General features: G+C 65.3%; 46 protein-coding genes. 28 read left to right on the top strand and 18 right to left on the bottom strand.

Going from position 1 to position 57,390, the window contains the following annotated elements:
- Positions 1-48: 48 nt before the first annotated feature.
- Positions 49-1,287, bottom strand: a complete 1,239-nt coding sequence (locus HU735_RS24035; RefSeq protein WP_186715869.1) for a sodium:proton antiporter — start codon at positions 1,285-1,287, stop codon at positions 49-51.
- A gap of 211 nt (positions 1,288-1,498) precedes the next feature.
- On the opposite strand from HU735_RS24035, the gene HU735_RS24030 reads away from it, so the two are divergent.
- Together HU735_RS24030 and HU735_RS24025 are read left to right on the top strand one after the other, a co-directional pair.
- Positions 1,499-2,332, top strand: a complete 834-nt coding sequence (locus HU735_RS24030; RefSeq protein ID WP_186715867.1) for an EamA family transporter — start codon at positions 1,499-1,501, stop codon at positions 2,330-2,332.
- Between the two features lie 31 nt (positions 2,333-2,363).
- Entirely contained in the window at positions 2,364-2,750 is a 387-nt protein-coding gene (locus HU735_RS24025; RefSeq protein ID WP_050707225.1) for an MAPEG family protein, read from the top strand.
- 69 nt (positions 2,751-2,819) lie between these two features.
- On the opposite strand, the gene HU735_RS24020 is transcribed toward HU735_RS24025, so the two are convergent.
- The gene (locus HU735_RS24020; RefSeq protein ID WP_186715866.1) at positions 2,820-3,971 is read right to left on the bottom strand and encodes an MltA domain-containing protein; all 1,152 of its coding nucleotides are present in this window, start codon (positions 3,969-3,971) and stop codon (positions 2,820-2,822) included.
- 119 nt (positions 3,972-4,090) lie between these two features.
- Here HU735_RS24020 and HU735_RS24015 point away from each other — a divergent pair, with 119 nt between their 5' ends.
- Positions 4,091-4,537, top strand: coding sequence for a cytochrome c (locus HU735_RS24015; RefSeq protein ID WP_186715862.1), 447 nt, complete (start codon positions 4,091-4,093; stop codon positions 4,535-4,537).
- Between the two features lie 140 nt (positions 4,538-4,677).
- Here the strand turns inward: HU735_RS24015 and HU735_RS24010 are convergent, their stop codons facing one another.
- The 4 genes from HU735_RS24010 to HU735_RS23995 all read right to left on the bottom strand — a co-directional run bounded on the left by HU735_RS24010 (position 4,678) and on the right by HU735_RS23995 (position 9,151).
- Positions 4,678-5,073, bottom strand: a complete 396-nt coding sequence (locus tag HU735_RS24010) for a DUF1090 domain-containing protein (protein WP_186715860.1) — start codon at positions 5,071-5,073, stop codon at positions 4,678-4,680.
- A 59-nt stretch (positions 5,074-5,132) separates the two neighbouring features.
- Entirely contained in the window at positions 5,133-6,803 is a 1,671-nt protein-coding gene (ligB, locus tag HU735_RS24005) for an NAD-dependent DNA ligase LigB (RefSeq protein WP_186715859.1), read from the bottom strand.
- Between the two features lie 145 nt (positions 6,804-6,948).
- Positions 6,949-8,139, bottom strand: coding sequence for a methionine adenosyltransferase (metK, locus tag HU735_RS24000; protein WP_186715851.1), 1,191 nt, complete (start codon positions 8,137-8,139; stop codon positions 6,949-6,951).
- Positions 8,140-8,158: 19 nt separating this feature from the next.
- Entirely contained in the window at positions 8,159-9,151 is a 993-nt protein-coding gene (locus HU735_RS23995) for a metalloregulator ArsR/SmtB family transcription factor (protein WP_186715848.1), read from the bottom strand.
- A gap of 326 nt (positions 9,152-9,477) precedes the next feature.
- Between HU735_RS23995 and tkt the strand changes: the two genes are divergently transcribed.
- The 13 genes from tkt to HU735_RS23930 all read left to right on the top strand — a co-directional run bounded on the left by tkt (position 9,478) and on the right by HU735_RS23930 (position 22,651).
- On the top strand, positions 9,478-11,475 hold the full coding sequence (tkt, locus tag HU735_RS23990; protein ID WP_050707218.1) for a transketolase: 1,998 nt from the start codon (positions 9,478-9,480) through the stop codon (positions 11,473-11,475).
- Positions 11,476-11,606: 131 nt separating this feature from the next.
- A complete protein-coding gene (gene epd, locus HU735_RS23985; RefSeq protein ID WP_050707217.1) occupies positions 11,607-12,668 on the top strand; it encodes an erythrose-4-phosphate dehydrogenase in 1,062 nt (353 codons plus the stop codon).
- Positions 12,669-12,680: 12 nt separating this feature from the next.
- Positions 12,681-13,844 (top strand): phosphoglycerate kinase, encoded by a 1,164-nt coding sequence (locus HU735_RS23980; RefSeq protein ID WP_186715834.1) that lies wholly within the window; start codon positions 12,681-12,683, stop codon positions 13,842-13,844.
- A gap of 32 nt (positions 13,845-13,876) precedes the next feature.
- Positions 13,877-14,095, top strand: coding sequence for a hypothetical protein (locus tag HU735_RS23975; protein WP_050707230.1), 219 nt, complete (start codon positions 13,877-13,879; stop codon positions 14,093-14,095).
- Positions 14,096-14,253: 158 nt separating this feature from the next.
- Complete coding sequence (locus HU735_RS23970) at positions 14,254-14,583, top strand: MliC family protein (RefSeq protein ID WP_186715833.1); 330 nt, start codon at positions 14,254-14,256, stop codon at positions 14,581-14,583.
- A 100-nt stretch (positions 14,584-14,683) separates the two neighbouring features.
- On the top strand, positions 14,684-15,748 hold the full coding sequence (fba, locus tag HU735_RS23965; protein ID WP_050707214.1) for a class II fructose-bisphosphate aldolase: 1,065 nt from the start codon (positions 14,684-14,686) through the stop codon (positions 15,746-15,748).
- Between the two features lie 223 nt (positions 15,749-15,971).
- Positions 15,972-18,089 (top strand): EAL domain-containing protein, encoded by a 2,118-nt coding sequence (locus tag HU735_RS23960; RefSeq protein ID WP_186715832.1) that lies wholly within the window; start codon positions 15,972-15,974, stop codon positions 18,087-18,089.
- 38 nt (positions 18,090-18,127) lie between these two features.
- Positions 18,128-18,628 (top strand): M48 family metallopeptidase, encoded by a 501-nt coding sequence (locus HU735_RS23955; RefSeq protein WP_023631708.1) that lies wholly within the window; start codon positions 18,128-18,130, stop codon positions 18,626-18,628.
- Positions 18,629-18,642: 14 nt separating this feature from the next.
- Positions 18,643-18,945, top strand: a complete 303-nt coding sequence (locus HU735_RS23950) for a winged helix-turn-helix domain-containing protein (RefSeq protein ID WP_028688318.1) — start codon at positions 18,643-18,645, stop codon at positions 18,943-18,945.
- A 168-nt stretch (positions 18,946-19,113) separates the two neighbouring features.
- Positions 19,114-19,743: a PAS domain-containing protein gene (locus HU735_RS23945; protein ID WP_186715831.1), complete on the top strand. Its 630-nt coding sequence runs from the start codon at positions 19,114-19,116 to the stop codon at positions 19,741-19,743.
- Positions 19,744-19,841: 98 nt separating this feature from the next.
- Positions 19,842-20,819: a threonine/serine dehydratase gene (locus HU735_RS23940; protein WP_186715830.1), complete on the top strand. Its 978-nt coding sequence runs from the start codon at positions 19,842-19,844 to the stop codon at positions 20,817-20,819.
- Complete coding sequence (locus tag HU735_RS23935; protein WP_186715829.1) at positions 20,816-21,763, top strand: ornithine cyclodeaminase family protein; 948 nt, start codon at positions 20,816-20,818, stop codon at positions 21,761-21,763. The genes HU735_RS23940 and HU735_RS23935 overlap by 4 nt, the downstream gene beginning before the upstream one ends.
- A gap of 150 nt (positions 21,764-21,913) precedes the next feature.
- Positions 21,914-22,651 carry a transporter substrate-binding domain-containing protein gene (locus HU735_RS23930; protein ID WP_186715827.1) on the top strand — a complete coding sequence of 246 codons (738 nt, stop codon included), beginning with the start codon at positions 21,914-21,916 and terminating at the stop codon, positions 22,649-22,651.
- Between the two features lie 11 nt (positions 22,652-22,662).
- Here the strand turns inward: HU735_RS23930 and yccS are convergent, their stop codons facing one another.
- The 7 genes from yccS to HU735_RS23895 all read right to left on the bottom strand — a co-directional run bounded on the left by yccS (position 22,663) and on the right by HU735_RS23895 (position 33,949).
- Positions 22,663-24,846 carry a YccS family putative transporter gene (gene yccS, locus HU735_RS23925; protein WP_186715825.1) on the bottom strand — a complete coding sequence of 728 codons (2,184 nt, stop codon included), beginning with the start codon at positions 24,844-24,846 and terminating at the stop codon, positions 22,663-22,665.
- A 174-nt stretch (positions 24,847-25,020) separates the two neighbouring features.
- Positions 25,021-26,202 carry an aminoacetone oxidase family FAD-binding enzyme gene (locus tag HU735_RS23920; RefSeq protein ID WP_186715823.1) on the bottom strand — a complete coding sequence of 394 codons (1,182 nt, stop codon included), beginning with the start codon at positions 26,200-26,202 and terminating at the stop codon, positions 25,021-25,023.
- A 144-nt stretch (positions 26,203-26,346) separates the two neighbouring features.
- Complete coding sequence (gene dbpA, locus HU735_RS23915) at positions 26,347-27,684, bottom strand: ATP-dependent RNA helicase DbpA (protein ID WP_238349894.1); 1,338 nt, start codon at positions 27,682-27,684, stop codon at positions 26,347-26,349.
- A gap of 112 nt (positions 27,685-27,796) precedes the next feature.
- Positions 27,797-29,224: a multidrug transporter subunit MdtD gene (gene mdtD / locus HU735_RS23910; RefSeq protein ID WP_186715819.1), complete on the bottom strand. Its 1,428-nt coding sequence runs from the start codon at positions 29,222-29,224 to the stop codon at positions 27,797-27,799.
- 124 nt (positions 29,225-29,348) lie between these two features.
- Positions 29,349-30,680, bottom strand: coding sequence for a TldD/PmbA family protein (locus HU735_RS23905; RefSeq protein WP_186715817.1), 1,332 nt, complete (start codon positions 30,678-30,680; stop codon positions 29,349-29,351).
- Positions 30,680-32,122 (bottom strand): TldD/PmbA family protein, encoded by a 1,443-nt coding sequence (locus HU735_RS23900; protein ID WP_186715815.1) that lies wholly within the window; start codon positions 32,120-32,122, stop codon positions 30,680-30,682. The genes HU735_RS23905 and HU735_RS23900 overlap by 1 nt, the downstream gene beginning before the upstream one ends.
- Positions 32,123-32,152: 30 nt before the next feature.
- Entirely contained in the window at positions 32,153-33,949 is a 1,797-nt protein-coding gene (locus HU735_RS23895) for an acyl-CoA dehydrogenase (protein WP_186715813.1), read from the bottom strand.
- A 236-nt stretch (positions 33,950-34,185) separates the two neighbouring features.
- Between HU735_RS23895 and HU735_RS23890 the strand changes: the two genes are divergently transcribed.
- Positions 34,186-34,470, top strand: a complete 285-nt coding sequence (locus HU735_RS23890) for an XRE family transcriptional regulator (RefSeq protein WP_186715805.1) — start codon at positions 34,186-34,188, stop codon at positions 34,468-34,470.
- A 513-nt stretch (positions 34,471-34,983) separates the two neighbouring features.
- On the opposite strand, the gene putA is transcribed toward HU735_RS23890, so the two are convergent.
- Positions 34,984-38,934: a trifunctional transcriptional regulator/proline dehydrogenase/L-glutamate gamma-semialdehyde dehydrogenase gene (putA, locus tag HU735_RS23885; protein ID WP_186715803.1), complete on the bottom strand. Its 3,951-nt coding sequence runs from the start codon at positions 38,932-38,934 to the stop codon at positions 34,984-34,986.
- 358 nt (positions 38,935-39,292) lie between these two features.
- On the opposite strand from putA, the gene putP reads away from it, so the two are divergent.
- The 9 genes from putP to HU735_RS23840 all read left to right on the top strand — a co-directional run bounded on the left by putP (position 39,293) and on the right by HU735_RS23840 (position 50,068).
- Entirely contained in the window at positions 39,293-40,771 is a 1,479-nt protein-coding gene (gene putP, locus HU735_RS23880; RefSeq protein ID WP_186715801.1) for a sodium/proline symporter PutP, read from the top strand.
- 164 nt (positions 40,772-40,935) lie between these two features.
- Positions 40,936-41,772: a 23S rRNA (adenine(2030)-N(6))-methyltransferase RlmJ gene (gene rlmJ / locus HU735_RS23875; RefSeq protein WP_186715799.1), complete on the top strand. Its 837-nt coding sequence runs from the start codon at positions 40,936-40,938 to the stop codon at positions 41,770-41,772.
- Between the two features lie 196 nt (positions 41,773-41,968).
- The gene (locus tag HU735_RS23870; RefSeq protein WP_186715797.1) at positions 41,969-43,726 is read left to right on the top strand and encodes a carbamoyltransferase; all 1,758 of its coding nucleotides are present in this window, start codon (positions 41,969-41,971) and stop codon (positions 43,724-43,726) included.
- Positions 43,710-44,840: a glycosyltransferase gene (locus HU735_RS23865; RefSeq protein ID WP_186715795.1), complete on the top strand. Its 1,131-nt coding sequence runs from the start codon at positions 43,710-43,712 to the stop codon at positions 44,838-44,840. The genes HU735_RS23870 and HU735_RS23865 overlap by 17 nt, the downstream gene beginning before the upstream one ends.
- On the top strand, positions 44,840-45,736 hold the full coding sequence (locus tag HU735_RS23860; protein ID WP_186715793.1) for an antimicrobial resistance protein Mig-14: 897 nt from the start codon (positions 44,840-44,842) through the stop codon (positions 45,734-45,736). The genes HU735_RS23865 and HU735_RS23860 overlap by 1 nt, the downstream gene beginning before the upstream one ends.
- A gap of 2 nt (positions 45,737-45,738) precedes the next feature.
- Entirely contained in the window at positions 45,739-47,166 is a 1,428-nt protein-coding gene (locus HU735_RS23855; RefSeq protein WP_186715791.1) for a PIG-L family deacetylase, read from the top strand.
- A complete protein-coding gene (locus tag HU735_RS23850) occupies positions 47,163-48,125 on the top strand; it encodes a glycosyltransferase (protein WP_186715789.1) in 963 nt (320 codons plus the stop codon). Before HU735_RS23855 ends, HU735_RS23850 begins: the two co-directional genes overlap by 4 nt.
- Before the next feature lie 22 nt (positions 48,126-48,147).
- Entirely contained in the window at positions 48,148-48,915 is a 768-nt protein-coding gene (locus HU735_RS23845) for a glycosyltransferase family 2 protein (RefSeq protein ID WP_186715787.1), read from the top strand.
- The gene (locus HU735_RS23840) at positions 48,908-50,068 is read left to right on the top strand and encodes an O-antigen ligase domain-containing protein (protein WP_186715785.1); all 1,161 of its coding nucleotides are present in this window, start codon (positions 48,908-48,910) and stop codon (positions 50,066-50,068) included. The genes HU735_RS23845 and HU735_RS23840 overlap by 8 nt, the downstream gene beginning before the upstream one ends.
- Positions 50,069-50,115: 47 nt before the next feature.
- Here HU735_RS23840 and HU735_RS23835 read toward each other — a convergent pair whose 3' ends face one another.
- A complete protein-coding gene (locus HU735_RS23835) occupies positions 50,116-50,754 on the bottom strand; it encodes a phosphotransferase (protein ID WP_186715784.1) in 639 nt (212 codons plus the stop codon).
- A gap of 110 nt (positions 50,755-50,864) precedes the next feature.
- Here HU735_RS23835 and msbA point away from each other — a divergent pair, with 110 nt between their 5' ends.
- Complete coding sequence (msbA, locus tag HU735_RS23830) at positions 50,865-52,667, top strand: lipid A export permease/ATP-binding protein MsbA (protein ID WP_050707188.1); 1,803 nt, start codon at positions 50,865-50,867, stop codon at positions 52,665-52,667.
- A gap of 132 nt (positions 52,668-52,799) precedes the next feature.
- Entirely contained in the window at positions 52,800-54,221 is a 1,422-nt protein-coding gene (hldE, locus tag HU735_RS23825; protein WP_186715782.1) for a bifunctional D-glycero-beta-D-manno-heptose-7-phosphate kinase/D-glycero-beta-D-manno-heptose 1-phosphate adenylyltransferase HldE, read from the top strand.
- A 63-nt stretch (positions 54,222-54,284) separates the two neighbouring features.
- Here the strand turns inward: hldE and HU735_RS23820 are convergent, their stop codons facing one another.
- Genes HU735_RS23820 through HU735_RS23810 form a run of 3 tightly spaced genes read right to left on the bottom strand, consistent with a single transcriptional unit; the run spans position 54,285 to position 57,275 of the window.
- On the bottom strand, positions 54,285-55,253 hold the full coding sequence (locus HU735_RS23820) for a metal ABC transporter ATPase (protein WP_186715780.1): 969 nt from the start codon (positions 55,251-55,253) through the stop codon (positions 54,285-54,287).
- 37 nt (positions 55,254-55,290) lie between these two features.
- Positions 55,291-56,103, bottom strand: coding sequence for an aldo/keto reductase (locus tag HU735_RS23815; protein WP_186715778.1), 813 nt, complete (start codon positions 56,101-56,103; stop codon positions 55,291-55,293).
- Positions 56,100-57,275 (bottom strand): FAD-dependent oxidoreductase, encoded by a 1,176-nt coding sequence (locus HU735_RS23810; protein ID WP_186715777.1) that lies wholly within the window; start codon positions 57,273-57,275, stop codon positions 56,100-56,102. Before HU735_RS23810 ends, HU735_RS23815 begins: the two co-directional genes overlap by 4 nt.
- Positions 57,276-57,390 lie beyond the last annotated feature (115 nt).

Raw genomic sequence — 57,390 nt, 5'->3', positions numbered from 1 at the left:
TACGGGCTGGAGCGTTCGTGGGAGCGGCGCACCGCCGCTCCCACGCGATTACTCGGGCTGTGTGCTGACCTTGCGCACCACCTTGCCGACCGTCAGACCCTGCACCAGGATCGACGACAGCACCACGATGTAGGTGATCGACAGCAGCAGGTCACGCTCATCGCCCTGTGGCAGCGACAGCGCCAGTGCCACCGACACGCCACCACGCAGGCCTCCCCAGGTCAGCACGCGGATGGTGCCCTGGGGCACGGTCCGCCAGCGGCGCAGCAAGACGATGGCCGGCGCCACGGTCAGCAGGCGCGAGGCCAGCACCGCCACCGCCAGCACGCCACCGGCCGCCAGGTGCAGCCAGTTGAACGGCAGCAGCAACAGCTCCAGGCCGATCAGGGCGAACAGCAGGGCGTTGAGCATGTCGTCGATCAGTTCCCAGAAACCGTCCATGTAGCGGCGGGTCATGTCGTTCATCGCCAGGTTGCGCCCCAGGTTGCCGATGATCAGGCCGGCCACCACCATGGCGATCGGCGCCGACACATGCAACTCGTAGCACATGGCCGAGCCGCCGATCACCAGCGCCAGGGTCAGCATGACCTCGACCTGATACTGCTCGACGCTCTTGATCATGCGATAGGTGGCATAGCCGATCAGGCCACCGAAGGCGATCCCGCCGATGGCTTCGCGGGCGAAGAGGATGGCGGTGTCGGTGACGCTCGGCGTCTCGCCCAGCTGGATGATGCCCAGCAGCACGGTGAACACCACCACCGCGGTGCCGTCGTTGAACAGCGACTCGCCGACGATGGTGGTCTTCAGCGGCTTGGAGGCGTTGGCGGTACGCAACGCGCCGAGCACGGCGATCGGGTCGGTCGGCGAGATCAGCGCGCCGAACAGCAGGCAGTAGATCAGCGGCACGTTCCAGCCGAACAGGGCGAACACCCAGTGCGCCAGGTAGCCGATCACCACGGTGGCGATCAGCACCCCGATCGTGGCCAAGAGGCCGATCGGCCAGCGGTAGCTGCGCAGGTCGGCGAGGTTGACGTGCAGGGCGCCGGCGAACAGCAGGAACGACAGCATCCAGTGCATCAGCAGGTCGTTGAAGTCGATCTGGTTCATCAGGCCTTCGACGCGCTCTTCCAGGCCAGGGAAGCCGATCAGGCTCAGGCCCTGCAGCATCAGGGAGAACAGCAGTGCGGTGACCATCACGCCGATGGCCGGCGGCAGGCCGATAAAACGGTAGTTCACATAGGTGAGGAGGGTGGTGAGGCAGATAAACGCGGCAACTAATTCAAGCATCCCGAATCCTGTAACAGTGGCTTCCAAGTCGTTTCCCGAGTGACTCGGGCAGTTCTTTGATGACCTGGCGCGGGGTTCGGGACACACCTTATGACCGGTTTTGTCGGAATCGTTCCTCAAGTCGGACGGCAGGCGCTCCCACGATGCCTACAAGCAACAGCAAACCGTTATAGTGCGAGGTGTCGCCTGGTCTTTGCGCAAGGAATCCCGCGTGTTGGCAACCTCCCTGGTACTGGTCGCAGCCCTGCTCCACGCGACCTGGAACACCCTCATCAAGTTCAGCGGCGAACGCCTTCTGGTGATCGCCAGCATGGACCTGGTGGCACTGGTCTTCGCCGTTCTGGCGGTGGCGTTCGTCGAGTTTCCCCCGGCCGGCATCTGGCCCTGGCTGCTGGCATCGGCGCTGGCCGAGCAGCTCTACCGTTACCTGCTGATCAAAGCCTATCGTGTTGGCGATCTGGGGCTGGTCTATCCGTTGATGCGTGGTTTGTCGCCCTTGGTCGTGCTCGGACTGACCCTGGTTTTTGCCGGTGAGTCGCTCAGCCAGCAGCAGATCATCGGTATCCTGCTGATCCCCTGCGGCATGGCCTGCCTGTTGTGGCAGGGCGGTGGCGGTGATCGCCTGCCCTGGTCGATGCTGCCGGTGGTGGCGCTGATCGGCCTGTGCATCGGCTGCTACACCTGGTTCGACGGCCAGGCCGTGCGCCTTTGGGGCAAGCCCATGGACTACCTGGTATGGCTGACCCTGCTCAGTGCCTGGCCATTCCCGCTGCTGGCCGGCGTTGCCCGCAGCCCGCAGTTCGCGCTGTTCTGGCGCACCCAGTGGCGGCTGGGGCTGGCGGTGGGGGTGTGCGTGCTGCTGAGCTACGCTCTGGTGCTGTGGGCCATGCACCTGGGCTCGGTGGCGGAGGCCGCGGCGCTGCGCGAACTGAGCGTGATCCTGGTGGTGTTGCTGGGCATGCGCTACCTCAAAGAACCTTTTGGCGGACCGAGACTCCTAGCTTGCGGGCTGGTCCTGGCCGGCATGCTGGTGATGAAACTGTGAACCGATCCTCTGTGAACAAGGAGTCCTGTAGATGACCGTTGCCCTGTGGTGCATTCTCGTTGCGCTGGTCCTGCCGCCGTTGTGCGCATTGATCGCCAAGCTCAGCAGCGGGTATTTCGGCCTGCGCGCCAATCACGACCCGCGTGCGTTTCTGGACAAGCTCGAAGGGCTGCCACGGCGTGCCCATGCTGCCCAATTGAATGGCTACGAGGCGTTCCCTGCGTTTGCCGCGGCGGTTCTGGTGGCCGACATCGTCGGCAATGCCGAACAAGTGACCCAGGATGTGTTGGGGGTGGTGTACATCACCAGCCGGCTGCTCTACATCATCTGCTACCTGGCGGACTGGGCGGTGCTACGGTCGCTGGTGTGGTTCGTCGGGATGGCGCTGATCGTGTCGTTCTTCGTCGTATCGATTTGAATGCATCGCGGGGCAAGCCCGCTCCCACGCAATCATCGTGGGAGCGGGCTTGCCCCGCGATAGCGCCTGTCAGGGTACTTTCGGCACTTCGGGCAAAGGCTGCCCCTTGGGCCACAGCATCCAGATCTGCCCCTGCTGCTTCATGTTCCCCGCCAGCTCGCCGGCCTCGGGGCCGGTGCCCCAGAACAGGTCCGCGCGCACTTCGCCGGTGATGGCGCCACCGGTGTCCTGGGCGCCGACCGGGCGCACCACCGGGCTGCCGTCCGGGCGGGTGGTGGCCAGCCAGAGCAGGCTGCCCAGGGGGATCACCTTGCGGTCGATCGCCACGCTGTAGCCCGCGGTCAGCGGCACGTTGAGCGAGCCGCGCGGCCCCTCGTTGCTGTCCGGGCGGGTACTGAAGAACACGTAGCTCGGATTGCTCGCCAGCAGCTCGGGCACACGTTGCGGGTTGGCCTGAGCCCAGGCGTGGATGCTGCCCATGGTCACCTCTTCCTTCGGCAGCTGCCCCTGCTCCACCAGCCAGCGGCCGATCGGGCGGTACGGGTGGCCGTTCTGGTCGGCGTAGCCCAGGCGCAGCTGGCGGCCGTTCTCCAGCTGGATACGGCCCGAGCCCTGTATCTGCAGGAACTGCAGGTCCATCGGGTCGGTCAGCCAGGCCAGCACCGGCGCCTTGGCGCCGTCGCGGTTGATCACCTCGGCGGTGTCGTAGGGCTTGAGCACCCGCCCGTCGAGGCGCCCGCGCAGGCGCTTGCCCTTGAGCTCGGGGTACACGCTGGCCAGGTCGACCACGATCATGTCCTCGGGCACGCCATACACCGGGACGTGAGCGCTGTCGGTGCGAGCCAGGCTGCCGGGGTAGACCGGCTCGTAGTAGCCGGTGATCAGGCCGTTGGCGCTGTTCTGCGCCGAGCGCAGGCCATAGACCTGGAGGTTCTGTTCGAGGAAGGTGCGTACTTGTCCGGCGCTGGCCGTGGCCGAACCCGCCGCCTCGCAGGTGGCGGCCCACACCGGGTCGCGCTTGAGCTTCTCGCAACCGCTGCGCCAGGCGTAGAAGCCCGCCAGCAGGTCGTCGTCGCTGACCTGGGGCAGGTCCTTGAAGGTGGCTGGCACGTAGGTGGCAATGGCGTGGGGTTCGGGCTTGGCGCTATCGCCGCCGTTGCAGCCGGCCAGGAGCGCCAGGGCGGGCAGTGCCCAGGCGAGATGGCGCAATGCAGATTTCATGTCATCGATCCTGTAGGGGGCGAAGCATGAAGATTCACCCCTGTTTTCTGTGTGGCTATTGGTCTTTGCCCGCGAGGCGGCGATACTGGCCGCCCGTTTTCCTGGCCGAAGAGACCGTGATGTTCAAGCGATTGACCGTAGTACTGCTCGCCGCCCTTGCCCTGAGTGCCTGTGACGGCGTTGATCCCAACTCGCCGCTGGGCCAGCGCAAGGCGATCTTCAAGCAGATGCTCAAGACCAGCGAAGACATGGGCGGCATGCTGCGCGGGCGCTTGCCCTTCGACGGCGTGAAGTTCGCCGATGGCGCGGCGAAGCTGGACAGCCTGGCCCACGCACCGTGGCAGCACTTCCCGCAGGTGCGCGACGAGGGTGATAGCAGCGCGCGGGCCGAGGTCTGGGAGCGCCAGGCGCGGTTCCAGGACCTGGCCCGGCAACTGGAGGGCGTCACCGGCGAGTTGGTCGCGGTGACCCGTGCCCAGCCGCTGGATGCGGCGCAGGTGAAGGCGCCGATGGACAAGGTCGAGGCGGCGTGCAAGGCCTGTCATAGCGAGTTTCGCAATCACTGAGCGAGTGGGCCGTTGTGGGTGCGGGCGCGTGGGAGCGGGCTTGCCCCGCGATGGCGTCGGATCGGCCAGTGACGTTGCCTGGGCTGACGTCATCGCGGGGCAGGCCCGCTCCCACGGTTCGTACACATAAGACCGGTCGGCTAGCGTTCGAGCTCGTCCACGGCCTCCTGCAGCTCCTTCTTCGCCTCGGCCAGCTTGTCCTTGCGCTTGTTGATCTTTTCCGCGTCGCCCTTCTTCATGGCCTTGTCCAGATCCTTGGTGCGCTGGTTCACCTCATGGCGAGCGTCGAGCACCTTCTGCTCGCGCTCCTTGCGCAGGCCAGCATCGGTGCAGTGTTCGGTGACTTCGCTCAAGGCCTTTTCCAGCCCCGCCTGCTGGTCGCTGTTGCCATGGGCGCGGGCTTGTTCGATCTGTTCGCTGATGGCCTGACGCTTGGCCGCGCAACCGGTCAGGCCCGGCTGCTCTTCGGCGGCCAGCAGCGGGCTGGCGACGAAGCCGAGCAGGGTAGACAGGGCGAGGGACGAAAGCAGTTTCATCGGGGGCTCCATTCGAGGCTGGGCAGCAGAAAGCGAAATGCTGCCCTGATCCGCGCAAATTAGAAACCCTCGATTGCATGGGCGCGCAGGTTTCGGGCCAGCTCCTGGACCCGCTCGTGGGCGAAAAAAGCCTGCAATTGCTCTGCTCGACCAGGCCCGACGCCAGGTTCGGCAAGCCATTGCTCGATGTTTCTGGATGCCAGTGTGTGCCAGTCGGGGCCCATTTGCAGGCTGGACGGTGCGGGTACGCCGAGGCCTCGTAGCCAACGCTGGAAAGGCTGGCGGCGGGCCTGGGCGAAAGCAGTCTGCAATTGCCTGGCTCGAGCCTGGGCGATCCCAGGTACCTTGAGCAATTGGTCCTGTTCGAGGATCAGCCAATCAGTCAGTTGCACGATATGGCCACTCTCGACGAGGTGCTTCCAGGTTTCGGCTCCCAGGCCTGGCAGGTCGAGGCCCTGCTTGCCGCCCAGCCAGGCCAGGCGGGCAAGGAACTGCTGCTGGCAGTCCTTGTCGGCCTGCCAGCAACTGAGAGCGTGATAGGTCGCCGGATCCGGAGCCTGCACGATGGGGCGTCGCGCGGCACGATGCACCACGCTTTCCAGACGTGGAATGGTCAGGCCGGCCAGGCTGACCGCTATCTGGTCACCAGGGCGAATGTCCAGCTGTTTCCAGCGCGCCAGCGAGCCGAGACTGAGCTGGCTGATCCGGCGGTTGTCCAGGGTCACCGGTTGTAACAGCAGCAAGGGCGTGATGCGCCCGGTACGGCCGATTCGGAACTGCACATCCCTGACCTGCGCCAGCGCCTGGGCGAACGGATACTTCCAGGCAGCGATCCAGTAGGGTGCCTGGGCGCGCCAGCGCTGTGCCGGGGGGCGACTGTCCTGGCGCAGGATCACGCCGTCGCTGGCGAAGGGCAGGGGCGAGCGGTACCAGTGCTGACGCCAGCGCGTCGCCTCGGCAACGCCCTCGATGGTCACGCTCAAACGCTGGCTGTCGGGGAAGCCAAGCACTGCCAGGCGTGCCAGGCGCTCGGCCTGGTTATCCGGGCCGTGCGGCCAGTCCCAGACGAAGAGTCCGATGCCCTCGCCTTGTTCCTCGGTCATCCGTTTGCGTGCCAGCAGCCCGGCGACGGTGCCGCGTGCATTGGCACTGCCTGCCTCGGCCTGCACATGGTCGTCCAGGCGCCAGTACAGTTCGCCCTGGAACACCGCGTCCAGCGGTTGGGAAAGTTGCCGCGCGATGCCGCTCAGCATGGGGATGTGCCGGCTCCAGTCGTGCCCCTGCGTGCCATCGCCACGGCTGAGCAGACCCGTCAGTTGTCCCTGGCGATAGATCAGCGACACTGCGACGCCGTCGACCTTCGGCTGCATCCAGACGTCGCGTTTGCCCTGCAGCCATCGGGCTACGGCCTGCTCGTCGGCAAGCTTGTCGACACCGGTGTGGGGGATGGGGTGAGGGATAGTGCCGCGGGCGCTCGCCAGCGGCGCTTCGTCGTGGGAAAGGCCAAAGCAGGCTTGAAGTTCCAGCAGGTGCTGGCGGCTTTGATCGTAGAGTTCGTCGGCCACCAGGGCGATACCCAGGCGATGGTACTGGTCGTCCCAGTGGGCGAGGGTGGCGCGCAGCCGTGCGACCTCGGCTTCAGCCTGCGCGGTGTCCCAGGCTGGGCACGCACTTGCCTGGGCGACGCAGTGGTGCAACAGCAGCGCTATGAATATCAGCAGCAATGGCATGGCCGGCCTCCTTGCAAGGTGGGAAGGAGTTCTCAGGCTAGGCGGGCGGCGGCGTTGGCAGCGGCGGTGATTTGTCAGCCGATATGTCACGAAAAAGCCCCTGCCGATTGCTCGGCAGGGGCTTTCCGTTACTGCTGTAGGAGGCTTACAGGCCAGCGGCGTCGCGCAGGGCGGCGGCGCGGTCGGTGCGCTCCCAGGTGAAGGTGGTGAAGGTGTCGTCACCGACGGTCTTCTGCTGCGGCGTACGGCCGAAGTGACCGTAGGCGGCGGTTTCCTGGTACATCGGATGCAGCAGGTCGAGCATGGTGGTGATGGCGTACGGACGCAGGTCGAAGCACTCGCGCACCAGCTGCACGATCTTGTCGTCGGAGACCTTGCCGGTACCGAAGGTGTTGATCGAGATGGAGGTCGGCTGGGCTACGCCGATGGCATAGGACACCTGGATCTCGCAGCGTTCGGCGAGGCCCGCGGCAACGATGTTCTTGGCCACGTAGCGGCCGGCGTAGGCGGCCGAACGGTCGACCTTGGACGGGTCCTTGCCGGAGAACGCGCCACCGCCGTGGCGGGCCATGCCGCCGTAGCTGTCGACGATGATCTTGCGGCCGGTCAGGCCGCAGTCGCCCACCGGGCCACCGATGATGAAGTTGCCGGTCGGGTTGATGTGGTACTGGGTGTCCTTGTGCAGCAGCTCGGCCGGCAGGGTGTGCTTGACGATCAGCTCCATCACCGCTTCCTGCAGGTCTTTCTGCGACACTTCAGGATTGTGCTGGGTCGACAGGACGACGGCGTCGATGCCTACGACCTTGCCGTTTTCATAGCGGCAGGTGACCTGGGACTTGGCGTCCGGGCGCAGCCATGGCAGCAGCTTGGACTTGCGCGCTTCGGCCTGGCGCTCGACCAGGCGGTGCGAGAAGCAGATCGGCGCCGGCATCAGCACGTCGGTTTCGTTGCTGGCGTAGCCGAACATCAGGCCCTGGTCGCCGGCACCCTGGTCTTCCGGGCGCGAGCGATCGACGCCCTGGGCGATATCCACCGACTGCTTGCCGATGATGTTCATCACGGCGCAGGTGGCGCCGTCGAAGCCGACATCGGAGCTGTTGTAGCCGATGTCGATGATCACTTTACGCACCAGCTCTTCCAGGTCGACCCAGGCCGAGGTGGTGACTTCACCGGCGATGATGGCGACACCGGTCTTGACCAGGGTCTCGCAGGCCACGCGGGCGTACTTGTCCTGGGCGATGATGGCGTCCAGCACCGCGTCGGAGATCTGGTCGGCGATCTTGTCCGGATGCCCTTCGGACACGGACTCGGAAGTGAAAAGGGAGTATTCGCTCATCTCGATGGGTTCCTGAAATTTACCGATGTTGTATGTCGCCAGTGGTCCGCTGGAAGTGCCGGACCTGGATCTGGAAACCGTTACGCAAGCCCACGTAGAGGCTGTCCCCGGGGGCCAGCCCTGCCGCGTTGGCCCAACGGGCCAGGTCGTCCTGCTCGAAGCCAAGCCACAGGTCGCCGCAGGCTTCGCGCGCCCACCCCTGGTCATGGCTGCACAGTTCGGTGACCAGCAGGCTGCCGCCCGCCTTCACCCGTCTGGCCAGCAGGCGCAGGGCCTGGGCCGGATCGCTGAAATGGTGCAGGACCATGTTCAGCACAACGCAGTCGGCTTCCACATCCGTTGCACCCAGTGCATCGGCCAACTGCAGGTTTACGTTACTCAATTCGTTGCGCTCGCAGACCTGGCGGGCCAGCTCGAGCATGGTCGGGCTGTTGTCCATGGCCGTGACCTGCTCGAAGCGCCTGGCCAGGTCGGGCAGGAAACCGCCGTCGCCGGGGCCGACCTCCAGGGCGCTGGCACCGGCCTCGAAGCTCAGCTTGTCGAGCAGCGCCAGCAGGCTTTCGCGGTACTGTGGCAGGCCGGCGATTAGGTCCTGCTGGGCACGGAACTTCTCTTCCACGCGCAGGAAGAAATCCTGGCTGGTGGCTGCGCGGCGCTGCTGGACCTGGGCGATTCGGGCCTGCACTTCTTGAGGCAGGGCGAGGTCGTCGACCTCGTCGAGCAATGCCGAATGCAGGCGACCGCCCAGGCGCTGGCTGTCGGGTAGGGCGCGACGGTAGAAGATCGCATTGCCTTCGCGGCGGGTCGCCACCAGCTCGGCCTGGGCCAGCACCTTCAGGTGATGGCTCATGCCCGACTGGCCGATGTCGAAGATCTGCGCCAGTTCCAGCACGCCGAACGAATCGTTGGCCAATGCGCGCAGCACGTTCAGGCGCAGGGGGTCGCCGCCGGCCTTGCACAGGGCGGCCAGCTCGTCGCTGCGTTGTGGGGTGATGGGCGCATTGAGGTTCATGGGGCGGGAGTCTAGACAGGGGATGCTGTCGTCGCAATAGCAATATCAAAAAGTTTTGATATTGCCTGACCGATGGCCTCGTGGGGCTGATCGTGGGAGCGGGCTTGCCCCGCGATAGCGCTCGCCCTGGTACTTCCTTCGTCCAATCTGACGCAATCGCGGGGCAAGCCCGCTCCCACGACCCCGCTTTTTTACTCTTTTCCCCGCCAATCACAGGAAAAAAGCCCGACTGCGACCATACGTCATTGCCCCCGGCCCCCCCTGTGGGCGAAAATGGCCGCCTTTTTTCGCTTCACCACCTATTTCAAGCCCCAGGAGACTCAGCGATGCCCAGCCGTCGTGAACGTGCCAACGCCATTCGTGCCCTCAGCATGGATGCCGTGCAAAAGGCCAACAGCGGCCACCCAGGTGCCCCCATGGGTATGGCGGATATCGCCGAAGTGCTTTGGCGCGACTACCTGAAGCACAACCCGAGCAACCCAAGCTTTGCCGACCGCGACCGCTTCGTGCTGTCCAACGGCCACGGCTCGATGCTGATCTACTCGCTGCTGCACCTGACCGGCTACGACGTCACCATCGATGACCTCAAGGCCTTCCGCCAGCTGCACAGCCGCACCCCGGGCCACCCGGAGTTCGGTTACACCCCGGGCGTCGAGACCACCACCGGCCCGCTGGGCCAAGGCCTGGCCAACGCCGTGGGCTTCGCCCTGGCGGAAAAAGTGCTGGGTGCCCAGTTCAACCGTGAAGGCCACGACATCGTCGACCACAACACCTACGTGTTCCTCGGCGACGGCTGCATGATGGAAGGCATCTCCCATGAAGTCGCCTCGCTGGCCGGCACCCTGGGCCTGAACAAGCTGGTTGCCTTCTACGACGACAACGGCATCTCCATCGACGGCGAAGTCCACGGCTGGTTCACCGACAACACCCCGGCGCGCTTCGAGGCCTACAACTGGCTGGTGATCCGCAACGTCAACGGCCACGACGCCGACGAGATCAAGACCGCCATCGAGACCGCGCGCAAGAGCGACCGTCCGACCCTGATCTGCTGCAAGACCATCATCGGCTTCGGCTCGCCGAACAAGCAGGGCAAGGAAGACTGCCACGGCGCACCGCTGGGCAACGACGAAATCGCCCTGGCCCGCAAGGAACTGAACTGGAACCACGGCCCGTTCGAAATCCCGGCCGACATCAAGGCCGAGTGGGATGCCAAGGAAGCTGGCGCCAAGGTCGAAGCCGAGTGGAACCAGCGCTTCGACGCCTACGCCAAGGCCTATCCTGAGCTGGCTGCCGAGTTCAAGCGCCGCGCCGCCGGCGACCTGCCGGCCGACTTCTCCGAGAAGGCCCAGGCCTACATCAACGAAGTTGCTGCAAAGGGCGAGACCATCGCCAGCCGCAAGGCCAGCCAGAACACCCTGAACGCCTTCGGCCCGCTGCTGCCCGAGTTCCTTGGCGGTTCCGCCGACCTCGCCGGCTCCAACCTGACCCTGTGGAAAGGCTGCAAGGGCGTCGAAGCCAACGATGCCAGCGGCAACTACGTGTTCTACGGCGTGCGCGAGTTCGGCATGACCGCCATCATGAACGGCGTCGCTCTGCACGGCGGCCTGGTGCCTTACGGCGCCACCTTCCTGATGTTCATGGAATACGCCCGCAACGCCGTGCGCATGTCCGCGCTGATGAAGCAGCGCGTGATCCACGTCTACACCCACGACTCCATCGGCCTGGGCGAAGACGGTCCGACCCACCAGCCGATCGAGCAGCTGACCAGCCTGCGCAGCACGCCGAACCTGGACACCTGGCGTCCGGCCGACGCGGTGGAATCCGCCGTGTCCTGGAAAGCCGCCCTGGAGCGCAAGGACGGCCCGTCGGCGCTGATCTTCTCGCGCCAGAACCTGCAGCACCAGACCCGCGACGCCCAGCAGATCGCCGATATCGCCCGTGGCGGTTACGTGCTCAAGGACTGCGCCGGCGAGCCTGAGCTGATCCTGATCGCCACCGGTTCCGAAGTGGGCCTGGCCGTTCAAGCCTTCGACAAGCTGACCGCCGAAGGCCGCAAGGTCCGCGTCGTTTCGATGCCTAGCACCAGCGTGTTCGACGCCCAGGACGCAGCCTACAAGCAGTCGGTACTGCCGCTGGAAGTTGGCGCGCGTATCGCCATCGAAGCCGCTCACGCCGACTTCTGGTACAAGTACGTCGGCCTCGAAGGCCGCGTGATCGGCATGACCACCTACGGCGAGTCGGCCCCGGCCAGCGCGCTGTTCGAGGAGTTCGGCTTCACCCTGGACAACATCCTGGGCACCGCCGAAGAGCTGCTGGAAGACTGATGCACCTGGGAGGCCCTGTGCCTCCCGTCTGATCGCGGGGCAAGCCCGCTCCCACAGGGTCTTTGCAGTCCCCTGTGGGAGCGGGCTTGCCCCGCGATGGTCGTTCAACGCACTTGTCCCGTGAGTATCGAATGCCCCACCCGCGTCCCTACAAAGTTGCACTCAACGGTTACGGCCGCATCGGCCGCTGTGTCCTGCGCGCACTGTTCGAGCGGGGGGCGAAGGCCGGTTTCGAGATCGTCGCGCTGAACGACCTGGCCGACCAGGCTAGTCTGGAATACCTGACACGCTTCGACTCCACCCACGGGCGTTTCCCCGGCGAGGTGAAGGTCGACGGCGACTGTCTGCATATCAATGGCGACTGCGTGAAGGTGCTGCGCAGCGCCACCCCGGAAGGCATCGACTGGGCCGCCCTGGACATCGACCTGGTGCTGGAATGCTCCGGTGCCTACCACACCCGTGCCGACGGCCAGCGCTTCCTCGATGCCGGCGCGCCGCGGGTACTGTTTTCCCAGCCCATGGCCAGCGAGGCGGACATCGACGCCACGGTGGTCTACGGCGTCAACCAGGATTGCCTGACCGGCAGCGAACTGCTGGTGTCCAACGCCTCCTGCACCACCAACTGCGGCGTGCCGCTGCTGCGGGTGCTGGACCAGGCCTTCGGCATCGAATACGTGCAGATCACCACCATCCACTCGGCGATGAACGACCAGCCGGTGATCGACGCCTACCATCACGAAGACCTGCGCCGCACCCGTTCGGCGTTCCAGTCGGTGATTCCGGTGTCCACGGGCCTGGCCCGGGGTATCGAACGCCTGCTGCCGGAACTTGCCGGGCGAATCCAGGCCAAAGCGGTACGCGTGCCGACCGTCAACGTCTCGTGCCTGGACATCACCCTGCAGACTTCCCGCGATACCAGCACCGAGGAAGTCAACCGGGTGCTGCGCGAGGCCGCCCTGGACGGCCCGCTGAAAGGCTTGCTGGCCTACACCGAGCTGCCCCACGCCAGCTGTGATTTCAACCATGACCCGCATTCGGCCATCGTCGATGCCAGCCAGACCCGCGTCTCAGGCCCCCGCCTGGTGAACCTGCTGGCCTGGTTCGACAACGAATGGGGGTTTGCCAACCGTATGCTCGACGTTGCCGAACACTATCTGCACGTCGTTCACCCAACCCGCAGCAAACAGCCCTGAAGGACTGCATTCATGACCGTGTTGAAGATGACCGACCTCGACCTGCAAGGTAAGCGCGTACTGATCCGCGAAGACCTCAACGTCCCTGTGAAGGACGGTGTGGTGGCCAGCGACGCGCGTATCCTGGCAGCGCTGCCGACCATCAAGCTGGCCCTGGAGAAGGGCGCGGCGGTGATGGTCTGCTCGCACCTGGGCCGCCCGACCGAAGGCGAGTTCTCTGCCGAGAACAGCCTCAAGCCGGTTGCCGACTACCTGAGCAAGGCCCTGGGCCGCGACGTGCCGCTGGTCGCCGATTACCTCGACGGCGTTCAGGTTCAGGCCGGTGACCTGGTGCTGTTCGAAAACGTGCGCTTCAACAAGGGCGAGAAGAAGAACGCCGACGAGTTGGCGCAGAAGTACGCCGCCCTGTGCGACGTGTTCGTCATGGACGCCTTCGGTACCGCCCACCGCGCCGAGGGCTCCACCCACGGTGTTGCCAAGTTCGCCAAGGTCGCCGCCGCAGGCCCGCTGCTGGCTGCCGAGCTGGACGCCCTGGGCAAGGCCCTGAAGGCCCCGGCCAAACCGATGGCCGCCATCGTCGCCGGTTCCAAGGTGTCGACCAAGCTGGACGTGCTGAACAGCCTGAGCACCGTGTGCGACCAGCTGATCGTCGGTGGCGGCATCGCCAACACCTTCCTGGCCGCCGCCGGTCACCCGGTCGGCAAGTCGCTGTACGAGCCTGACCTGGTCGAGACCGCCAAGGCCATCGCCGCCAAGGTCAGCGTACCGCTGCCGGTGGACGTGGTGGTCGCCAAGGAATTCGCCGAGAGCGCCGAAGCCACCGTCAAGGCGATCGCCGACGTGGCCGCCGACGACATGATCCTGGACATCGGCCCGAAGACCGCCGAGCGGTTCGCCGAGTTGCTGAAGACCTCGAAGACTATCCTGTGGAACGGTCCGGTCGGTGTGTTCGAGTTCGACCAGTTCGGCAACGGCACCAAGGTCCTGGCCAAGGCCATCGCCGACAGCGCCGCGTTCTCCATTGCCGGTGGCGGCGACACCCTGGCGGCCATCGACAAGTATGGCGTGGGGGCCGATATCTCCTACATTTCTACCGGTGGCGGCGCGTTCCTCGAGTTCGTCGAGGGCAAGGTCCTGCCTGCCGTGGCAATCCTGGAAGAGCGGGCCAAGGCCTGAGCGTGAAGGCGCCTGGCAAAGGGAGCGACCTGATGGTCAAGCAATTGCCTGTGATGATCGTGGCCTTGTTGCTGGGCGCCTGCTCCAGCAACAAGGGCAGCGAGGCCGATCCGGCGCAGCCGCCCAAGGGCGGTTGCTACCAGTCCCAGTGGCAGGCGGAGACGGCACCGGTGATCAATAAGCGCCTGGGCCCGGACGGCCTGGAAAAGTACGACGACGAACACCAGCGCAAGGCCCCGGGTTGCCCTTGATCGGGTGGCTGGCAACCTGAGCCGGATTTCGTGGTCTTGGACATTGGGGCTGTCGTTGCGGCCTCATCGCGGGGCAAGCCCGCTCCCACGCACTCATCGTGGGAGCGGGCTTGCCCCGCGATGAGGCCGGTACAGCGTTCCCGTAACGAGGATGTTTGATGAAAGCGCTTCTGGCCGCATTGGCCCTGGCGACCCTGGCAGGCTGCTCGCTGTTGCAGCCGGCCCAACCCGCCCCGGCGGACAACTGGACCCGCTGGGTCTGCGACAGCCAGGCCGAAGTGCTGTGGCGTTTCGCCGACGCGAAGCAGGACGCGGTCGATGTCCGCCTTGGCGGCGGCGACCAGGTCCATCGGCTCAAGGCCGAGCCGGGTGCCTCCGGCGCGCTGTACAGCGATGGCATGCTGGCCTTCCACACCAAAGGTGAAGAAGGCCTGGTGTACTGGGTGGCGACCAACGATCTGATTGGGCGGGGCTGCAAGGCACCGTGACTGGCCGGGCCACGTAGATGGCCCACACTACTTGAACAGCAACCGCCCCTGCGGCAGGCTTGCATGAAACAAACGACGCTTGTCGGGAGAGAGATACACAATGGCACTCATTAGCATGCGCCAGATGCTGGACCACGCCGCCGAGTTCGGCTACGGCGTTCCGGCTTTCAACGTCAACAACCTCGAGCAGATGCGCGCGATCATGGAAGCCGCCGACGCCACCGACTCTCCGGTCATCGTCCAGGCCTCGGCCGGCGCCCGCAAGTACGCGGGTGCCCCGTTCCTGCGCCACCTGATCCTGGCCGCCATCGAAGAGTTCCCGCACATCCCGGTGTGCATGCACCAGGACCACGGCACCAGCCCTGACGTGTGCCAGCGCTCGATCCAGCTGGGCTTCAGCTCGGTGATGATGGACGGCTCGCTGAAGGAAGACGGCAAGACCCCGTCCGACTACGACTACAACGTCCGCGTCACCCAGCAGACCGTGGCGTTCGCCCACGCCTGCGGCGTGTCGGTGGAAGGTGAGCTGGGCTGCCTGGGCAGCCTGGAAACCGGCCAGGCCGGCGAGGAAGACGGCGTCGGCGCCGAAGGCATCCTGGACCACAGCCAGATGCTGACCGACCCGGAAGAGGCCGCCGACTTCGTCAAGAAGACCCAGGTCGATGCCCTGGCCATCGCCATCGGCACCAGCCACGGCGCCTACAAGTTCACCAAGCCGCCAACCGGTGACATCCTGGCGATCGACCGCATCAAGGAAATCCACAAGCGCATCCCCAACACCCACCTGGTGATGCACGGTTCCTCCTCGGTGCCGCAGGACTGGCTGGCGATCATCAACGAGTACGGCGGCCAGATCAAAGAGACCTACGGCGTGCCGGTCGAAGAGATCGTCGAAGGCATCAAGTACGGCGTGCGCAAGGTCAACATCGACACCGACCTGCGCCTGGCCTCCACCGGTGCCATCCGCCGCTACATGGCCCAGCACCCGAGCGAGTTCGACCCACGCAAGTTCTTCGCCGAGACCGTGAAGGCCATGCGCGACGTGTGCATCGCTCGCTACGAAGCCTTCGGCACCGCCGGCAACGCCTCGAAGATCAAGCCGATCTCCCTGGAAGGCATGTTCCAGCGTTACGCCAAGGGTGAGCTGGCCGCCAAGATCAACTGATCCGGCGCCGTTCAACGAAAGAGCCCGCAGTGATGCGGGCTTTTTTGTGCCCGCTGGTTTGCGCGCCCCGTACGTCGCCTCTCCACCGCTTATACCGTTAGTCGGCTAACATCAAATCCGATGGCGTATAGCCATCTGCCTGCATTGCGTCTTCGGGTGCCGAGTCTAGAGTAACAATCGGATCCAATCACAAGTCGAAGTTGGACTTACCAAGAGAAGCAGCATGGATGGCGCTTATTCACAATCACCGGAAAGCAGCTCGGTGCTGCTGGTCGTAGACGACTATCCGGAAAACCTCATCAGCATGCGGGCCCTGTTGTCCCGCCAGGATTGGCAGGTATTGACTGCCAGTTCAGGGATGGAAGCCCTGAGCACCCTGCTCGAACACGAAGTCGACCTGGTCCTGCTCGACGTGCAGATGCCTGAGATGGACGGCTTCGAAGTGGCCCGCCTGATGCGCGGCAGCCAACGCACGCGGCTGACCCCGATCATCTTCCTCACCGCCAACGAACAGTCCGATGCCGCAGTGCTTAAAGGCTATGCCAGCGGCGCGGTGGACTACCTGTTCAAACCCTTCGACCCGCAGATTCTCAAGCCCAAGGTCCAGGCCCTGCTGGAGCAGCAGCGCAACCGACGCATGCTGCAACGGTTGACCCGCGAGCTGGAATCGGCGCGGGCCTTCAATGCCTCGATCCTGGAGAACGCCGCCGAGGGCATCCTGGTGGTGGACGAGTCGGGCTGCATCGGTTTCGCCAACCCGGCGATCTCGCGCCTGCTCGATGCCCCGGTGGACAAGCTGCAGGGCGCGCACATGCTCGACCTGATCCAGCTGCCCTGCGCCAACCTGTGGCCCGAGTCGGATTTCTACCAGGCCTACCTGGGCCGGCAGATCTTCCGCGTGCACGATGCCCAGCTACGCACCCTCGGTGGCCAGCCGGTACCGGTGGCGCTGTCCTGCGCGCCGTTGCCCGCCGAGCAGAAGGCCATGGTGGTGACGGTGCTGGACATGTCGGTGGTGCGCAGCCTGCACCAGCAGCTCGAGTACCAGGCGGTGACCGACCCGCTGACCGGGCTGCTCAATCGCCGTGGTTTCTACCAGGCCGCCGAGAGCGCGCTGCTGCGCAACGAGCGCTCGGACAAGGCCAAGGCCTTGATGTACATGGACCTGGACGGCTTCAAGCGGATCAACGACCTGCTTGGCCACGAGGCCGGCGACAAGGTCCTGCGCTGGGTGGCCGACCAGCTCAAGGAGTGTCTGGGCAGCGAGGCGTTGCTGGCCAGGATGGGCGGCGACGAGTTCACCGCGCTGTTCGATGGCCTGCCGTACCCCGAGCAGGCCGGGCGCTATGCCGAGAAGCTGCTGGAGCGGATGTCGAGCTTCCAGCAGGTGGATGGCCTGGAGGTCAACCTGGGGGTCAGTATCGGCATCGCCACCTACCCCGACTGCGGCGCCAACGTGGAAGGCCTGCTGCGGGCGGCCGATGCCGCGATGTATGCGGCCAAGCAGGCCGGCCGCCAGCAGTACCGCTTCTACGACCAGGAGCTCAACGGCCGTGCCCGCTCGCGGTTGATGCTCGAGGACAGCGTGCGCACGGCCATTGAGCAGAACGATTTCAGCCTGGTCTATCAGCCCCAGGTGGCGTTCGCCGATGGCCGGTTGCGTGGCTTCGAGGCGCTGTTGCGCTGGAAGCATCCAAGCGTCGGCGATGTGCCGCCCGGGCTGTTCATTCCCTTGTTGGAAGAGGCGCGCCTGATCAACCGCCTGGCCAGCTGGATCTATCGCAAGGGTGCTGCCCAGCGCAATGCCTGGAGCGATCGCTTCGGTTCACAACTGGTGCTGGGCATCAGCCTGAGCCGCGCCCAGTTCACCATGCCAGGGTTGGTCGATGAGCTGGCCCAGGTAATCGACAAGCACCAGCTGCAGCCTGCCCAGCTGGAGGTGGAGGTGGCCGAGACGTCGCTGATGTACAACATCGACGCGGCGGTGAAGCAGGTGCATCGCCTGCGCGAGCTGGGTATTCGCGTGGCGCTGGACGACTTCGGTGCCGGCGACTGCTCGTTGCGCATGTTGCGCGACCTGCCTATCGACACCCTCAAGCTCGATCGCCATCTGGTTGCGCGACTGCCGGACTCGGCGGCGGATATCGCCCTGGTGCGCAGCGTCATTGGCCTGTGCGCGGCCTACGACATCACCGTGATTGCCGAGGGCGTGGAGACCCGGGCCCAGGCAGAATGGCTCAAGGACGCCGGCTGCGCCTACGTGCAGGGGTTCCTGGTCGCCCGTCCGCTGACAGCCAGCGATGCTGGCAACTTCCCGGTGGTTTTCCCATGGGCGTCGTGATTGGCTAAACTCGCGTCTTCCCGTTCCGAACGCCTGCCATGACCGCCTTACGCTACCTGCAAGCCTACCCGCCGCACCTGCAGGAACAGGTGCGCCAGATGATCGCCAGCGATCGCCTGGGCGACTACCTGCGCCAGCGCTACCCCGAGCGCCATGACGTGCAGAGTGACAAGGCGCTGTACGGCTATGCCCAGGAAATCAAGCAACAGTACCTGCGCAGCGCGCCGCCGCTGGACAAGGTGCTGTTCGACAACCGCCTGGACCTTACCCACCGGGCGCTGGGCCTGAACACGGCGGTTTCGCGGGTGCAGGGCGGCAAGCTCAAGGCGAAGAAGGAAATCCGCGTCGCCTCGCTGTTTCGCGAGGCGGCGCCGCAGTTCCTGCGCATGATCGTGGTGCATGAGCTGGCGCACCTGAGGGAGCGCGACCACAACAAGGCCTTCTACCAGCTCTGCCAGCACATGGAGCCGGACTACCATCAACTGGAATTCGACCTGCGCGTCTACCTGACCTATCGGGAGCTGCCGGGCAACACCTGAGGGACAAGCACCCCATGACCACGGAAGTGAGCAAGACCCGCAGCAGCTTCTATCGCCGCCTCTACGTGGCCTGGCTGATCGACAGCCAGACCGCCACCAGCGTGCCAGCGCTGATGGAGGCCACCGGCATGCCGCGACGCACTGCCCAGGACACCATCGCCGCCCTGGCCGACCTGGATATCGTCTGCGAGTTCGAGCAGCAGGCCGGCGCGCGCAACCATGCCGGGCACTACCGTATCCGCGACTGGGGGGCGATCGACAAGCAGTGGATCATCCAGCACCTGCGCCAGCTGCGTGAAGTGCTGGGCTATCCCTGAGGTGGGGTGGGATGGGGGCCGCCTGTCTGTGGGAGCGGGTTTACCCGCGAAGCAGACACCGCGGTGTATGGCACGGGCTACGCCCGTGTTCGCGGGCAAGCCCGCTCCCACAGGGACTGCGCCAGTTTTCAGGTTTTGAGCAATACACCCAATTTTCAGGATGTTCCGATGTCTGCCAAGGCCATCAACACACGCTTCAGCAACTACGCCGCCATGGCCGATGGTGTCGCGACCCTGTTGTTCCCCCATGCCGAAGTGGTGGTCCACGACCTGCGCAGCCAGACGGTCGTGCATATCGCCAACAATATTTCCAGGCGTCAGTTGGGCGACGACTCGGCGCTGGAGGATCTGCCGGGCGAACTGAGCGCCACGACGCCGTTGGGGCCCTACGAGAAACTCAACTGGAACGGTCAGAAAGTGCGCTCGATCAGCAGTGTCATGGTCGATGAGGCCGGTGCTCCCGAGGCGCTGCTGTGCATCAACTTCAATGTCTCGGTGCTGGAGCAGGCCAAGCAGGCACTGGACCTGTTCTTCCAGGCCAGCCGCTTGCTGCCCCAGCCAGACGTGCTGTTCCGTGATGACTGGCAGGAGCGCATCAACACCTTCCTGCATGCCTGGCTCAGGCAGCATGGCTTGAGCCTCGAGGGGCTCAGCCGGGAGCACAAGCGCGAGCTGGTCGAGGCCCTGCACGGAGAAGGTGCCTTCCGCGGCGGCGGTACATACGACTACGTGGCCAATATCCTCGGCATGGGCAGGGCGACGGTCTACAAGTATGTGAAGCTCGCTCGGGAGGCATAGCTTCCAGGCTTGTACTTGGTGGAAAAATATTCTACGGTGGATTTTTATTCCATTTGGCGTCGGCGCCTGCCTGTCGCTTTTCGAGGAGATTCCACCTCATGCCTATCGACGATCTGGCGCTTGAGCAGCTGTACCAGTCCATTCTCCAGGCCCATCAGGCCCTGCGCCCGCAGGTGCCGGTGACCCCGCTGGCACGCAGCCTGGCGCTCTCGGCCATGACCGGCTGCGACGTTCATCTCAAGTGCGAACACTTCCAGCTGACCGGTTCGTTCAAGTTTCGCGGTGCCAGCAACAAGCTGCGGCTGCTGGGTGAGGCGCAGCGCAGCAGGGGAGTTATCGCTGCTTCCTCGGGCAATCATGGGCAAGGGCTTGCCCTGGCCGGTCAACTGCTGGACGTGCCGGTGACGGTGTATGTCAGCGATGAAGCCTCGCCGGCCAAGATCGAGGCGATGCGTCTGCTGGGGGCGCAGGTGCAGGTCCTGAAGGTCGATTCGCTGGGGGCGGAGCAACTGGCTCGTGAAGAGGCTGGGCGTCAGAACAAGCCGTTCGTCTCACCTTACAACGATCTGGAGGTCATCGCCGGGCAGGGGACCATCGGCATGGAACTGTTCCAGCAGGCGCCGGACCTGGACGCGGTGTTCGTCGCGGTGGGCGGCGGCGGAATGGTCTCCGGCATCGCCACCGCACTGCACAAGCTGGCGCCGTCGGTGCAGATCATCGGCTGCTGGCCGGCCAACGCGCCGACCCTGCAACGCTCCATCGAACAAGGCCGGATCATCGAGATGGATGAACTGCCGACCCTTTCCGACGGCACCGCCGGGGGCGTGGAGACGGACGCGGTCACCTTGCCTATCTGCCAGCGCCTGCTGACGCGCACCGTGCTGGTCAGCGAGGACGAGATCAGGCAGGCCATGCGTGATGCCGCTGCGTGCGAGCGCTGGATCATCGAAGGCGCCGCCGCCGTCGCGCTGGCGGGCATGAAGCAGCTGGCCGGGCACTACCAGGGCAAGAAGGTGGCGGTGGTGTTGTGCGGACGCAATATCCAGCTGGAGAAATACCTGGAGGCCATCGCATGAAGATCCACGACCTGCAGGCGATCAAGGCCTGCCTCGACCTTGACGCGATCGAGCGGCGGCTGGTGGACGGTTTCAAGGCCTACAGTGTGGGCCAGGTGCAGGCCCCGCCGGTGCAGACTTTCCAGTTCCGCCAGGCCAATGGTGATTGCTGCATCAAATCGGCTTACCTCGAGGGCGGCGAAACCTTCGTGGTCAAGGTCTCAAGTGGTTTCTACGACAATCCGGGCAAGGGCCTACCCAGCAATGACGGCTTGATGCTGGTGCTGTCGGCCCGCACCGGTGAACCGCTTGCATGGCTGGCCGATCAGGGCTGGCTGACTGCCGTGCGCACAGCCTTGGCCGGGCGCATTGTTGCCCGCCTGCTGGCGCCTCGCGAGGTCGAGGCCATCGGCGTGCTTGGCACCGGCCTGCAGGCCCGCTTGCAACTGGAGTACCTGATGCCGCTGACGAGCTGCCGTCAGGTGGTGGTCTGGGGGCGCAGCGAGCAAGGCCTGTCGGATTACCGTGAGCATGCCCGGGCGCTGGGCTTCAGCGTGCAGACGGTCGGACAGCCGCAGGCTGTCGCGCAGGCGGCCAACTTGATCGTAACCACCACCCCGTCACGGGAGCCGTTGCTCAGGCGCGAGTGGATTCGTCCCGGCACCCATATCACGGCGGTCGGCGCGGACTGCGTCGGCAAGCAGGAGCTGGATGCGGCGCTGGTTGCCTCGATGTCGCGAATCATCGTCGACTCGCAGGCTCAGTGCGGTGCCTATGGCGAGGTTTCCCACGTGCTCAAGGCACAGGCGCTCGAACCTTCCCGCCTATTGGAGCTGGGCGCGGTGCTGGCTGGCCAGGGCACTGGGCGTCAGGATCAGCACGAGGTTACCCTGGCCGACCTGACTGGCGTCGCGGTGCAGGATGCGCAAATTGCCCAGTGGGTCTTCGAGCGCCTGCGCGGTTGAACGATTAAATTATCCACAGCCCGGCCAAAATAGAGGCAATTTGACAGTATTGTCGCGTGCCACAACGCTCAGCCTTGTGTAGGCTGCCAGAGCAGTAGTCGTTAAGATCGCCGTTACCGCGTGGGTTACCAATTGCGAAAGGACTTGAGCATGCGGCCACTGCTTTGCGTTCTTGGTTTACTCGGGGTGTTGTGCGCGGGGCCTGCCCTGGCCCATGGCAAGCTGCGGCTGGTGGCCGACAGCTGGCCGCCTTTTACCGACACCAGCATGCCCGGTGGCGGCCTGGCCACCAGCATCGTCACCACGGCGCTGACCCGTGCCGGCTACGCCACCGAATTCGAGGAGGTGCCCTGGGCCAGGGCGCTGATGGGCGTGGGCGAGGGGCGCTACGACGTGCTGATCAACGCCTGGTACAACGACGAGCGAACCCTGATCGGCCAGTTCTCCGATGCCTACCTGGTCAACCGCATCCGCCTGCTCAAGCGTGAGGGCGAGGCGTTCGCCTATGCGCGCCAGTCCGACCTCTATCCCTACACCATCGCCGTGGTGCGCGATTACGCCTATTCCCCTGAATTCGACAGCGACGAGCGCCTGAACAAGGTGCCGGTACGCAGCTTCTCGTCCGCGGTGCGCATGCTGGCGGCCGGCCGGGTCAACCTGGCGGTGGAGGATGAGTTCGTGGCGCGCTACAACCTGCAACGCGAGCCGCAGCCGGTGCGGGAGGGCGTGGCGTTCGTCGACCCGCCGCTGAGCGAGAACAGCCTGCACATCCTGGTCAGCCTCAAGCACCCGGAGCACCAGAAGATCGTCGCCCGCTTCGAGAAGGCCATCGCCACGATGAAGGCCGACGGCAGTTACGACCGGTTGCTGCGCCAGCATGGGTTCTGATCGCGGGGCGATCAGGCGGGTTCGCCTTCCTTGATCAGATGCCCTGCCAGGGTGCGCAACGGCCCGAGCTGCCGGCAGATCAGCGCCAGCTGCGTCTGCACCAGCCGCTGATGCTCGTCCAGCTCCTCCGGCATCTGCTCCAGCGCATTGGCCAGGGCTTCTTCGGCATCGCTGTGGATCGCCACCGGCAAGCGCGCCGCCAGGCCATTGGCAATTTCGTCGAGGCTGCTGGCCAGGCTCCGCCCGGCGCCATCGATCAGCTGCTCGTGGACCTCGGTCGGCAGCGCCGTGTCGCGGTGCGCCCCGAGCCCCGATAGGTAGCTGAGCAAGGTGTGTGACAGCACCAGGAAGCGGAAGCCGACATCGGCTTCCTTACGGAAGTGCCCCGGCTCCATCAGCATGTTGGCCAAGGTGGTGGACAATGCCGCGTCGGCATTGTGCGCGTTGCGCCGGGCCAGGCGATAGGCCAGGTCGTCGCGCTTGCCGTGGGCGTACTGCTGCATGATCTGGCGCAGGTACTCGCTGGCGCAGGCCAGGGTGTTGGCCAGCACCTTGTTCAGTCGCCGGCCCTGCCAGTCGGGCAGGAACAGGAACACCGCGAGAATGGCGATCAGGCTGCCCACCAGGGTATCGAACAGGCGCGGCAGGAACAGGCCGTAGCCATCGCCGATCTGGTTGAAGCAGAACAGCACCATCAGGGTGATCGCCGCCGTGGCCAGGGTGTAGCGGGTGGTGCGGTTGACGAAGAACACCACCCCGGCGACCACCGCGAACAGCGACTGGATGATCGGGTTGGGGAACAGGTCGAACAGCGCCCAGCCCACGGTCAGGCCGATGGCGGTGCCGAAGATCCGCTGCACCAGCTTGCGCCGGGTCGCGCCATAGTTGGGCTGGCAGACGAACAGTGTGGTGAGGATGATCCAGTAGCCCTGGGTCGGGTGGATCAGGTGCACCATGCCATAGCCCACCGACAGCGCCAGCGACAGGCGCAGGGCGTGGCGAAACAGCAGCGAGGTCGGCGTCAGTTGGGTGCGCAGGCGTTTCCACACGTCCTTGAGGTTGCGTGGCGAGCGGTCGAGCAGGCTGCTGTCACTGGCATCGGCCAGGCTGTCGGGGTTGCTTGCGGCGCTGAGCAGCCGGTCGAGGGTGGCCAGGTTGGCGGCCAGCGCGCGCAGCGAGCGCAGCAGGCCGCGCCAGGCCGGGTTGCTCTGGATGCGCAGGTGCTCGAGCGAAGCATTGAGGTCTTCCAGGGCCTCGGGGTAGCCGCTGGCGAGCACGAAGGGCTGGCGCAGGCGAATCGAGCGGGCCAGCTCCTGGCAGGATGAGCCCTGTTTGCGCAGCAGGCGCTGGCAGCGGAACATCACATCGCTGTGGAAGAAGGCGTCGGTCAACGCGTTGTAAGGGTAGTGCGAGGCACTGACCCGCTCATGGATGTCCTGGGCCAGGAAGTACAGCTTGAGGTAGCGGCTGACCTTGGAGTTGGGCTGGCTGTTGCCGACCCGGTGCAGGATGATTTCCTTGGCCGCGTTGAGCGCCGCCACCACCCTGCCGTTCTGCTTGGCCAGTTCCAGGCGCGTGGCCTCGACGTCGAGGGTGCGCACCGGCTCGAACAGGCTGGCCTTGAGCTTGAGGTAGCTGCCCAGCTCATAGAACAGCCTGGCCAGGCTCTGCTGCACCGGCTGGTTGGAGAACAGCGCCTGCCACAGCACCGACAGCAGCCCGTACCAGGCCGCCCCCGCCACCAGCAGCAGCGGCTCGTGCCAGAAATCGCTGACTTCACCGCCGCGCTGGTCGACGCCGATCATGGTGTAGACCGACAGGATCAGCGTGGCCGAGGCGATCGCCCCGTAGCGTTCGCCCAGGGCCCCGAGCATGGTCAGGGAAAACGCCGCCAGGGCCAGGGCGACGGCGAAGATCCAGGGGTAGGGGAACAGCAGCTCGACCGAGAGCGCGGCGATGGCGAAGCAGCCCAGGGTCACCAGCAGGGCGCTGAGCCGGCCCTGCCAGCCATCGTCGGTTTCGGCCAGGGCACTGGCGATGATGCCGAGGAACAGCGGAATCAGCAGGCTCATCTCGTTCTGGTACCAGCACCAGGCCATGCTGCCGGTGAGGGCGATGGTCACACGGATGGCGTAGCTGAACTTGTCTTGGCCCCACAGGCGACGCAATGAATGGCGGAACGAGCTCGATGACATGATGGCCTGCTGGGCAGTATTCGAAAAAGAATCTCTGGGGCCTCATCGCGGGGCAAGCCCGCTCCCACGCGCCGAATTGGCCTTGGTGGGAGCGGGCTTGCCCCGCGATGGTTTTTCACCCTTCGCAGCGTTGGACCAGCAAGAAGCGTTCCGTGCTGCTGAATGGATTCTACTCTACACGAACTGCGCCGCCGCGTTGGCCGAAGCCCAGGCCCACTGGAAGTTGAAACCGCCCAGGTACCCGCTCACATCCAGCACCTCGCCGATGAAGTACAGCCCAGGGCTCTTCAGCGACTCCATGGTCTTGGACGATACCTCGCGGGTATCGACGCCGCCCAGGGTCACTTCGGCGGTGCGATAGCCCTCGGTACCGGCCGGGATGACCTGCCAGGCCGCCAGTTTTTCGGCGATCTGGGTCAATTCCGCCGGGGTGTACTGCTTCAGCGGTTTCGAAACGAACCACTGCTCGGCCAGCAGGTTGGCCAGCTTGCGGGTGAACACCTCGCCCAGAACCGTCTTCAGTTCGCTGTTGGGGCGCTCGACTTGCTGGCCCTGCAGCCACTCCAGCGCGTCGCGATCGGGTAGCAGGTTGATCTCCACCGTGTCGCCGGCTTCCCAGAACGACGAGATCTGCAGGATCGCCGGGCCGCTCAGGCCGCGGTGGGTGAACAGCAGGTTCTCGCGGAAACTGGTGCCATTGCAGCTGGCGATGCAGTCCAGCGAGGTGCCCGACAACTCGGTGCACAGTGCCTTGAGCTGGGGCTCGGTGATGGTGAACGGCACCAGGCCGGCGCGGGTCGGCAGCAGCTCATGGCCGAACTGGCGGGCGACCTGGTAGCCGAAGCCGGTGGCGCCCAGGGTCGGGATCGACAGGCCGCCGGTGGCGATCACCAGCGACTGGCAGGCGAACGGGCCGGCGCTGGTCTGCAGGGTGTAGCCGGCCTCGGTCTTGTCGATGCGCTCGATGCTGGTGTTCATGCGCAGCTCGGCGCCGGCCTGGTCGCACTCGGCCAGCAGCATGTCGAGGATGTCGCTGGACTTGTTGTCGCAGAACAGCTGGCCGAGCTTCTTCTCGTGGTACGGCACGCCGTGCTTGCACACCAGCTCGATGAAGTCCCACTGGGTGTAGCGGGCCAGCGCCGACTTGCAGAAGTGCGGGTTGTGCGAGAGGAAATTGGCCGGCTCGGTGTACATGTTGGTGAAGTTGCAGCGCCCGCCGCCGGACATGAGGATCTTCTTGCCCGGCTTGTTGGCGTGGTCGAGCAGCAGCACCCGGCGCCCGCGGCGGGCGCTGAGCTGGGCGCACATCAGGCCGGCGGCGCCGGCGCCGAGGATGATCACGTCGGTGGAGTGCACGTGGGTGAACCTTTGCAGTTGGAGTTGAGTGTCAGGGCAGCGTGGGAGCGGGCTTGCCCCGCGATGGCGCCAGCAGGGGCAACATCATTGCCTGGCTTGACGCTATCGCGGGGCAAGCCCGCTCCCACGGGATCTGTGCAGGGCCTAGATAATACGGACTTTCAGGGCACGACCCTTGATCTTGCCGCTGTTCAGGCGCTGCATGGCCTGCTTGGCCACCGCCCGCTCCACAGCCACGAACGCTACGAAGTCAAAGATGGCGATCTTGCCCACCTGCTTGCCCGGCAACCCGGCGTCGCCGGTCAGCGCGCCGAGGATGTCGCCCGGACGCAGCTTGTCCTTGCGTCCGGCACCGATGCACAGGGTAGTCATCGCCGGCAGCAGCGGCTCGCCGCCCTTGCTCTTGAGGTTGTCCAGCTGTTCCCAGCGCAGCGGCTTGTTTTGCAGGTCCTCGATGGCCTGGGCGCGGTGGCCTTCGGCCGGGGCCACCAGGCTGATCGCCACGCCTTTCTCGCCGGCGCGGCCGGTACGGCCGACGCGGTGCACGTGGATCTCGGCGTCACGGGCCAGCTCGACGTTGATCACCAGGTCCAGGCCGTCGATGTCCAGGCCACGGGCGGCCACGTCGGTGGCCACCAGCACCGAGCTGCTGCGGTTGGCGAACATGGTCAGCACCTGGTCGCGATCGCGCTGCTCCAGGTCGCCGTGCAGGGCCTGGGCGACGATGCCCTTGGCGGTCAGGTGGGTGACCAGGTCCTCGCATTGCTGCTTGGTGAAGCAGAACGCCACGCAGGACTGCGGGCGGTAATGGCCGAGCACGCGGGTCACCGCTTCCAGGCGCTGCTGCGGGTCGATCTCGATGAAGCGCTGTTCGATCTGGCTGTCGCTGTGCAGCGCCTCGACCTTGACCTGCTGCGGCTGGCGCATGAAGTCCTTGGCCAGTTGCTCGATGCCGGCCGGGTAGGTGGCGGAGAACAGCAGGGTCTGGCGGCGCGACGGGGTCTTGCCGATGATGCTGGCGATGGCGTCGAAGAAACCCATGTCGAGCATACGGTCGGCTTCGTCCAGGACCAGGGTGTTGAGACCGTCGAGCACCAGGGTGCCTTTGTCCAGGTGTTGCTGGATGCGCCCCGGGGTGCCGACGATGATGTGCGCGCCGTGTTCCAGCGAGGCGATCTGCGGACCCAGCGAGACGCCGCCGCACAGGGTGAGGATCTTGATGTTGTCCTCGGCGCGGGCCAGGCGGCGCAGCTCCTTGGCCACCTGGTCGGCCAGCTCCCGGGTCGGGCACAGCACCAGGGCCTGGCAGCCGAAGTAGCGCGGGTTGATCGGGTTGAGCAGGCCGATGCCGAAGGCGGCGGTCTTGCCGCTACCGGTCTTGGCCTGGGCGATCAGGTCCTGGCCCTTGAGGATGACCGGCAGGCTCTGGGCCTGGATCGGCGTCATCGAGGCGTAGCCCAGGGCGTCCAGGTTGGCCAGCATGGCGGCGGACAGCGGGAGGGTGGCAAAGGCGGTGGTTTCAACGGTCACGAGGCGGGCCTGCGGTGCGAAGCGAAAAATGCCGCATAGTCTACCAGCCTCGAAGCCATTCACCCTACGACTCGACGTGATGTTCCGGACGACGGGCGCGCCTTCCGTCCGTCGGCGCCAACTGCAGGAAGATCGCTGCCGCCAGCATGGCCATCACGCCGATGGTGACGAAGGTCAGCTGGAACGCGCCCAGGGTGCTCTGCACGCCATCGCCGCTGCCGGCCGCGGTGAAGCCGCCGAGCAAGGCACCGGCGCAGGCCACGCCCAGGCTCAGCGACAGTTGCGCGACCACCGACAGCAGGCTGTTGCCGCTGCTGGCGCTGGCGTCGTCGAGGTCGATCAGGGTCACCGTGTTCATCGCCGTGAACTGCATCGAGTTGACCGCCCCCAGCAGCGCCAGTTGCACCAGCAGCACGGCATAGGGCGTCTGCTCGTCGACCAGCCCCAGGCTGGCCAGCAGCAGGCCCAGCAGCAGGGTATTGCCGGTCAGCACGATGCGGTAGCCCAGGCGCTCGATCAGCGGCCGGGCGATGGACTTGGCAAGCATCGCCGCCGCCGCCAGCGGGATCATGCTCATGCCGGCCTGGGCCGGCGAATAGCCCAGCGCCACCTGCAGCAGCAACGGCACCAGGAAGGGCAGCGCGCCGCTGCCCAGGCGGGCGAACAGGTTGCCGAGAATGCCGATGGCGAAGGTCCGTACGCGGAACAGCGAGGGTGAGAACAGCGGCTCAGGGTCACGCCCGGCGCGCAGCCAGTAGGCGGCCAGGCAGGCCATGCCGGCGAACAGCAACAGCATCACCCGCAGGTGCGGCAGGTGCAGTTCGCCCAGGCCCTCCATGGCGATGGTGATCAGCACCATCGCCGCGCCGAACAGCAGGAAGCCCGGGCCATCGAAGCTGGTGCGTTCGGCGCCGCGCAGGTCGGGGATGAACTTCCACACCGCGTAGCAGCCCAGTGCCCCCACCGGCAGGTTGATCAGGAAGATCCAGTGCCAGCTGAGGATCTCCACCAGCCAGCCACCCAGGGTCGGGCCCAGCAGCGGGCCGAGCAGGCCGGGGATGGTGATGAAGCTCATGATCCGCACCAGCTCCGAGCGCGGGTAGGCGCGCAGCACCACCAGGCGCCCGACCGGTAGCATCAGCGCGCCGCCCAGGCCCTGGATCACCCGGGCCAGGATCAGGAAACCGAGGCTGTTGGCCATGGCGCACAACAGCGAACCGAAGCTGAACAGCATGATGGCGCTGAAGAAGATGCGCTTGGTGCCGAAACGGTCGGCGATCCAGCCCGAGGCCGGGATCAGCAGGGCCACGGTGAGCATGTAGGCGATGATCACCCCCTGCATGCGCAGCGGGTCCTCGGCCAGGGAGCGGGCCATGGCCGGCAGTGCGGTGTTGAGGATGGTGCCGTCGAGCGACTGCATGAAGAAGGCGATGGCCACCACCCAGGGGATCCAGCGGGCGGTGACGGGGTCCAGCGGGGCGCGGTCGGGCATGGGTTACCTCAATGTCCTGTGTTGCCTGGGCCGGCCTCATCGCCGGCAAGCCGGCTCCCACAGGGGCAGCGCATGCCGGTCATTGTGGGAGCTGGCTTGCCAGCGATGAGGCCAGTCCTGCCGATCACAATGTCAGGGTCAGCCCTTTGACCAACGCCCCCGGCAAATGACTCGACCCGGTGCTGCGCTGCCCGTAGGTGCTGGTCGAGAGGATCATCTCGCGCTCCTGGGTCAGGTCTTCGAGCTGGCTGCCCAGCAGGTTGTACAGGCTGTCGTCGAAGCGCATGGTGCTTACCGGCCCCTGGATCTGCCCGTTCTCCACCCAGAACGTGGCGAAGCGGGTCAGCCCGGTCATGCGCGCCGCGGGCAGGTCCGAATAGTTCAGGTACCACAGGTTGCTGATGTACAGCCCGGTGCCCAGACGCTCCAGCACCTCCTCGCCGGGCAGGTTGCCCGGCGCCAGGCTCAGCGCGCACGGCGACTCATGGCTGTCGGCGCCATTGGCCTGCTGGGCGAACTCGGCGGCGCTGCGGGCGCTTACCAGCCGCTCCAGCGCACGGCCTTCGCCGATCAGCAGCAGGTCGCGACGGGGCGAGCCCTCGTCGGAGAACGCCGGGCTCAGCGAGCCGCTGACCTGCTCGCTGAAGCTCACCCGCGGGCTCAGTTGCGCGTCGCCGTTGTACAGGCGCTGCAGCGGGCTGTTGCCCGTGGCCAGGGCCTGGGCGGAGAAGCCGCCCCAGCACAGCATCCCGGCGATCTCGTCCATCGCCGCCGGCGCCAGGTAGGCGCGGTAGCTGCCAGGCTTGAGGGTGATGGCCGGGCGTCCCAGGTGCGCCAGCTGTTCGCGGGCTTGGCGCAGACGCGCGGCGAAGGTCTCGCCGCTCCAGGCCTGCCCGGCATAGTTGGCCTTGACCGCCTGGCCGTTGGCGTGGAACAGGCTCCAGTCGAAGTTGAAACTGTTGGCCTGGTGCCAGCCGAAGGCCCCGAAGGAACTGGCGAAGCCCCGGCAGATGGGGCCGGCGGCATAGATGCCGACCAGGTCCAGGTCACCGGCTTCGCGCTCGATGAGGGCCAGCACTTCGTCCAGCTCGGGCAATGGCTGCTCCAGCAGGCTATGGCTGTGCCAGGCGCTGTCGTCAAGGTTCAGGTAGGGATCCACCGCCAGCAATGGCAAGGTCTGGCGCAACTGCGCCAGGGCGTCGTGCAGACGCCTCTGGTCGAGCTCGGGATCGTCGCCCAGGGTGATCTGCTGCTCGGCCTGGCGCCCTTCGCGCACCAGTCGCAGGTGCACGCTGGCTTGGCTGACCAGCCCGGCCTGGCGCACCTTGGCATGGTTGAAGCGCACGAACTGCGAATGTTCGGCGCTGTAGCCGAGGGTGAACTGCTCGCCCGGTTGCACGGCGGCGTTCAGGCTGTCGAGCAGGTTTTCGAAACGTTGCTGGTACAGGGTGCTCATCAGGCGTCTCCCCCGAATACGTCGATCTGGCGGAACACGCAGGCCGGCGAGGCATGGCCGACACGCACCACCTGGTTGGGCTCGCCCTTGCCGCAGTTGGGCGTGCCGAGCACCTGGAAGGTGCTGCTGTCGCCCACGGCCGAGAGGTTGCGCCAGAAGTCGGCGGAGATGCCCCGGTAGTTCGGGTTCTTCACCACGCCCTTGAGTTCGCCGTTTTCGATCAACTGCCCCCACTCGCAACCGAACTGGAACTTGTTGCGCGCATCGTCGATGGACCAGGAGCGGTTGGTGCGCATCAGGATGCCGTGCTCGATGCCGCTGACCAGTTTTTCGAACGATTGGTCGCCCGGCTCGATGTTGAGGTTGGCCATGCGGTCGATCGGCGCCCGATTCCAGCCGCAGGCACGGCTGTTGGCGACGCCGTCCAGGCCCGAGCGCAGCTGCGACAGGGCGCCGCCCAGGGGGCGCACCAGCAGGCCGTCGCGGATCAGGAACTGCTTGCTGGCCGGGGTGCCGTCGTCATCGAAGCTGTAGCTGGCCAGCTCCTCGCGAAGGGTCGGGTCGAAGGTCACGTTGAGCAGCTTCGAGCCGTACTGCAGATGGCCGAAGTCGCTGGCTTTGACGAAGCTGGTGCCGGCGTAGTTGCGCTCATCGCCGAGGATGCGGTCCAGCTCCAGCGGGTGGCCGATGGACTCGTGGATCTGCAGCATCATCTGGTCGGGCATCAGCAGCAGGTCGCGCCGGCCGCTTGGGGTATTCGGCGCCAGCAGCAGTCGCAGCGCCTCGTCGGCCACCCGGCGGGCCGCGCCGACCAGGCCACAGCGCTCGATCACCTCGAAGCCGCCCTGCTGGCCGAAGTTTTCCCGGCCCAGGCTACGGCTCTGGCTGTCCTGACCGTCGCTGGCGGTGACGCCCAGGCCCGGGTAGACGAAGCGTTGGGCATGGCGCAGCTCGGCGCCAGCGGAGTTCAGGTAGGTCTGCTCGACCACGCTGATGCCCAGGCTGGCCTGCCAGTCCACCAGGCGTTCGTCCTTGGGCACGCTGGCCGATTCGGCGGCCAGCAGGTCCAGGCAGTCGGCGAGGTTGGGCAGGGGCTGTTCGAAGTTGGGCGAGACATGGTCGTGGCGCCCGTCCGGGGCCGGCTGGTTGCTCAGGTCGAGCAGGCTGCTGGCCTTGATCCGCCGGGCCAGCGCCTCGGCCTGCTCAAGGGCGCGTTGCAGCCCGGCCTGGGACAGGTCGGCGGTGGCCGCGTAGGCCTCGACGCCATCCACCCGCACGGTGAGCATGGCGCCTTCGTCCTGGCTGAAGAAGGGCGGCTCGGCGACGTTGCGCCGAACCGACAGTGACTGGTGCGATTGCTTCACATGGCGAAGCGAGAACAGTTCGGCCGTGCTGCGCAGCGCGGCAAAGCGCTGGCGCAGCAGGGTGCTGGAGTCGAACATGGAAAACCTCCGTGTGCGCGGCGGCTCCCCCTAGAACCACCCCTCTTGCATGCCCAGGCACGTGTCGTCGCGGGCCTCGAGCAAAGCGAGGTCATTATGGCAGCCCGGCACTTCCCAGGTGAGGAAATAACGCGCGGCCTGGAGTTTGCCCAGGTAGAAGTCGCGGTCGCTGCCCTTGAGCAGGCCGACTTCGGCATGAATGGCCTGCTCCAGCCAGCGCCAGCCGATCACGCAGTGGCCGAACACCTTGAGGTACAGCGCCGAGTTGGCCAGCGCGCCGACGACCTTGCCGGCGGCCAGGTCGCCGAGCAGGGCGAGGGTCACGCTCTGCAGGCGGTTGACCAGGTACTCCAGCGGCTGGCGCAATGGATCGAGGTTCGGGTGATGGCTGGCGCGCTCGCAGGTGTTGGCGATCAAGCGGATCAGTTGCTTGAGCCCGGCGCCGTTGTTCTGCGTCAGCTTGCGCCCGAGCAGGTCGAGGGACTGGATGCCCTCCGTGCCTTCGTGGATCGGGTTGAGGCGGTTGTCGCGGTAGTACTGCTCGACCGGGTATTCGCGGGTGTAGCCGTGGCCGCCAAGGACCTGGATCGCCAGCTCGTTGGCCTTCAGGCAGAACGCCGAGGGCCAGGACTTGACGATGGGCGTGAGCAGGTCGAGCAGTTCCAGGGCTTGCCGGCGTGCGTCTGCATCCGCTGCGGTGTGGGTGTCATCGAACAGCCGGGCCGCGTACAGGCCCAGGTCGAAAGCACCCTCCACGTAGGCCTTCTGTGCCAGCAGCATGCGCTTCACATCGCTGTGCTCGATGATCGGCACGGCGGGGCTGTGCGGGTCCTTGTTGTCCGGCAGGCGGCCCTGTGGACGTTGGCGGGCGTAGTCCAGGGAATACAGGTAGCCGGCGTAGCCCAGCATCACCGCGCCCATGCCGACGCCGATGCGCGCTTCGTTCATCATCTGGAACATGCAGGCCAGGCCCTGGTGCGGTTGGCCCACCAGGTAGCCGACGCATTGGCCGTTGTCACCGAAGTTCAGCGCCGTGGAGGTGGTGCCGCGCCAGCCCATCTTGTGGAACAGGCCGGCCAGCAGCACATCGTTGCGTGGCCCCAGGCTGCCGTCGGCGTTGACCAGGTACTTGGGCACGATGAACAGCGAGATGCCTTTCACCCCGGGCGGTGCGTCCGGCAGCTTGGCCAGGACCATGTGCACGATGTTTTCCGAAAGCTCGTGGTCGCCGCCGGAGATGAAGATCTTGTTGCCCTTGAGTCGGTAGGTGCCGTCGCCTGCGGGTTCGGCGCGGGTGCGGATATCGGCCAGGGACGAGCCGGCATGGGGTTCGGTCAGGGCCATGGTGCCGAAGTAGCGGCCTTCGATCATTGGTTGCAGGAACAGGCGTTGCTGTTCGTCGCTGCCGAAGCTCTCGATCAGGTTGGCTGCGCCCATGGTCAGGAACGGGTAGGCCGTGGTGCCGGCGTTGGCGGCCTGGAAGTGGGCGAAGCAGGCTTGCGACACCAGGCTGGGCAGTTGCATGCCGCCGACGTCGAAGTCGCGGTTGGCGTTGAGGAAGCCCGCTTCGAGGAAGGCGTCGACCGCAGGCTTCACCTCTGGGATCAGCTCGGCGCAGCCGTCCACGTAGCGCGGCTCGTGTTCGTCGCCCTTGCGGTTGTGCGGGGCGAAGTACTTCTCGGCAAGGGTGCGGGCGGTGGTCAGCGCCGCGTCGAAGGTTTCGCGGCTGTGCTCGGCGAAGCGCGGGCGCTGGGTCAGGGCCTCGGCGTCGAGGACTTCGTAGAGTTCGAAGGCGAGGTTGCGGCTGCTGAGGAGTTGCTCGGACATGGCGGCATTCCTGGTTCGGGATGCAGCGAGTCTAGGCAAGGTGATGGGGCAGGGGACAGGTTAATTGGTTTGGGTGATATCGGGGCAGAAGTTGCCATCGCCCAGGCCTCCTTGGGCTGCGCCGGGCGCTGTGGACGTGGGTGTTACCCGTCGCAAAGCCTTGTCACGCAATTGCGCTTATATCGATATCGATATGGGGCTATTTTTGCCGCTCACGGTGGATAGAGGGCTTTGCGATGACAAACGAACGCACCACTTCGGTATGGGATGCGCTGTTCGACTCACCGGAAGAGGCCGAGAACCTGCGGCTTCGGGCGAAGCTGATGAGGGTGTTGGCCAGGATTGTCCGGTCCTGGGATCTGCCGCAGAAAGACGCAGCACGGCGACTGCATCTGACTCAGCCACGCTTGAGTGACTTGCTCAATGGCAAGATAGACAAGTTCTCGCTGGATGCACTGGTGAATATTCTGGCGAACGCCGACCTGGAAGTTGACTTCACGGTGAAAAAGAAATCTGCGTGATGGTTGCTTCGCTTTAGTTGCGCGGGCTTTTCCTGATTAGGTGAGGGCTGCCAGGTGTTCGCCGAAAGTTCTTCAGCGCCTATGAGATCGAGCGCCGCCCGCGCGGCGCATCGCGGCACAAGGCCGCTCCTACATCTGTTTCGGGCCAATGAGTCCTGTGAGAGTACCGCTGCCCGCCTTGGCGCATGCCTTGAGTCATGTGGGGCGGCAGTAACGCCCATGCTGAAATTGTGTCGAGCCAACAAGGCGGACCAGGTATTGGCACAGGAGATACTGGCCCGAAACAGATGTAGGAGCGGCCTTGCGTCGCGAAAGGGCTGCGCAGCAGCCCCGGGATTTCAGCGTTGTTGCAAAGATCGCTGGGGCCGCTTTGCGGCCCTTTCCGACCGGTCCGACGCCTCGGCAAGGCCGCTCCTACAGGGGCCGTGCCAGGTTGAGAAATCTCGGCAAGACAGTTGCTCCCACAAAAAAGGAGAGCCTGAGCTCTCCTTTTCCGTTCAACGACTGTCAGCGTCAGCCGATGGTCATCAGGCTGGCGTTACCACCTGCCGCCGCGGTGTTAACACTCACCGCCCGCTCGATCACCAGGCGTTCCAGGGCGATCTGGTGATCGCCGCTCGACAGCCCGTGCACGCCGACGATCGCGCCGGCACGCTTGGCCACCTGCTCGCAGACACCGCGCAGCTGGTCGGAGTGACCGTGGTGGATGACTGCGTCGAACGCCACCTCGTCCTTGCTCCAGTCGGCCACCAGCTTGATCTTCGCTTGCAGCTCCTTCGGCAGACGGCCGCGCACGGTCTTGGCCGGCTCGCCGTCCTGGAACACCGCCGAGCTACCCACGGCCAGTACCGCCGCCAGCTGGGCCAGCAGGTCGGCCTCGTTGTCGGCCAGGCACAGCACGTGTTCGCGTGGCAGCACGCTGTAGGTGTTGCGCTCGCCGGTCGGGCCTGGCAGCACGCGGGTGATGCCGCTCTGCGACTGCTCGACGAATTGCTCGCACAGCGCGGCCAGGTCGCTCATCTGGCTGCTGGCCGCCCAGGTCTTGAGGGTGGTCAGCGGCTTGAGCTGCTGGTCGCGCAGGGTGGTATCGGCCTGGCTGCGTGCATCGTCGGCCTGGAAGTGGCGGGCGATGGCGTCGGCCGGGCGGGTCGACAGCAGGCGGTACAGGTACAGCGGGCCGCCTGCTTTCGGGCCGGTGCCCGACAGGCCTTCACCGCCGAACGGCTGCACGCCGACCACGGCACCGACGATGTTGCGATTGACGTACATGTTGCCGGCGTTGACGTTGTCCACCACCTTGGCGATGGTCTCGTCGATGCGGGTGTGCACGCCCAGGGTCAGGCCGTAGCCGGAAGCGTTGATCTGCTCGATCAACTGGTCCAGGTCCTTGCGGTTGTAGCGCACCACGTGCAGCACCGGGCCGAAGATCTCGCGCTTGAGCTCGTCGAAGCTTTCCAGCTCGATCAGGGTCGGCATCACGAAGGTGCCGCGCTTGATCTCCTCGCCTTCGGCGATGGCCACCTGATAGACGGTGCGGCCTTTGTCGCGCATGCCCTGGATGTGCTTCTCGATGCCGGCCTTGGCTTCGGCGTCGATCACCGGGCCGATGTCCACGGACAGGCGCTCCGGGTTGCCCAGGCGGCTTTCGGCCATGGCGCCCTTGAGCATTTCGATCACGCGGTCGGCGGAGTCTTCCTGCAGGCACAGCACGCGCAGGGCCGAGCAACGCTGGCCGGCGCTGTCGAAGGCCGAGGAAACCACATCGATCACCACCTGCTCGGTCAGTGCCGAGGAGTCGACGATCATGGCGTTCTGGCCGCCGGTTTCGGCGATCAGCGGGATCGGACGGCCCTGGTTGTCCAGGCGCCCGGCGATGTTGCGCTGCAGCAGGCGGGCGACTTCGGTGGAACCGGTGAACATCACGCCCTTGACGCGCTCGTCACCGACCAGACCGGCACCGACGGTTTCGCCCTGGCCCGGCAGCAGTTGCAGCACGCCTTCGGGGATGCCGGCTTCCAGCAGCAGGCGCACGGCCTGGGCGGCGACCAGCGGGGTCTGCTCGGCCGGCTTGGCCAGTACCGGGTTGCCGGCGGCCAGCGCCGCGGCCACCTGGCCGGAGAAGATCGCCAGCGGGAAGTTCCACGGGCTGATGCACACAACAGGGCCCAGTGGGCGGCAGCTGTCGTTGCGCAGGTCGTTGCGTGCCTGCACCGCGTAGTAACGCAGGAAGTCCACGGCCTCGCGCACTTCGGCGATGGCGTTGGCGAAGGTCTTGCCGGCTTCGCGCACCAGCAGGCCCATCAGCGGCTGGATGTCGGCTTCCATCAGGTCGGCGGCGCGTTCGAGGATCGCGGCGCGCTCGGCCGGTGGGGTGGCCTGCCAGATCGGCGCGGCGTTCAGCGCGCACTGGATGGCGTTGTCGACGTCGGCGACGGTGGCTTCCTGCACATGGCCCACGACATCGCGGTGGTCGGCCGGGTTGAGCACTGGCGCGGCCGGCTGCTCGCTGGCGGCGCAGGCCAGCAGTGGGGTGGCTTTCCAGTCATTGTGGGCGGTGGCCAGCAGGGCGCAGGACAGCGACGCCAGGCGGTGTTCGTTGGCCATGTCGATGCCGGCCGAGTTGGCCCGCTCGCTGCCGTACAGCTCACGCGGCATCGGGATGCGCGGGTGCGGCAGGCCGATGCTGCCTTCCTGGGTGCCCATGCGCTCGATGCTGGCAACCGGGTCGGCGACCAGCTCCTGGATGGAGATCGAGTGGTCGGCGATGCGGTTGACGAACGAGGTGTTGGCGCCGTTTTCAAGCAGGCGGCGGACCAGGTAGGCCAGCAGGGTTTCGTGGGTGCCGACCGGTGCGTACACGCGGCACGGACGGTTCAGCTTGCCCTCGGAGATCTTGCCCACGACTTGCTCGTACAGCGGTTCGCCCATGCCGTGCAGGCACTGGAACTCGTACTGGCCCGGGTAGTAGTTCTGCCCGGCGATGGTGTAGATGGCCGACAGGGTGTGGGCGTTGTGGGTGGCGAACTGCGGGTAGATGGCTTCTGGCACGGCCAGCAGCTTGCGGGCGCAGGCGACGTAGGACACGTCGGTGTACACCTTGCGGGTGTACACCGGATAACCTTCCAGGCCTTCGACCTGGGCGCGCTTGATCTCGCTGTCCCAGTAGGCGCCCTTCACCAGGCGGATCATCAGGCGGTGGCGGCTGCGCTTGGCCAGGTCGATGACGTAGTCGATCACGTACGGGCAGCGCTTCTGGTAGGCCTGGATGACGAAGCCGATGCCGTTCCAGCCGGCCAGCGACGGCTCGAAGCACAGGCGCTCGAGCAGGTCCAGCGACAGCTCCAGGCGGTCGGCTTCCTCGGCGTCGATGTTCAGGCCGATGTCGTACTGCTTGGCCAGCAGGGTCAGCGACAGCAGGCGCGGGTACAGCTCGCTCATCACGCGCTCGTACTGGGCGCGGCTGTAGCGCGGGTGCAGGGCCGAGAGCTTGATCGAGATGCCCGGGCCTTCATAGATGCCGCGGCCGTGCGAGGCCTTGCCGATCGAGTGGATCGCCTGCTCGTAGGAGGCCAGGTATTTCTGCGCGTCGTGCTCGGTCAGCGCGGCTTCGCCGAGCATGTCGTAGCTGTAGCGGAAGCCCTTGGCTTCGAACTTGCTGGCGTTGGCCAGGGCCTCGGCGATGGTCTCGCCGGTGACGAACTGCTCGCCCATCAGGCGCATGGCCATGTCGACGCCCTTGCGGATCATCGGCTCGCCGCTCTTGCCGATGATGCGGGTGAGCGAGGAGGTCAGGCCGGATTCGTTGTGGGTGCTGACCAGCTTGCCGGTCAGCAGCAGGCCCCAGGTGGCGGCGTTGACGAACAGCGACGGGCTGTTGCCCAGGTGCGGCTGCCAGTTGCCGGTGCTGATCTTGTCGCGGATCAGCGCGTCACGGGTACCTTTGTCGGGGATGCGCAGCAGGGCTTCGGCCAGGCACATCAGCGCCACGCCTTCCTGGGACGACAGCGAGAACTCCTGCAGCAGCCCCTGGACAATACCGGCGCGGCCGCCGGCGCTCTTCTGGTTGCGCAGCTTGTCGGCCAGGCTCGCGGCCAGCTTGTTGGTGGCTTCGGCCTGGGCGGCCGGCAGGCGAGCCTGCTCCAGCAGCATCGGCACCACTTCCTGCTCGGGGCGGCGGTAGGCGGCGGTGATCGCCGAGCGCAGTACCGACTGCGGCAGGATGCTTTCGGCGAACTCCAGGAAGCACTGGTGGGCATGGTCGGCGGCGACTTCGCCGGCATCGTCGCCAGCGGCGGCATGGCCGTTGAGGTCGTTCAGGGTGGCGCCACCCTCGAGCTTCTCGAGATAGTTGAAGATCGCTTGCTTGATCAACCAGTGCGGCGTGCGGTCGATGGACTGCGCAGCTGCTTTGAGTCGCTCACGGGTCGGGTCGTCGAGTTTGACCCCAAGGGTGGTCGTCGCCATTTCTTATCCTCGTTATTGGCCACGGATGTGGCCTAAGCTGAAGGCAAGATTAGCCTGTAGGACAATTCGGGTGCAACCGGGTGCAACCCGAAATCTTCTCGGTAAAGGTGCAACTCGTCTGAAGGCTGTTTCCTTACAGCCGAAACGGTCTTTTTTGCTGCTTTTGCTTATGTAAAACGCTGCGTTTGCTCCGAAAAGGAGCAAAAAAGGGGCTTTATCCGAAAAACCATGGCTGGGTGCAACTTGCAAATGAAAAATGGTTGCACCTCGTTCATGTTGTTGCATAGGATTCGCCGCCTGGGTGCAACCGTCGTGCGCGGCGGTCGCAAGAGATAAAAACAACGCCAGGGCACAACTCATGGGCAATCCACTAACGATCACCTTCGTGATCTACATTGCGGCAATGGTGCTGATCGGCTTCGCCGCCTATCGCTCCACCAAGAACCTTTCCGACTATATTCTCGGCGGCCGTAGTCTCGGCAGCGTGGTTACCGCGCTTTCCGCCGGCGCATCGGACATGAGCGGCTGGCTGTTGATGGGCCTGCCGGGCGCCATCTACTTCGCAGGCCTTTCCGAGGCCTGGATCGCCATCGGCCTGACCGTCGGCGCCTACCTGAACTGGCTGTTCGTCGCCGGCCGTCTGCGCGTGCAGACCGAGCACAACGGTGACGCCCTGACCCTGCCGGACTACTTCTCCAGCCGTTTCGAAGACCAGACCGGCCTGCTGCGGATCATCTCGGCGATCGTCATCCTGGTGTTCTTCACCATCTATTGCGCTTCCGGCATCGTCGCCGGTGCCCGCCTGTTCGAAAGCACCTTCGACATGCCGTACGAGACCGCCCTGTGGGCCGGTGCCGCGGCCACCATCGCCTACACCTTCGTCGGTGGTTTCCTGGCGGTGAGCTGGACCGACACCGTGCAGGCCTCGCTGATGATCTTCGCGCTGATCCTGACCCCGATCATCGTGCTGATCTCCACCGGTGGCTTCGACACCACCTTCCTGGCGATCGAGGCGGTGAACCCGGCGCACTTCGACATGTTCAAGGGCGCGACCTTCATCGGCATCATCTCGCTGATGGGCTGGGGCCTGGGCTACTTCGGCCAGCCGCACATCCTGGCGCGCTTCATGGCCGCCGACTCGGTCAAGTCGATCGCCAACGCCCGCCGCATCTCCATGACCTGGATGATCCTGTGCCTGGGCGGTACCTGCGCCGTCGGCTTCTTCGGCATCGCCTACTTCTCGGCGCATCCTGACCTGGCGGGTCCGGTCACCGAGAACCACGAGCGCGTGTTCATCGAGCTGGCCAAGATCCTGTTCAACCCGTGGATCGCCGGTATCCTGCTGTCGGCCATCCTGGCCGCGGTGATGAGCACCCTGAGCTGCCAGCTGCTGGTGTGCTCCAGCGCCCTGACCGAAGACTTCTACAAGTCGTTCCTGCGCAAGAACGCCTCGCAGACCGAGCTGGTCTGGGTCGGCCGCCTGATGGTCCTGGCCGTGGCCCTGATCGCCATCGCCATGGCCGCCAACCCCGAGAACCGCGTGCTGGGCCTGGTGGCCTACGCCTGGGCCGGCTTCGGTGCTGCCTTCGGTCCGGTGGTGCTGATCTCGGTGCTGTGGAAGGGCATGACCCGCAACGGCGCCCTGGCCGGTATCGTGGTCGGCGCGCTGACCGTGATCCTGTGGAAGAACTACGTGGGCCTGGGCCTGTACGAGATCATCCCGGGCTTCCTGTTCGCCAGCATCGCCATCTTCGTGGTGAGCAAGCTGGGCAGTCCGTCGAACAGCATGGTTTCGCGTTTTGAAACTGCTGATGCGGCGTACCACGCTGACAAGTAACGCCTGCTGAATCGGCGTCTGCTTCTTCGCGGGTAAACCCGCTCCCACAGGGATTTCACTGTCCTTGTGGGGGGCGGGTTTACCCGCGAATGCCTCAGCACCGACCGCCGCACCTGACGACTCCCTCGCGACAAGGTAAACTTGGCGCCCCCGCAGGAGTCCTCATGAACTATCGTCACGCCTTCCATGCCGGCAACCACGCCGACGTCCTCAAGCACATCGTGCTCACCCGCCTCATCGCCCTGATGTCGCGCAAGGAGCAGCCGTTCGCCTACATCGACACCCACGCCGGCCTGGGTCTCTACGACCTGCAGGGTGATCAGGCGAGCCGTACAGGTGAATACCTCGAGGGCGTGGCCCGCCTGTGGAACCGTGACGACCTGCCGGAGGCGACCGCCGACTACATGCGCATCATCAAGCGCCTGAACCAGGACGGCGAGCTGCGCTACTACCCGGGCTCGCCGGAGCTGGCGCGCCGCCTGATGCGCCAGCAGGACCGCGCCCTGCTCAACGAGAAGCACCCTGAAGATGGGGCGCTGCTCAAGGAGAACATGAAGAAGGATCCGCGGGTCACCGTTCACCTGGGTGAAGGCTGGCACATCCCGCGGGCGCTTCTGCCGGTCCAGGAAAAGCGCGCGATCATGCTGATCGACCCGCCATTCGAGCAGGCCGACGAGCTCAAGCGCTGCACCGTGGCCATGAAAGAGGCGATCGGTCGCATGCGCCAGACTGTCGCGGCGATCTGGTACCCGATCAAGGACCAGCGCTCGCTGACCCGCTTCTACCAGGACCTGACCAGCACCGGCGCGCCGAAGCTGCTGCGGGTCGAGCTGTACGTGCACCACCAGGACAGCCCGCAGGGCCTGAACGGTTCGGGCCTGGCCATCGCCAACCCGCCGTGGGGCCTGGAGGACGAGCTCAAGACGCTGCTGCCGTGGCTGGCCAAGGAGCTGGCGCAGACCGCCGGCAGCTTCCGCATGGACTGGCTGATCGCCGAGTAACCTGGCGGCACATTACCCTCGTGGGAGTGGGCTTGCCCCGCGATGGCGCCGGTGGATCCGCCGCTATCGCGGGGCAAGCCCGCTCCCACGCGATTGCATCGCGCCTGACCATCTTTGCGTTATAATCCCGCCCTTTAGCCGCCATCCGCCCGAATGGCCGTTGGCGCACTTCATACCGATTTGAGAGGCTAGACCCTTGGCACTGACGATTCTTGGCCTGTCCGGCGCCCTTAGCCATGACCCTTCCGCGGCCCTGTACATCGACGGCAAGCTGATTGCCGCCGCCGAAGAAGAGCGCTTCGTGCGTGACAAGCATGCGAAGAATCGCATGCCCTACGAGTCGGCGAAGTTCTGCCTGGAACAGGCCGGCATCAAGCCGTCGGACGTCGACGTGGTGGCCATTCCGTTCGCCCCGATCAGCCTGTTCGGCAAGGCCCGCTGGCATTACGCCAAGCGCTACTGGTACGCCCCGGACCGCGCCCTCGACGCGCTGCTGATGGGCAACCGCCGCTACAAGCGCTACCGCAAGAAGATCGTCTGGTGCCTGGAGCAACTGGGCTTCGATCCGAAGAAGATCAAGATCGAGCCGGTCGAGCACCACCTGGCTCACGCTTCCAGCGCCTACCACTGCTCGGGTTTCAAAGAGAAAACCGCGATCCTCGGTATCGACGGCAAGGGCGAGTACGCCACCACCTTCTTCGGCTACGGCGAAAACGGCAAGATCCACAAGATCAAGGAATTCTTCGATCCGGACTCGCTGGGTGGCCTGTATGGCGCGATCACCGAGTTCCTCGGCTTCGAGATGCTTGATGGCGAGTTCAAGGTCATGGGCATGGCGCCGTATGGCGACGCCAGCAAGTACGACTTCTCGCGCCTGGCCAGCTTCGAAAACGGCGAGCTGGTGATCAACACCGAATACGCCAACGTCATCGGCCTGCGCCGCTATAAAGAGAAGGGCAAGGGCTTCTACTTCTCGCCCAAGCTGATCGAGTGGCTGGGTCCGAAGCGCGAAGGCGACATTGCCGACGAGCCGTACATCCACTATGCCGCCAGCATGCAGGCGCTGTTCGAGAAGCTGGCCCTGCAGATGATCGACCACTACCTGGGCGACACGCTGAAAGAAACCGGCAAGCTGGCCTTCGCCGGCGGCTGCGCGCTGAACGTCAAGCTGAACCAGAAGATCATCGCCCGCGACGACGTGAAAGAGCTGTTCGTCCAGCCGGCCTCCGGCGACGCCGGTACCGCCGTTGGCGCGGCCGCCTACGTGTCCCACGCCCGTGGCGTGCCGGTCGAGAAGATGGAGCATGTCTACCTCGGCCCTGCGTACTCCAATGAAGACGTGATCGCCGCCTGTGCCCGTCACCCGAGCCAGCCGACATGGCGCAAGCTCGAGAACATGCCAGAGCAGATCGCCAAGATCATGGTCGATGGCAACCCGGTGGCCTGGTTCCAGGGCCGAATGGAGTTCGGTCCGCGTGCGCTGGGTGGTCGTTCGATCATCGGCTGCCCGAGCGTGGAAGGCGTGGCCGATCGCATCAACCACCAGATCAAGTTCCGCGAACGCTGGAGACCTTTCTGCCCGTCGATGCTCGATACCGTCGCGCCGCAGATGATCAAGATCGATCACCCCGCGCCGTTCATGACCTTCACCTTCGAAGTCGCTGAAGAGTGGAAGACCCGCGTGCCGGAAGTCGTCCATGAGGACGGCACTTCGCGCGCCCAGGTGCTCAAGCGCGAGTACAACCCGCGCTACTACGACATGATGAAGGCGCTGGAAGACCTGACCGGCAACGGCGTGTCGCTGAACACCTCGCTGAACCGCCGTGGCGAACCCATGATCTGCTCGCCGACCGACGCCCTGAACATGTTCTTCGGCTCGGACCTGCAGTACCTGATCATGGAAGACATCCTGGTGGTCAAGGAAGGCGCCGCGCCGTATGACCAGCCGCTCTGAACCGCGCATCCTGCAGTTCTGCCATGGCTATGACGGGCCGTTTCTCGATTGTGCCCGTCAATACGCCAGCCTGTTTCAGGGCAGCGGCTACAAGGTCACTACCGTGTTCCTCACCGGGGCAGCCGACGCGAAAGTAGCGGCCGGCTGTGCCTCGGACGAGGTGCTGTTTCTCGAGTTCAGCTCCAAGGCCGTGCGTGGCCTGAAGCTGGGCGCGATCCGCGCGCTGCGCAAGATCGCCGCGCAGCGCAATTTCAGCTTTTGCATCGCCCACCGCTTCAAGCCGATTTATGTCGCGCTGCTCGGGACCGGCCTGCCGGTGATTGGCGTGCACCATGCCTTCGGCGACTATGAGCGCAAAGGGCGGCGGCTGTTCGCCAACCTGTTCCGTAAGCGCCTGAGCCTGCTCGGTGTGTCGGACGCGGTGCGCGACGACATGCGTCGCTGCCTGGGTCTGTGGCCAGCCGAGCGTATCCAGACTTTGTACAACCGCATCGACGTCGAGGCACTGCAGGCCAGCCTGGTGCCGCGTGACGAGGCGCGCCGGGCCTTGGGCCTGGATGAACGTGCCTGGGTGGTCGGCAACGTCGGTCGCCTGCATCCGGACAAGGACCAGGCCACGCTGCTGCGTGGTTTCGCCGAAGCCTTGCCGGGGTTGCCGGCCGGTGCGCGTCTGGCGATCCTGGGCAAGGGCCGTCTCGAGGCGAAACTCAAGGCCCTGGCTGCCGAGTTGGGCATCGCCGGGCAGGTCGACTTCCTAGGCCAGGTCCCGGACGCTCGCCGCTATTTCCGCGCTTTCGACGTGTTCGCCCTGAGCTCCGACCATGAGCCGTTCGGCATGGTTCTGCTCGAAGCCATGGTCGCTGGCGTGCCGGTGCTGGCTACCGCCTGTGGCGGCGCCCGGGAGGTGGTCGAGGGCGTGGGTGTGCTGTTCCCGCTGGGCGATGCCGCGCAGCTGGCCCAGGGCCTGAAGCACATGGCCGGCCTGGACGCGCAGCAGCGCGAGGCATGCGCCGGGCATATGCTGCAGCGTCTGCAGCAGCGCTTTAGCGACCAGGCGGTGCGTGATGCCTTCTGGCAACTGCCGCAAGTCCGCGCGCTGATGGCGGAGGCTTGATGCTCAATCATCTCAAGGCCTGGCGCGAACGCGGCTGGCAAGTGATCGACGCGGCCGCGTACAGCGACGCCTGGCAGCGTCATGGCGGCAGTGTCGCCACGCACCCGTTGGTGATCGAGCAACTGGCGGACCTGGCCGGGATCCCGGTGCGTTACCTGGGCTGGTTTCAAGGCGCCGAGCTCAAGGCCGCGCTGCCGACCTGGGGGCGCCATCTGGCGCTGTCCAAGGATGTGCTCAAGCGCGAAGGCAAGAAAGGCCTGTTCGACCTGGGCAATGCCGAGATCATCCTGCCGGCCGCCGCCGATGCCGGGGCGCCGCTGCGCCACGCCGGTCGCTACCTTTCGGAGTTGAACCAGGGCCGTTTCGCCGGCCTGAAGGCGCAACCCGAGCAGTTGGCCATGGCACGTCCCCACGAGGACCTGTCGAAGAAGTTCCGCTACAACCAGCGTCGTGAGCTGCGCCTGCTGGAAGAGGCGGGTGGCCAGGTGCGGCCGATCGGCGATTTCACTGCAGCCGAGATCGCGGCGATGTACTGTGACTTGTTCCAGCGTCGCTGGGGCTTCCCGGCCACCGGCGCGGCCCGCATGGCCGAGGTGGTCGAGCGCCTGCGCGAGCTGCTGGTCGGTTCGGTGCTGTTCCTCGACGGGGCGCCCATCGCCATTCAGCTGGTGTATCGCGTCGAGGCGCCGCAATGGATCAGCGTCGAATATGTAAACGGCGGTGTCGACCCGCAGACCAAGGCATTCAGCCCTGGTAGCGTACTGAGCTTCCTCAATACCCAGGCTGCCTGGGAGGATGCCAATACCCGTGGCAAGATGCTGCGGTTCTCGTTCGGTCGGGCCGACCGGGAGTACAAGGACCGTTGGTGCAACCCCGTCAACGTCTTCCAGGTCTGAACATGAGCGCCAACAAACAGCAACTGCTCAAACGCCATCGCAAGCGCAAGCGGGTGATCCTGCTGCTGGCGCTGATCGTGCTGCTGTTCTCGGCGCTGTGGGCGCTATGGTTGCCGCCCGTGCTCGCGGTGCTGCTGTGGGTGGCCCATGAAGCCTGGTTTTCCGACCATCTGTTCTACGTGCCGGGCAGCGACTACCAGTACGACCTGCAAGCCACTGAGCGTCATGCGCTGCGCAGCCAGGAAGGGGTGCTGGCCTTGCCGGGCGATTGCACGCTGGACGGCAGCGAGACGCTGTTGTTGCGGGTGAGCCTGCGCGCAGGCTGGTTGGGTCGATTGTTCGATCCGGCGGTACGCATCGAAGGTGGTGCTGCCGATTGCCAGGCTTTCGAGCGGGGTGTGCGGGGCGTGCGCTACCTGAACCTGAGCGGGCAGGCCGAGGCGCTGAGCGCCGGGCAGCTGCGCCTGAGCGGTCGCCATTGTCGCGTCGCACCTGAAATGGAGTTGCTGGTGCTGCGTCACCCCGACTACCTGGCTGGCACCCTGATGGTTATCGCCCCTCATGCCGACGATGCCGAGCTGGCGGCGTTCGCTGCCTATTCCCAGGCGAAGAGCAGCTGGATCGTGACCCTCACCGCCGGCGAGATCGAGAACGAGTACTACCGCGACACCTTCGATCTCGACCTGGTCGAGGCGGCCCGGCTCAAGGGCGAATTGCGCAGCTGGGACAGCGTCGCCGTGCCGCGTTGGGCCGGCGTGCCTTCCAGCCAATGCGTGCAGTTGGGCTATTTCTGCATGCAGTTGCCGGCCATGCAGGCTGAGCCCGGGGCATCGATTCCGTCGCGCGAGGCAGACCTGGCCGACACCCGGCCATTCCGTCGATTCAATGAAGTCGCGTTGCAAAGCGACGCCGATGGCCGGCCGAGCTGGAACAACCTGGTCCAGGACCTGCGCGAGCTCATCGAGCGCGCGCGTCCGGCAACCATTGTGATGCCGCACCCGACCCTGGATCCGCACCCGGACCATGTGTGTGCCCATGACGCCCTGCAGCAGGCGTTGCAGAGCGCCGGCTGGCGGCCTGAAACCCTGCTGTTCTATGCCAACCACCTGCATGACAATGACCGTTGGCCGATGGGTGATGCCGGTACCGGCGTACCTCTGCCACCCTTCTTCGATGCCGGCATGCCCATGCGCCCGTGGGTGCTTGGGGTGGGGGCGCAAGAGCAGAGGCAAAAGGCCATCGCTTTGGGTATGATGCACGACCTGCAGCCCGCGGCCTCGCTCAAGCGCCGAATCCGTCGCTTCCTGCAGCGCTGCCTCGCCGCCCGGCGCTGGCCTGCATTCGGTGAAAATGAATTCTTCCGCAAGGCCGTACGGCGCCACGAACTGCTGTGGGTCGGCACAATGATCGACAAGAGAGAACCACGGTGAAAGTCCTGTTCCTGGTCCAGAAAGAGCAACGCGCCATCCTGGACCGTCTGTACGAAGGCATCGCGGCCGACTGCGAGTGCGATATCCGTTGGTTGACCGGTGACGAGCAGGCCGATCTGCGCAGCTATTTCCGCGAGCATGTGCAGGTCGAGCAGTACGACCGCATCCTGTTCTTCCTGCGTTTCAAGAAAGAGATCCGCCAGGCACGCTTCATTCGGACGATCCCGAACCTGGTGATCCTCGAGCACGACGCCTACCAGAACTACATCCCCTGCAAGTACACCGGCAAGTTCAGCGAGTATTACCGCCAGCTGCCATGGGCGCGGATCATCACCTCCGGCGCGGTGGTCACCCGACGCCTGCGCGATGAAGGCTTCGACGCGATCTTCGTGCCAAAGGGGTATGACCAGGCGCTGCTGCGCAATGAAAACCATGAGCGTGATATCGAGTTGGCGTTCGTCGGCAGCCTGCGCAGCGTGGCCTACTCCGGGCGCAAGCAGATGCTCGAGTCGATCGCGGCGGTGGAGAACCTGCTGATCACCCGCACCAAGTCCGGCGAGGAGTACAGCCGGACTCTCAGCCGCATCCGCTTTTTCGTCAGTGCCGACGTCGGCATGGGCGAGTACATGATCAAGAATTTCGAAGCCATGGCCTGTGGCTGCGTCCTGTTCGCCTATGACCAGGGCGAGGAAGAGAACCAGGCGCTGGGCTTCGTCGACATGCACAACATCGTGCTCTACCGCGACCTCGAGCAGTTGCGCGAGAAGCTCGCCCGGCTGCGTGGTGATCTCGCCCTGGCCGAGCGTATCTCGCGCAATGGCCAGCAGTTGGCCGAGCAGCGCTATACCTTCCACGCGCTAGGGCAGGCGATCACCGAGGCCATGCGCGCGCCGCTGCGCCCGGCCGCGAAGCCTGGCCTGCTGGACCGTGTGCTGCTGGCCATCGGCCTGTCGCGTTAGGCCCACATACATCGAGGAAGCCATGATCTTCAGTGAAAACAGCGAGATCACACTGGTGGTGACCAGTTGTGGTCGTTTCGAGTTGCTCAAGCGCACGCTCGAAAGTTTCGACCGCTACAACACGGCGCCCATCCGTGAAGTCTTCATCACCGAAGACTCCGGTGACGAGGCGGTGCGTGGCTGCATCCCGGAACACTGGCGCGAGCACACCACCTTCATCGTCAACAATCCCAAGCTTGGGCAGTTGCGCTCGGTGGACGCCGCCTATTCGCAGATCAAGACCTTCTGGGTGTTCCATTGCGAGGATGACTGGGCCTTCTATCGCCCGGGCTTCGTCGAGGAATCCCAGGCACTGCTGGAGGCCGACCCGCAGGCGCTGCAGGTCTGGCTGCGCAGTTTCAACCATGACCTGCAGGTGCACAGCCCCTATGTGTTCCTTGAAGCGCGTCAGGTGCTGCAGGGCATCGCTTTCCACAAGCTGGGCTCGCACAAGGCGGAATGGCAGGGGTTCTCGTTCAACCCAGGCCTGCGCAGGCTGGCCGACTACCAGGCACATGCACCTTACGCCTCGCATTCCGGTGAGAAGAGCTTGTCGCGGTTGTACGCCGAGCGCGACCGCTACGCGCTGATCCTGGAAAACGACGCCGTGCTGCATACCGGTTTCGGCGAGCATGTGGAAATGCCGGAAGAAAAAATCAAGAAGGCACGACGCAAGCGCATGGATCGCATTCGTCTGTTGGGCGTGCTGTTTATTGGACTATTGCTTGGATGGGTGTTGAAGGATGTTTGAAGGAATCACCAAGGACAATCGAGCGAGCCGGCGCTATTTCACTGCGGCGCTGATTGTTTTCCTCGCCAGCTTCGTGCTGATGAACTCTTCTAAATGGACGAATAACATCTTCTACGCGTTTATCGCGTTGCCGGGGTTGGTGTTCCTGATCAAGGAGCGCGGTGCGGGCGTGTTCCGCGACAAGCTGGGCCTGGCCTGGCTCGCGTTCCTGCTTTGGTTCCTGGTGCCGGCTGTCGTGGCGGGTGATGGGCAGTTCTACAAGCACATCGCCTACGTTACCTTGTTTGTCTTCATCGTGGCCGGGCTTGTCTGCCAGGATCTGTTCCGTTCCGACCGCTTTACCCGGGCACTGTTCTGGGTCATCTGCCTGTATGTCTTCGGTTATTCGGCCTATGGCTACCTGAGCGGTCTCTACGCCCTCGGTGATCGGGTTGGCCTGATGCCAGCGCGCATGCAGAACGTGATCTACACCAGTATCTGGATTTTCTGCGCCTTGGCGCTGGCCATGCCTGGCTGGTTGCGCAATCGCCGATGGGGCGAGGCATTTTGTGCTGTGGTGCTGTCGGTGGTGGCGGTGACGTTCGTCATGCAGACGCGCACCGCAATGGTCGGCGCGGCCTTCCTGTTTGCCCTCTGGGCATGCTGGGCTTTGTGGCGCTATCCGCGAGTGGCTGGACGCTGGCTGCTGCTGTTCGCGGTGTTGGGTGTCGTGGCGCTGTGGTTGATCAAGGATGCGGCATGGTTCCATTCGCTCTTTGAGCGTGGTGATGCTTATCGCAGTGAGCTGTTCCACGTGATGGTCGGCGAGTGGCGCAATTGTGGCTGGATGCTGGGTTGTGGTGTGGAATTCCATAGCGACAAGCTGCTGAGCGGTTGGATGCCTATCCAGCACCCGCACAATATCTATGTTGCCCTGGGGCTCTACACCGGTGCTGTCTCGTTGGTGCTGTTCCTGGTCGTCATGGCAATGACCCTCGTCCAGGCTGCGCGTATGCGCGATCCTTGGGGTATCTATCTGGCCTGTGCCTTGGTGATGCTCAACTTCGATGGCAGCAAGCTGATCGGCAATCCCGATGAGTTGTGGCCGTTGGTCCTGCTGCCGGCGGCGATGGTGCTTGGCCGTAGCCTGCAACAGCGGCGCTCGATGAGCTGACCGCAGCGGATGTGTGTCCGGGGGGCTGCTTTGCAGCCCCTTTTTGTTCAGGAAAGTGCGTTGGCCAGGTCCTGGCGGCGGCAGATCTGCTGGCTGGCGAGATAGGCTTCGATGAAGGCGTTGTCGCCGTCACCCAGCAACCACCCTCGATCTTCCTGGTAACGCAGCATATGACGGAAGTTGCGCTGGCGTTGAGAACGGCGAAGTGGCCTGCGGTACATGCGCAGGTCGGCGACGTCGATCAGCCCCAGTTTGCCTTCGGGCGTCAGCACCACATTGCCCAGGTGCGCGGAGCGGAAGTACACCCCCGCTTCGTGAAGCGTCGCGATGAAACGCCCGAGCTGGTCGCGCAAGCCCGGGTATTGGTCGGGTTGCTCCAGCAGTTGGCGCAGCGTATGGCCGGGTAGCGGGTCATAGTGCACGGCATCGCGGGCAATCTCGGCGATACGATAGACCGCCTTGACCTGCGGGCAGGGGATACCGCGTTCGGCCAGCGCCTGGCAATTGTCGGCGAAGCGCTGGGCGTAGGGATACCAGGCCGCCGAGCTGATCAGACGCTTGCGGCGGAACAGCTTGAGCATCGAACCATCCTTTAGGCGCAGGACCTTGTCGCCAGTGCCGTCGGCCTCGAGGACGTGGGCGCCCTCGCGCAGGGCAAGGTAACGGGCGTGGTCAAGTGCGTGCATCAAGCCTCCGGGGCCAGGGTTCGGGACAGCCGTCTATCTTAACCTGCGGCGGACGGTGCAAGACACCGTGTGTGGTATAATCCCGACTCTTTTTGACCCGACGGATTCTCATGACAGTTCCCGAATCGTCTTCCCCTGCAAGCCTGAAGATCTATCTGCGCCTGCTGGGCTACGTCAAACCCTATATCGGCATCTTCCTGCTGAGCATCGTCGGTTTCGTGATCTTCGCCTCGACCCAGCCGATGCTGGCCGGGATCCTCAAGTATTTCGTCGATGGGCTGAGCAATCCGCAGGCGGTGCTGTTCCCCGACGTGCCTTACCTGCGTGATCTGCAATTATTGCAGGCGGTGCCGCTGCTGATCATCCTGATCGCTGCCTGGCAGGGCCTGGGGTCGTTCCTCGGCAACTACTACCTGGCCAAGGTGTCGCTGTGCCTGGTGCACGACCTGCGGGTCGAGCTGTTCAACAAGCTGCTGGTCCTGCCCAACCACTACTTCGACAACCACAATTCCGGGCACCTGATCTCGCGCATCACCTTCAACGTGACCATGGTCACCGGCGCCGCCACCGACGCCATCAAGGTAGTCATCCGTGAAGGCTTGACGGTGGTGTTCCTGTTCGCCTACCTGCTGTGGATGAACTGGAAGCTGACCCTGGTGATGGTGGCAATCCTGCCGGTGATCGCGGTGATGGTGAGCACTGCCAGCAAGAAATTCCGCAAGCAGAGCAAGAAGATCCAGGTGGCCATGGGCGATGTCACCCACGTGGCCTCCGAGACCATCCAGGGCTACCGCGTGGTGCGCAGCTTCGGTGGCGAAAGCTACGAGGAGCGCCGCTTCGGTGCCGCCAGCCAAAGCAATACCGACAAGCAACTGCGCATGACCAAGACCGGTGCGCTGTACACGCCGTTGTTGCAATTGGTGATCTACAGCGCCATGGCCGCGCTGATGTTCCTGGTGCTGTTCCTGCGCGGTGAGGCATCGGCGGGTGACCTGGTGGCCTACATCACTGCCGCCGGCCTGCTGCCCAAGCCGATTCGTCAGTTGTCGGAAGTCAGCTCGACCATCCAGAAGGGCCTTGCCGGTGCCGAGAGCATTTTCGAGCAGTTGGACGAAAAACCCGAAATAGACAAGGGCAGTATCGAGAAGGAGCGGGTCGAGGGACGCCTGGAAGTGCGCAACCTCAGCTTCACCTACCCAGGCACCGAGCGCCAGGTGCTCAGCGACATCAACTTCACCGCCGAGCCTGGGCAAATGATCGCCCTGGTGGGGCGTTCCGGCAGTGGCAAGTCGACGCTGGCGGCGTTGATCCCGCGTTTCTATCACCACACGGAAGGGCAGATCCTGCTCGACGGCGTGGAGATCGAGGATTACCGCCTGCGCAACCTGCGCCGTCATGTTTCCCAGGTGACCCAGCATGTCACCTTGTTCAATGACACCGTGGCCAACAACATCGCCTACGGCGACCTGGCCGGCGCGCCACGCGCGGATATCGAGGCCGCCGCCGCCGATGCCTATGCCAAGGAGTTCGTCGACCAGTTGCCCAAGGGCTTCGATACCGAAGTCGGCGAGAACGGCGTGCTGCTTTCCGGCGGCCAGCGCCAGCGCCTGGCGATTGCCCGGGCTTTGCTCAAGAATGCGCCGCTGCTGATTCTCGACGAGGCCACCTCGGCCCTGGATACCGAGTCCGAACGGCATATCCAGGCGGCGCTGGACCATGTGATGGAAGGGCGCACCACCCTGGTGATCGCGCACCGGCTGTCGACCATCGAGAAGGCCGACCTGATCCTGGTCATGGACCAGGGCCGTCTGGTGGAGCGCGGCACCCACGCCGAACTGCTCCAGGCCAATGGTCATTACGCCCGTCTGCACGCCATGGGGCTGGACGAGGCCGAAAAGGCCAACATCACCTGAGCCTGCGTCACGGCGGGGCCTCGCAGGCCTCGCCGGTCAATCGATACAGCATCGCTGCGGTTGGCCGTAAAGCCCTGCGCATCCCTGTGCTAATATCCTGCCCCTGTTCACTTTTCCAAAAATGGGTTGCCCATGAAGTTGTCCATGCCGCGTTTCGATCAAGCCCCGGTACTGGTGGTCGGCGATGTCATGCTCGACCGCTACTGGCATGGCGGTACTTCGCGTATTTCGCCTGAAGCGCCGGTGCCGGTGGTCAAGGTCGATCAGATCGAGGATCGCCCCGGCGGCGCGGCCAACGTGGCCTTGAACATCGCCGCCCTCGGCGCGCCGGCCGCGCTGGTCGGGGTCACCGGCCAGGACGAGGCTGCCGACAGCCTCGCCAATAGCCTGCACGCCGCCGGTGTGCGCTCGATCTTCCAGCGCATTGCCCACCAGCCGACCATCGTCAAGCTGCGGGTGATGAGCCGTCACCAGCAACTGCTGCGCATCGACTTCGAGGAACCGTTCGCCACCGACCCGCTGTCGCTGGGCGCGGAGGTCGATACCCTGCTCGAGGGCGTCAAGGTGCTGGTGCTGTCCGACTACGGCAAGGGCGCACTGCAGAACCATCAGGCGCTGATCCAGGCCGCCCGCGGCAAGGGCATCCCGGTGCTGGCCGACCCCAAGGGCAAGGATTTCTCGATCTACCGCGGTGCCAGCCTGATCACCCCCAACCTCAGCGAGTTCGAGGCCATCGTCGGCCGTTGCGCCGATGAAACCGAGCTGGTCGCCAAGGGCCTGAAACTGCTCGAAGAACTGGACCTGGGCGCATTGCTGGTGACCCGAGGCGAGCATGGCATGACCCTGCTGCGCACTGGCCACCCGGCCCTGCACCTGCCGGCTCGCGCCCGCGAGGTGTTCGATGTCACCGGTGCCGGCGACACGGTGATTTCCACCCTTGCCGCTTCCATCGCCGCGGGCGAGGACCTGCCGCATGCCGTCGCCCTGGCCAACCTGGCCGCCGGCATCGTGGTCGGCAAGCTGGGTACAGCCGCCATCAGCGCGCCTGAGCTGCGTCGCGCCATCCAGCGTGAAGAGGGCTCGGAGCGCGGCGTGCTGGGCCTGGAGCAATTGCTGCTGGCCATCGACGATGCCCGTGCGCACAACGAGAAGATCGTCTTCACCAATGGCTGCTTCGATATCCTCCACGCGGGTCACGTGACCTACCTGGAACAGGCTCGCGCCCAGGGCGACCGGCTGATCGTCGCCATCAACGACGATGCCTCGGTCAGCCGCCTGAAGGGCCCGGGCCGGCCGATCAACAGCGTCGACCGACGCATGGCCGTGCTGGCCGGCCTCGGTGCGGTGGACTGGGTCATCAGCTTCCCCGAGGACACGCCGGAGAACCTGCTGCGCCAGGTCAAGCCGGATGTGCTGGTCAAGGGCGGTGACTACGGTATCGACCAGGTGGTCGGCGCCGATATCGTCAAGGCCTATGGTGGCACGGTGAAGGTACTGGGTCTGGTGGAGAACAGCTCGACCACGGCGATCGTCGAGAAGATCCGCAAGCACTGATACGTTGCAGATCGCGGGGCAAGCCCGCTCCCACGAAGCATCGGGAGCAGGCTTGCCCCGTGTTCATTTATGCAGCGAGGTCCGCGCACGGGCCAGCAGTTCCCGTGCCTTGTCTCCGAACCGCTCCAGATGTGACGCCGGCGCGGCCTTGCTTTCGACCAGCCCCTGCTGCTTCAGCCAGTCCTTCCAGCGCACCCGCTCATCCCGCACCACCCAGCCATCCTGGCGGGCGAAGCTCTCGGCCAGCCACAGTCCGCGCGTACCCGCAGGTGTCAGCTGGTCCTTCTTCAAGGTGTACAGCTCGGCCACGGGTTGACCGTCCTTGAGCGGCATCAGGTAAAGGTCCGGCCGCTTGCGATTGAGCCTGGCCACCAGTTGATCACCTTCCAGGCGCTCGTCGACGTGGAACAGGCTCAGCGACTTGGCCTCCCGTGGCACCTGCAGGCGCAGGTCGTAGATCAGTTGCAACGACGCCGTGGGCAGGTGCACATAGGCGCGTGGCCGCTCCAGCAGCATCAGGTTGGCGCAATGCACCGGCCGGGCGGCGCCGGACTCGGGCGACAGCACGAACGGCAGGGCCTCGCGATAGTGCAGGGCAGCGGCATAGGGCGCCGGCAGCCAGGTGTCGTTGAAGCGTCCGCCCAGCCAGCCCTCGGGGGTTTCCAGCAGGCATTCCTCGGCCACTTCCTGGATCGCCGTGTGCAGCGGCAGGTTCAGCTCGTGGGCCGGGACATAGCCGGAAATCAGCTTGAGCACCACATCGCCACGGTCCTGGCGGCGCTGGCGGACCAGCACCCAGTAGTCGCGGCCCTGCCAGTGCAGGGTCAGGCGCACCGACACGCCAAGGTTGGCCAGTTCCGCCACGAAGTGCTCGGGGTCGGCGACCTGGATGGCCTTGCGCCGCTGCAGGGTCTGGGCGAAATTCAGCGGCATGCCGATGCTCTGGTAGGTCAGGCCTTCGGGCGTGGCCTCGACGTGCAGCGGCAGGGTCTTGAAGTTGCTCGGATTCTTGCGGATCAGCGTACGCGGCACGAGGCTCCTCCTTGCGTTGGGCCCCCGCCCGGGCGGCTCAGGGCCGGCCCAGGATGCGGGCGACGGTGGCCACGTTGTGGGCCAGATGCAGCGGGTTGATGGTGCCGACGATGGCACTGCTCACGCCTGGGTGGGCGAACAGCAACTCGAAACTGGCCTGCACTGGATCGACCCCGGGGGCCAGGCAGATATGCCCGCTGGCCAGGGCCTTCTTCACCAGAATGGCCTTGCCGTGTTCGGCAGCGTAGTCCAGCACGGGCCGCTCCGCCTGCTCGTTGAGGTTGTAGGTGACCATGGCGCAATCACCTTGCTCCAGCGCTTTCAGGCCGCCGGCGACGGTCTTGCCAGACAAACCATAGCCAAGGATCTTGCCTTCCTGCTTGAGCGCGGCAAGGGTTTCGTACACCCCCTCCTGCTCGAGGATCGCCAGGTCGTTGCCGTCGGAATGCACCAGCACCAGCTCGATGCGGTCGGTCTCCAGGCGCTTGAGGCTGCGCTCGACCGAGCGGCGGGTGTGGGCGGCGCTGAAATCGAAGTGCGACTGGCCGGCCTCGAACTCTTCGCCGACCTTGCTGACGATCACCCACTGGTCGCGCTGGCCGCGCAGCAATGGGCCGAGGCGCTCCTCGCTGCGGCCATAGGCCGGTGCGGTGTCGATCAGGTTGATGCCCAGTTCGCGGGCCTGGGTGAGCAGCAGGCGGGCGGTTTCGTCATCGGGGATGATGAAGCCGTTGGGGTACTTCACGCCCTGGTCGCGGCCAAGCTTGACCGTGCCCAGGCCCAGCGGCGACACCCGCAGGCCGGTGCTGCCCAGGGGGCGATGGTGATCGTGCAGGGTCGGCAGGCTCATGGCAGCAGTTGCTCCCAGGCAGGCAGTGCCAGCGGTGGGCGGGGCAGGTCGGCAAGGTCCGGCTGGCTCGCCGGGCGGATGCCGTCACGTTCGAAGCTGGCCAGTACGCGATCGGCGAAGTCCGGCGCCAGGGCCAGCTTGGTCGGCCAGCCGACCAGCAGGCGCTGCTGGTCGGCGAGGAAGGCGTTGTCCGGGCGCACCAGGCCCGATTGCGCCGGTTCGGCACGGTCGACGCGCAGGGTGGCCCAGCGCACCTGGGCCTGGTCGACCCACGGCAGCAGGCTGGCGACTTCCTTTTGCGCCGCGGCGATCTGCGCAGCGGGCTCGCGGGCCACGCCATCGGCCTCGGCAATGTCGCCACCCAGGTACCACACCCACTGGCCGTCGGCGGCCGGGTGAGTGGTCACGGTGATGCGCGGCTTGGGCCCGCCGCCCAGGCAGTGGGCGTACAGCGGCTTGAGGTTGGGGCCCTTGGCCAGGACCATGTGCAGTGGACGGCGCTGCATGGCCGGTTGGCTCAGCCCCAGGGCGTGCAGCAGCGCTTCGGTGCCGCCGCCGGCGCTGAGGACGATGCGTTGGGCGCGGATCTCGCGGCCATCGACCAGCAGCCCGGCCAGCTCGTCACCGTCGCGCAGCGGCTCGATACGCTCGCCGGCCAGCAGGCTGTCGCCCGCCAGTTGCGCCAGGTTGGCCAACAGGCTGGGCACGTCGATGACCAGTTCGGCCAGGCGGTAGACCTTGCCCTTGAACGCGCGGTCCTGCAGGGCCGGCGGCAGTTGCTCGCCCTTGACCTGGTCAACCCGGCCACGCACGGCCTTGCTGGCGAAGAAACTGGTGAGGTTGCCGGCCAGGGTGCCGGGGGACCACAGGTAGTGGGCGTCGGAGAGCAGGCGGGTGCCGGTCAGGTCCAGCTCGCCGTTGCCGGCCAGCGCTTCGCGCCAGCGCCGCGGCATGTCGGCGATGGCTTCGGAGGCGCCGCTGAGGGCGCCGTGCAGGGCGTACTTGGTGCCACCGTGGATAATGCCTTGCGACTTGATGGTCTGCTCGCCGCCCAGGCTGGCGCGCTCCACCAGCACCGTCGAATAGCCCAGGCGACGCAGCCGGGCATTGAGCCAGAGGCCTGCGACCCCGGCGCCGACGATCAGCACGTCAGTGGTAATGGCGGATGGCATGCGGGCACCTCGAAAACTGGGACAGGTGCGCAGTATACAGGCTGTAACCGGGGGAGAGGACCGTGGGAGCGGGCTTGCCCCGCGATACCCATGCGGCCCTATCGCGGGGCAAGCC

The organism is Pseudomonas sp. BW16M2, assembly GCF_014268865.1.
GTDB lineage: Bacteria > Pseudomonadota > Gammaproteobacteria > Pseudomonadales > Pseudomonadaceae > Aquipseudomonas > Aquipseudomonas peradeniyensis.
The sequence above is the reverse complement of the archived record's forward strand: the minus strand, read 5'-3'. Positions and strand labels throughout refer to the sequence as shown.

Bases quoted from the DNA above. Each gene is read 5' to 3' on its own strand.
- dbpA (WP_238349894.1), bottom strand. From the start codon at position 27,684: ATGCTGGCCAACCTGGACGCCCTGGGCTACGCCTCGATGACGCCGATC.
- HU735_RS24015 (WP_186715862.1), top strand. From the start codon at position 4,091: ATGTTCAAGCGATTGACCGTAGTACTGCTCGCCGCCCTTGCCCTGAGT.
- HU735_RS23955 (WP_023631708.1), top strand. From the start codon at position 18,128: ATGACCGCCTTACGCTACCTGCAAGCCTACCCGCCGCACCTGCAGGAA.
- HU735_RS23960 (WP_186715832.1), top strand. From the start codon at position 15,972: ATGGATGGCGCTTATTCACAATCACCGGAAAGCAGCTCGGTGCTGCTG.
- hldE (WP_186715782.1), top strand. From the start codon at position 52,800: ATGAAGTTGTCCATGCCGCGTTTCGATCAAGCCCCGGTACTGGTGGTC.
- putA (WP_186715803.1), bottom strand. From the start codon at position 38,934: ATGGCGACGACCACCCTTGGGGTCAAACTCGACGACCCGACCCGTGAG.
- HU735_RS24035 (WP_186715869.1), bottom strand. From the start codon at position 1,287: ATGCTTGAATTAGTTGCCGCGTTTATCTGCCTCACCACCCTCCTCACC.
- HU735_RS24010 (WP_186715860.1), bottom strand. From the start codon at position 5,073: ATGAAACTGCTTTCGTCCCTCGCCCTGTCTACCCTGCTCGGCTTCGTC.
- HU735_RS23950 (WP_028688318.1), top strand. From the start codon at position 18,643: ATGACCACGGAAGTGAGCAAGACCCGCAGCAGCTTCTATCGCCGCCTC.
- HU735_RS23980 (WP_186715834.1), top strand. From the start codon at position 12,681: ATGACCGTGTTGAAGATGACCGACCTCGACCTGCAAGGTAAGCGCGTA.
- HU735_RS24025 (WP_050707225.1), top strand. From the start codon at position 2,364: ATGACCGTTGCCCTGTGGTGCATTCTCGTTGCGCTGGTCCTGCCGCCG.
- HU735_RS23940 (WP_186715830.1), top strand. From the start codon at position 19,842: ATGCCTATCGACGATCTGGCGCTTGAGCAGCTGTACCAGTCCATTCTC.
- HU735_RS23815 (WP_186715778.1), bottom strand. From the start codon at position 56,103: ATGAGCCTGCCGACCCTGCACGATCACCATCGCCCCCTGGGCAGCACC.
- HU735_RS23975 (WP_050707230.1), top strand. From the start codon at position 13,877: ATGGTCAAGCAATTGCCTGTGATGATCGTGGCCTTGTTGCTGGGCGCC.
- metK (WP_186715851.1), bottom strand. From the start codon at position 8,139: ATGAGCGAATACTCCCTTTTCACTTCCGAGTCCGTGTCCGAAGGGCAT.
- rlmJ (WP_186715799.1), top strand. From the start codon at position 40,936: ATGAACTATCGTCACGCCTTCCATGCCGGCAACCACGCCGACGTCCTC.
- HU735_RS23890 (WP_186715805.1), top strand. From the start codon at position 34,186: ATGACAAACGAACGCACCACTTCGGTATGGGATGCGCTGTTCGACTCA.
- HU735_RS23905 (WP_186715817.1), bottom strand. From the start codon at position 30,680: ATGAGCACCCTGTACCAGCAACGTTTCGAAAACCTGCTCGACAGCCTG.
- HU735_RS23945 (WP_186715831.1), top strand. From the start codon at position 19,114: ATGTCTGCCAAGGCCATCAACACACGCTTCAGCAACTACGCCGCCATG.
- HU735_RS23835 (WP_186715784.1), bottom strand. From the start codon at position 50,754: ATGCACGCACTTGACCACGCCCGTTACCTTGCCCTGCGCGAGGGCGCC.
- HU735_RS23865 (WP_186715795.1), top strand. From the start codon at position 43,710: ATGACCAGCCGCTCTGAACCGCGCATCCTGCAGTTCTGCCATGGCTAT.
- HU735_RS23810 (WP_186715777.1), bottom strand. From the start codon at position 57,275: ATGCCATCCGCCATTACCACTGACGTGCTGATCGTCGGCGCCGGGGTC.
- fba (WP_050707214.1), top strand. From the start codon at position 14,684: ATGGCACTCATTAGCATGCGCCAGATGCTGGACCACGCCGCCGAGTTC.
- HU735_RS23900 (WP_186715815.1), bottom strand. From the start codon at position 32,122: ATGTTCGACTCCAGCACCCTGCTGCGCCAGCGCTTTGCCGCGCTGCGC.
- HU735_RS23970 (WP_186715833.1), top strand. From the start codon at position 14,254: ATGAAAGCGCTTCTGGCCGCATTGGCCCTGGCGACCCTGGCAGGCTGC.
- epd (WP_050707217.1), top strand. From the start codon at position 11,607: ATGCCCCACCCGCGTCCCTACAAAGTTGCACTCAACGGTTACGGCCGC.
- tkt (WP_050707218.1), top strand. From the start codon at position 9,478: ATGCCCAGCCGTCGTGAACGTGCCAACGCCATTCGTGCCCTCAGCATG.
- HU735_RS23895 (WP_186715813.1), bottom strand. From the start codon at position 33,949: ATGTCCGAGCAACTCCTCAGCAGCCGCAACCTCGCCTTCGAACTCTAC.
- putP (WP_186715801.1), top strand. From the start codon at position 39,293: ATGGGCAATCCACTAACGATCACCTTCGTGATCTACATTGCGGCAATG.
- HU735_RS23840 (WP_186715785.1), top strand. From the start codon at position 48,908: ATGTTTGAAGGAATCACCAAGGACAATCGAGCGAGCCGGCGCTATTTC.
- msbA (WP_050707188.1), top strand. From the start codon at position 50,865: ATGACAGTTCCCGAATCGTCTTCCCCTGCAAGCCTGAAGATCTATCTG.
- HU735_RS23845 (WP_186715787.1), top strand. From the start codon at position 48,148: ATGATCTTCAGTGAAAACAGCGAGATCACACTGGTGGTGACCAGTTGT.
- ligB (WP_186715859.1), bottom strand. From the start codon at position 6,803: ATGCCATTGCTGCTGATATTCATAGCGCTGCTGTTGCACCACTGCGTC.
- HU735_RS24020 (WP_186715866.1), bottom strand. From the start codon at position 3,971: ATGAAATCTGCATTGCGCCATCTCGCCTGGGCACTGCCCGCCCTGGCG.
- HU735_RS23995 (WP_186715848.1), bottom strand. From the start codon at position 9,151: ATGAACCTCAATGCGCCCATCACCCCACAACGCAGCGACGAGCTGGCC.
- HU735_RS23860 (WP_186715793.1), top strand. From the start codon at position 44,840: ATGCTCAATCATCTCAAGGCCTGGCGCGAACGCGGCTGGCAAGTGATC.
- HU735_RS23930 (WP_186715827.1), top strand. From the start codon at position 21,914: ATGCGGCCACTGCTTTGCGTTCTTGGTTTACTCGGGGTGTTGTGCGCG.
- HU735_RS23855 (WP_186715791.1), top strand. From the start codon at position 45,739: ATGAGCGCCAACAAACAGCAACTGCTCAAACGCCATCGCAAGCGCAAG.
- HU735_RS23935 (WP_186715829.1), top strand. From the start codon at position 20,816: ATGAAGATCCACGACCTGCAGGCGATCAAGGCCTGCCTCGACCTTGAC.
- yccS (WP_186715825.1), bottom strand. From the start codon at position 24,846: ATGTCATCGAGCTCGTTCCGCCATTCATTGCGTCGCCTGTGGGGCCAA.
- mdtD (WP_186715819.1), bottom strand. From the start codon at position 29,224: ATGCCCGACCGCGCCCCGCTGGACCCCGTCACCGCCCGCTGGATCCCC.